This window comes from Methylobacterium sp. C33D (genome assembly GCF_053345825.1).
In genome coordinates this window covers 56,697-114,367 of the sequence record NZ_JBKFAV010000006.1, presented here as the reverse complement: position 1 = coordinate 114,367, position 57,671 = coordinate 56,697, and the positions used below count along the sequence as shown (strand labels likewise).

Here is a 57,671-nt window from a genome sequence, read left to right as displayed (position 1 = left end):
AACTCGCGGGCTTCGTCCATATCGGCCGGGCGCGCGAGGTGCCCGCCGACCGGCCGCGGCCGGCGCTCGACGAGATCGTCACCTACCTCTGAAGGGACCGGCCGTGCACTACGATCTCGACCTGCCGCGCGAGTCGCGCGCCCTCCCGCACAATCCGCTCAAGGCCATCGTCGCGCCGCGGCCGATCGGCTGGATCAGCGCCATGAACCGCGCGGGCGCGCTCAACCTCGCCCCCTACTCGTTCTTCAACGCCGTGGCCGACAACATGGTCGCGTTCTCCTCCTCCGGGCGGAAGGACGCGATGACCTTCGCCGAGGAGGGCCGGGAATTCGTCTGCAGCCTCGCCACCTGGGACCTGCGCGACGGGATGAACGATTCCTCGGCGCCGCTGCCGCGCGGGACGAGCGAGTTCGCCTTCGCCAACCTGGAGACCGCCCCCTCGCAGAAGGTGCGGCCGCCGCGCGTGGCCGCCTCGCCGGCGGCGCTCGAGTGTCGCTGGCTCCAGACCGTGCCGCTGGTGCCCCTCGGGGGTGGCGAGGCGGAGAACTTCCTGGTGATCGGGCAGGTGGTGTCGATCTACGTCGACGAACGCTTCATCGCCGACGGCATGGTCGACACGGCGGCGATGCACCCGATCATGCGCGGCGGATACTTCGACTACTTTCATGCCACCGCCGAGACGCGTTTCCAGATGCGCCGCCCGAAGGGTGCGGGCGAGTTCACCGGGTCCTGAAACAGGATTTGGTCGCGCATGGCCGATTGAGGACTTGTTTACCATAGCGGGCGCAGGTTCGGGCGGTCTCCAGCACCGTGCCCGCCCGGATGTTCCTGTTCACCACGCCGTCGAGCCCACCGGAGAGCCCGCCGCCCCAGGCGCGGGCGCTGCCGGGCACGCCTGCCTCCGGGCCGGTGGTCCAGGCCATCCGCGATGGGGCGACGGCGAGCGGCGTCGGCTTCGATTATCTCCTCGCCACGGCGCGGCGCGAATCCGCGCTCGATCCCGCCGCTAAGGCCGGGACCTCCTCGGCCACCGGCCTGTTCCAGTTCATCGAGCAGACCTGGCTCGGGGTGATGAAGAATGCCGGGCCGCGGCTGGGGCTGCAGGCCCAGGCCGACGCGATCACCCGGCAGTCGGACGGCACCTACACGGTCCCCGACGCCGGGCAGCGGCAGGCGATCCTCGACCTGCGCCGCGATCCCAAGATCTCCGCGACGCTGGCGGGCGCCCTGACCCAGCAGAACGCCGACGCCCTGACGAGCGCCCTCGGCCGCGAGCCGACCGCGGGCGACCTCTACGCGGCGCACGTGCTGGGCGCGAAGGGCGCGGCCGCCCTGATCTCGACCGCCCGCGCCTTCCCCGAGCGCGCCGCCGCGCTCGACCTGCCGGAGGCGGCCGGCGCCAATAGGGCGCTGTTCTACGACCGCGCCGGCCGGCCGCGCAGCGCCGCAGAGCTCTACGCCAGCCTCTCGGCGGCGGCCCAGGGTGCCGCCGCCACCGACCTGACCGGCCTGCGCCAGGTTGGCGCCGCCGCGCCGCAGGCCGTCTCGGCCTACGCCAACGCGGCGACCGCCTTCGGCGGGACCTCGGACCTGCGCAGCCTGTTCCAGACGGACCAGCGCGGCGCGGCCTCCGACGCCGCGGCCCGGCTCTGGCAGGCGCGCAACAGCGCCGCGCCGACCCAGCACGCCGCGCCCACCTACTTCCCGCGCTCCGACTCGGAACCCCCGCCGCCGTCGGTCGCCGCCGCCGCGGAGCCCGCCGTGACGGGCGCCCTCGCCGAACCGGCAGCGACGCCGGCCGGCGCCGCCCTCCTCAATCCGCCATTGCCGCCGCGCCGCCCCGCGGAACTCGCGGCCGCGGCGTCCTCGTCCGGCAGCAGGACCAGCCTGTTCGCCCCCCGGAGCGGTCGATGATCATCCGCGAGTTTCTGGCCTGGACGCAGGACGCCTCGGCCGAGCGCCGGGCCGAGGCGACCGCCGCGCTGACCCGATCCTACCTGTACGGCGATCTCGGCGCCGACGCGGCTTGGGAGGCCAAGACCGCGCTGCTGGCGCTCCTCGACGATCCGTCGCCCCTGGTTCGCCGGGCCCTCGCGGAGACCTGCGCCGCCTCGGCGCGGACACCGCGCCCGCTGGTCGTCGCCCTGTCCTGCGATGTCCCCGAGGTGGCGCGCCCGGTGCTGGCGCGCTCGCCAGTCCTCACCGACGCCGACCTCGTGGACGCCGCCGCCCTCGGCGACGAGGACACCCGCGCGGTGATCGCGGCCCGGCACCACCTCTCGCACGCGGTTGCGGGCGCGCTCTCCGAGATCGGCGAGACCGACACGCTGGTGGTGCTGGCGGCCAATCCGACGGCGAAGATCACCGCGGGCCGGATGCTGCGCATGATCGAGCGCCGCGGCGACGCGGCCGCGCTGCGCGAGGCGCTTCTCGCCCGCGCCGACCTGCCGCCGGAGGTGCGCCACGCCCTCGGGATCGCGGTGGCGCGGGCGCTCACCGACTTCGTCACCGACCGCGCCTGGCTCGGCGCCGAGCGCTGCGACCGGATGAGCCGCGAGGCCGGCGAGCGCGTGGCGCTCGAGGCCTGCGAGGGCTTCGGTGCGGCCGCGGTGACGCGGCTGGTGACGCACCTGCGCGCGACCCGGCAGCTGACCGCGGGACTGATCCTGCGCGCCGTACTCTCCGGCCGGACGGACTTCGCGCTCGCCGCCCTGGCCGACCTGTCGGGCCAGGACCATGCCGGCGTCGCCCGGGCCATGCGCGACCCGCGCCTGTTCGCCAACCTGCACGATCGCGCCGGGCTGCCGGACGCGCTCCTGCCGGCGATGCAGGCGGCGCTCTCCGCGCTGCAGGATCTCGCTCGCGGCGCGGGAGCGGTCCGGGGCACCGGCCTGTCGCGGCGCCTCATCGAATCCGCCATCGCGGCCTGCGGCGACCTGTCGGATCCGGGGATGCATCCGGTGATCACGCTGCTCAACCGCTACGAGGCCGAAGCGGCGCGCGACGAGGCCCGCGAGGTTGCCCGCGCCATCGCCGCCCAGGCGCTGGCGCGCGAGACCGCCCGCCGGGAAGCCGAGGCCGCCGACGCCGCTTGGCGCCACGCCTTGGAGAGCCAGCGCCGGACCGCCTTCGCCGAGGAGGCCGGCACGCGGGCCCCGGTCGTCGTCGCGCTCGGGGAGGACGTGGTCGGGCCGGCCGAGGCCGAGCCGATCAACCCGGTCGGCGCGATCCTCGACGCGCTGCCCGAACAGATTCTGGCCTGGTACCGCCCCGAGGAACTGGATCCCGAGGTCCAGGCCGCGACCGACCTCGTGCTCGACGGCCTCGGCGACAGCCTCCTCGATCATTTCCGCGCCAGCCAGGGCCCTGCCGATCCGGAATCCGCGGATCGCCAGGACAAGCCGGAACGCATCGCTGCCTGATCACTGGTCGATCGACGTGGCGGGGGCTTTCCGAGCCCGCGCACGACCCCCGGACGTGTCGGGCCGTACCGCGCGGGAGAGCTATGGTGCCGGACCTGTCCCGATACCGTCGACCTCCCGGTGCGGAGCCGCGCTACCTCCTGGCGGCGGCACGGACGCTGATCGCGGAGCGCGCCTACCGGTTCAGCCTCTACGCGGTCGACGTTGTCGCGTCCGACGGGCTGACCGGCCGGCACGTCCTCGCCGTTCCGGTCGCGATCAGCGCGGTCTCGATCACGGTGGGCCTCGTCCTGACCGAGGCGGATTCCCGCCGGGCGGAGGCGGGTGATCTCGACGGTGTCGCGTCGCTCGCCCAGGCCGTGCAGAGCGGATATCGGCGCTTCCGCACCTTCCCGGCGAACGAGCTCGGGCGCTTCGTCCTCTGACATTCGGACCGGGCGCGTCCGGCCGCGGCCTGACCTCAATTCGGCGGCCGATAGGCCTCCGGCGGCAGGTCGCGGAAGAAGGTCTCGCCGGGCGCCTGCCCCGGCGCCGGCTTGGGCGCGATCCCGCTGCCGCTGCCTTCGGTGATGTAGCGCTGTCCGCCCGATTCCGGCGGGACCGGCGCCGGGGCCTGCGGGGTCGGCGCCACGATGTAGCGCTTCTGATCCGGCGCCGCGCTGGCGGCGCTCGGCGGGGGCGCGACGGGCTGCGCCACGGGCGGCGTGGCGGGCGGCGTGACGGCCACCGGCGGCGGTGACGCGGCGGGCGTCCGGGGCGGCGGTGTCTCGTCCTTCCGCGCCTCGGCGGCGGCCGGCCGGCTCGGGCGACGGACGACGGTCCGGGGCGCGGCCCGACGGGGCGGGACGCGCACGAGAGCCGGCGGGGGTCGGGTGCCCGGCAGGGCGATGCGGAGGCCCTCCACCGCGCGCACGAGGTCGCCGAGACTCGCCTCGGCGGTGCGGCACAGCCGGATCCGCAGAGAGATCGCGCGGCGCGCGAGCGGCTCTGCCTGGAACAGCGCGGGCGGCTGGCCGCCGCCGCCGCCGCGCCCGCCCGCGATCCACTGCCACGCGTAGAGGCAGTCGGCGCCGAGCGCGATGCCCACCGGGCCGTAGGCGTTGCGCACCGGCGGCCGCACCGTCATCGCCTGTCCGGGGAACCGGACGGCGATCTCCCCAGCGATCCCGGCCTCGCTGGGCTTGGCCAGCCGCGGCGGGAAGGCGAGGAGCAGGTCGGCGGTCTCCCGACGCAGGGCGATCTCGGCGTGATTGCGACCGTCGCCGCCGGCGTAGCGCAGCCGCTGGTCGAACCCGTCGCGCTCCCGCGTCTCGATGACCGCGGTCAGCGCCCCGGCGCCCGGCAGCGACAGGACCGGGACCGTCTGCGCCTGCGCGGCGGCGGGCAGCAGGAGCCACGCCAGGGCGCGGAGCCCGGCCGCGCGGAGCGCCGCGCGCCTCACGGTGCGGTCCGCTCGGTCGTGGCGGAGGTGTCGTAGGCCGCGCGCCCGGGCATCTGGAATCGCTTCGCCTCCGAATTCTCGGGCCGACCGCGCTCGGCCTGCTGGTCCTGCCACAGGGTCCCGGCGGCGGGGGGCGACAGCGATTCCGGCTTGTCGACGCCGCGATAGTCCGGCAGCAGGGCGTAGCCGAACCGCTCGTAGGGCATCGGCCCCGCGCCGGGCACGCGCCGCGCCACCAAGGGCGGCGCCTGGGTCGCGGGCTCGCGGGCGTAGGTTCCCGCGGGTACGGGTTCGGCCAGCGCGCGGGCCAGTGCCGGCGGCGGGTAGCGAAGCGCGTTCTCCATCGCGACAGCCAGGGGAAATTCGTTGCGCTGGACGGCGAGGGGTTTCGCGTCCGCGGCCGCGGGCGGCAGGTCCGGCCGCGGCACCCGGTTGACCGGCGGTGTCTCGAACCGCGCCGCGGGCGCCGCGTGGCGCCCGGGCGCGGACGCGGTGGAGGGTACGGGATCGCAGGGCAGCGGCGATCCGCCGGTCGTCTCGCGGAACAGCAGGTCGACCACCTTCGGGAAGAGGCCGTCGTAGCGGTTCACGACCTCCAGGAAGGGCCGCTGCCGCTTCAGCCGCTGGAGCGTGAGGGCGTAGCCGAAAACGGTCCCGTCGCTCGGCATCCAGGCGACGGCCCGCTGGAACCATTCGAGCGCCGTGTCGAACTGGCAGGAATTGTAGGCGTACCACGCGAGCCCCTGGGCGCCTTCGCCCGAGGTGGAGGCCGTCACGACCTGCGCGTAGCGGGCGATGCGCGCCGGCTCGATCGCGGGCGGGCGGGGCAGCGTCAGCTTCTGCTCCAGGATGTCGATGTAGAGCAGCTCGTTGCCGACGAACCGGTCGCGCCACGCGTAGGCGACCTCCTCGGCCTCGCGCTGCATGTCGAGCTGGCGCAGGGTCAGGGCGAGCCCGTGGGCGACCATGGCGTCGCCGCCGCGGGCGATCGCCTGCTTGAACCACTCGAGCGCCTCCCGGAACTGGCGGCGCTTGTAGGCGTACCAGCCGAGGAGGCTGGTCTGGCTGGGATCACCGCTCTTGCGGGCGACCGTCTGGAACGCCGCGAGATCGGCGGGTGTCGGGGTCTCCGCGCTCTCCTCGTGCAGGAAGGCGGCGATCCGCGCCCGGGTGATGTCGAGGCGGATCGCGTCGAACTCGGAACCCCCGTTCGCGCCGCGGTGTCCCAACTCGATCAGGCGCTCCGCCTGCGCCATGCGCAGATGCGCCATCGCCTTCTGGATGGTGGCGAGGCGGACGCCCGAATCGGCGTTGCCGTCGAGGATCGACTTGTAGAGCTCGAACGCCTCGTCGCCCGACCCGGAATCGCCGAGCGCGTCGGCGACCGTCCAGATGCTCTGCACGTCGAGCGGATCGAGGGCCCCGGGATCGGCGCGGTAGAGATCGATGACCGCGGCGGCGTCCTTGCCGGTCAGCGCCGTGATCCGGGACCGGAACTCGGCCCGGCGGAGCTTGCGGGCCAGCTCTTCGGAGGGCTGCCACGCCGGATCGATCGAGCGCCGGGCGGCGATCGCGGCGCGCAGGTCGTCGAAGCGCCCCGCGGTGAAGAGGTCCCAGAGCGGCGCCTCCTCGGGCGGGCTCGGCTGCAGCGCGTTGAGGTCCGGCGGCTCGTTCCAGCCCGGATAGAGCCGCTTGAGACGGGCGATCTCGGCCTTCATCCGCGCCGTCTGCTTCTGGGCGGCGTAGTAGCGCAGCGCGCTCTCGTCGACCATGTCGTTCGTGCGGGACGTCGCCGGGTCGGCCAGGATCGCCGGCGCGCGCGGGCCGTCGCCGTAGACGATGCGCGGCTCCGACCGCGCCGGCGCGGCGGGATTCGGCCGCGCCGGTCCCGAGCGCGCGTCGACCTGCGCCGCGGCCGGAGAGGCGGCGAGCGCCAGCACCAGGAGGCAGGGGGCGACCGGTCGGACCCGGGCCGGCGGGCGACCTGTCAGGACTTCAGGCATGACGGGTAGCGCATGCGGGCCGCGGTCAGGGCGAGGAGGCTCAGGGTTGCCGGATAGTAGTTCTGGTTGCCGATATCGCCCCGGGCATCCTCCGGAAAGGGCGTGCCGTCGAGGGCGCAGGCCACCAGGGCGGGGATGCCCATGTAGCCGGCCTCCGTGAGCCACTCGACCTTCCGCCCGTCGCCGGTGTCGACGATCGGCAGCCGCTCCCGGTCCGAACCCGACCACAGGGCCTGGAACGGCGCGAGGTCGTCGGGCCGCACCAGCCCCGCCCAGGCGAGATAGAGCGGGATGCGGATGGCGTTGTAGGAGAACAGGGGCGGGAAGCCGGTCGCGGGACGCGGGGCGTCCTTGGCGGAGATCCACTCGGTGGGGAGGTTGCTCGGGCCGAAACGGGACTGCCGCAGCAGGGCGAGGCCGCTGCGCGTCAGGGCGGCCCAGTCGTATTCCGGGGCCACGAGGGCGAGGCGCGGGAAGGCGGGGAAGATCCAGTAGGAGAGGTTGACGAGCGGGCCGTCCGGGCGCTCCCGGGCCGAGAAGCCCGAGACCGCGGGCAGCAGCAGCGCACCGTGCGGGTCCTGGAACAGGATCGTCTTGCGCCCGAACTCGATGGCGATCCGGCGCGCGGCGGTGCGATAGCTCGGCTCTTTCCAGGCCTCGGCCGCCTCGGTGAGTGCCCAGGCGACGAGGATGTCGCCGTCGGTGGCATTGTTCATGTCGCTCACCGCCGGCCGCTTGTCGGGCGACCAGCGCCACGCCAGCAGCTCGTCGCCGCGGACCATCAGGTTGGCCCGGGTCCAGCCCCAGATCCGCTCGAAGCTCAGCCGGTCCCCCGCCGCCACGGCGAGCAGCATGCCGTAGCCCTGGCCCTCGCTGTGGCTGATCAGACCGTTGGCGGTGTCGACCACGCGGCCCTGATCGGTGATGAACCGGGAGCGGTAGGCCCGCCACGCGGCGTCGTTGCCGAGCGTGCCGGCGAGGCCCGGGCTCGCCGCCTTGGCAGACTGAGCGGGCTGCGTGCCCGGTTGCGCGGTACTCGGAGGCACGGCCGGCTCGTCCTGCGGTGAGGCCGCCGCCGCCGGCAGGATCGCCGCGACGAGGAACGCCGCGGCGAGGGGGGCGCGGTCGCGGCGGCTCATGAGTTCTTCCTGCCGACGTTGCGCACGAGGCTCGTGGTGGCGAGGCCGAGGCAGAGGGCCATCGCCAGGGTCATGCCGACGTAGTACTCGGTGTTGATCGACAGCCACGCCGCGGACACGAGGCGCAGGTTCGCCAGGGATCGCGGCTGCGTCTCGACGAGTTCGATCCGCTCCGGCCGGGACGTCACCAGCGTGCCGTTCGAGGCGTCGAGGAACGCGGCGCTGCCGCCGAGCTTCGCCCAGACCACGGGGTCGACGAGGCAGGAGACGGACGCCTTCAGCAGCGACGCGTTCGGCGCGGTGACGATCACGGTGTTGCTCGACTGGACCGGCGGCCCCTCGGCGATCAGCAGCGAGGCCGTGGCGGGGACCTCGACCGCCTCGTCCGGCGTCACCTGCGCGGTCACCGCCTGCCGCAGGGACCGCGCCGTCCCGGTGATCTCGTTCCAGACCGAATCGAGGGTCGCCCAGATCTGGCGCGAGCCGCGCGTCGACGCCTCCCATCGGTCGATGAGCTCGCGGTCCGACGTGGAGGCCGGGGCGGAGTTCGGGGGCGATGTCGGCGCGGGCCTGGCGCTCGCCTCGCCCTGAGATGCCGGCGCCTGCTGGGCCTGGGCGGGCTGCGCCGGGCGCACCTGCGGGATCAGGGTCGGCAGGGCGCAGCGCATCGGCAGGTTGCGGCGCAGGCGATCGAGGGTGAGCACGCCCTCGGGGCCGAACTGGCCCGGGGTGGCGACCATGTCGGCGCGGCCTTCCCAGACCCGCTGGACCTGCTGCGGATCGAAGCCGACCGATTCCAGGAGCGCCGGGTCGAGGGCGCGGGCGGGCGCGACCACGAGTTGGCTCGCATCGGACGCCACCTGCTGCTGGGTGACCACCTCGAAATCGATGACCCGCTCGGATGCCATGGCCAGCCGGGCGGCCAGGGTCGCGGCGGCGTCCGCGCTGTCGCGGTCCGGCGTCGGCAGCACGAGACGCGGGCGCTGACCCGGAACGACGAAGGGCACGGCGCCGCCCTTGATCGCCGCGAGGTCGGGGCTGCGCGCCGCCCGGGCGAAGTGCGGGATCTCGATCCGCGAGCGGTCGAGGAAAAGGAAGCGCGCCTGCTTGGCCGCCGGACTCAGCGTGTCGCAGACTTGGTCGGCGGCATTCGGGAGCTGTGCGGAGATCTCGACGTGGTTCACACCCGGGCGCCACAGGCTGAAGGGCAGGGGGATGGCGCTGTCGTCGAACACCTCGCCGCGCCCGTCCGGCAGCGGGACACTGGCGGCGTTGCGCCCGTTGATGTCGATGACGATGCGGGCGTCCGAGGACAGGCCGGCCACGTAGGCCCCGGCGAGGTGCAGCATCACCTTGCCGTAATCGGCCGGAACGAAATCGCCGGGGAAGCGCAGGTCGAACCCGACATGGAGGAGGCGGCCCGAGAACTCGCGGGACGCCGCGCCCAGGCGATCGAGCGTGAGGCTCTCGCCGCCCTGCACCATGTAGCCGCGGAAGAGCTGAACGGCCTTGAGCCCGGCCGGCGTCCCGGCGTCGGCCGGGACGGCGAGGTTGGCGATCGCCTGGCGGACGTCCTCGTCGCGGGCCCCGGTGACCACCAGGGTCGGCGGCGCGTTCGGCCGCGTCGGCAGCATGGCGAGGCGAGGCCCGGTGATCGGGCCGAGCTCGGCGACGCCTTCGACGCCGGCGATCTCGGAGCCGGTGCCGACGACGAGGTTGATGCCGTTGCGGCCCTGCAGCGGAGGGCCGAAGGTCACGGTCGGGCGGGCGACCCGTCCTACGAGCGCGAACGCCTGGACCGCCTCGATCATCCGCTCCAGGCGCGCCAGGTTCGGGCGCTCGTTCAGGATGACCTGGATCGGCAGGGCGCCGCTCTCGTCGGGCTCCGCGGCGGCGAGGGACCGGACGTCCATGTCGGTGGCCGTCCCGACCACCAAGCCGGAGCGCGACGGGTCGATCTGCGTCCACAGTTCGTAGGTCGCGCCGATCGAGCAGTCGACGCGGTGGCGCTGGCTGGCGGTGAAGGTCACGGCGTTGTAGCCGGGCTTCAGCACGCCGTCGCCGATCGCGAACTCCACCACCTTCACGGCGCCCGGCGCCTGGATGCGGGTCCAGCCGACCTTCGTGCCGTTCACGAAGGCGGCGAGTTCGGAACTCTCCGGCGCCACCGAGATCGCCGAGAGGTACGAGAGACGCAGCCGTGCCGGTCCCCGCGTCTGCGCGTCCGTGAGGAAGACCGGATAGCGCAGGGAATCCTCTTCCCCCGTCAGGCGGAAGCCGCGCGGGCCGGACGGAAGCCGACGCGCCGGCGCGATGGTCGACTGGATCACCGCGCGCGGCACCGTCTGCGGCGCGGCGGCCCGCGGCGGCTCGGGCTGGCGCGGGATCGGTCGCGGCTCCGCCGCGGCGGCGTCCGGCCGGCGCCCGGGGCCCGGTCCGTCCTCGGTCGGCGCGCGCAGGGCGTTGCCGCTGGGCGGGACCGTCAGCCGCTCCGCCGGGCCCGAGCCCAGGAAGCTCTGGGCCAGCGCCGGAACGCTCGCGAGACCGAGCAGCAGTCCGAGCACGGGGAGGCGCAGCCGGGCGCCCATCGCCGTTAAGCCGCGCTCGTGCGCCGGCCGCGAAGCTCGGCGAGGGTGCGCTCGTTCTCGTAATCCATCATCAGGCGGACCCAGTCGTCCCCGCTGTCGGTGTCGGTCGGTTTGGCGGCCGTGGGCAGGGGTGGCGCCGCTCCGGTCGCCGCGGCCGGTGCCGGGACGGACGGTACCGGCGCCGGTGTGCCGGCTCCGGAGGGCGTGTCGTAGACCGGCGCTTCCTCGATCTCGACGGGCCGCGGCCGTCGGCTGGCCAGGAGGTAGCGCAGGGCGCGGAACGGCTCGACCAGGCCCCACCACGCGAATTGCAGCGTGCCCGTGGGGATGTCCTTGTGCCGGCGCCGGCGCAACTGGAATCGGCGCATCGCCTCGGCGTCGCCGTACATCAGCCCCGCGAGCGCCGGGTAGTCGCGGACCGCGAGCGTGCCGAAATTCACCCGCATGACGAGTTCCTGGCCGTCGCGCGTCGTCTGGTCCAGGTTGACCGGGAGCGGCGTGCTCCGGCGCGCGCCGGCCGTCGGCTCGACGCTGAGCGTCCCCCGCAGCGGCGGGCGGGTGAGCGCCGGGTCGAGGGCGCCGCTCAGGAGGCGCAGGGTGCAGGCTTCGGCGGAGACGCGCTCGATCGAGACGTCGACGCTGTGCCCGGACAGGGTGAGTACACCGCGGCGATCGATCGCCAGCGAGGGCGTGCGCTCGAGCTGGCGCCGTTCGGCGCAGACCCCGAGGGAGGCCCCCGCGGTGAGCAGGTTGAAGAAGTTCCACAGCCCGACCACCAGCATCAGGTTGGTCACGCCGGGCTCGTAGAGGTAGCGCCACGCCGCGACGGCGCAGCCGAGCATCAGGAGCAGGTAGATCAGGAAGAACGGCAGCGCGAGCGACGAGATGTGGTCGTGGTCGAGGGTCGCGCCCTTGTTGGTGACGTTGAAGCTCGGCTTGCGGGGCGACGCGATGACCGACACGATCGCCTTGGCCAGATAGACGCCCTGGATGTACTCGTAGAGTTCCGACACGAACGGCCAGCGGAACTTCCCGTAGACGTAGTTCTGGATCATCAGGTTGATGATGATGTAGGTCAGCGTGTAGGCGATCGACTCGTCGACGCTGGCGACGAAGATCTTCAGATCGAAGAAGATGTGCAGCAGCGGCGCGAACATGAAGATCAGCCGCGGGATCGGGAAGAACCAGAACGTCATGCTGGAGAGGTAGGCGATCTTCTGGATGGGCTTGAGGCCCTTCTGGAAGACCGGGTTCTTCAGGAGCAGGATCTGGAACATCCCCTGGCACCAGCGGGAGCGCTGGCCGATGAAGTCCGTCAGCGTGTCCGGCTGCAGGCCCGCGATCAGTGGCTTGTCGACGTAGGCGCTGGTCCAGTTGCGCGCGTGCAGCTCGAAGGCGGTCTCGCAATCTTCCGTGATGGTGATGCCCGAGAAGCCGCCGGCCTCGTCGAGGGCGGTGCGGCGCAGGAGGGCGGCCGAGCCGCAGAAGAACGAACCGTTCCACTTGTCGAGGCCGCGCTGCGTGACCGCGTAGAACATCTCGTTCTCCGAGGGCATGCGCTCGAACGTTCGCAGGTTGCGCTCGACCGGGTCGGGGTTGAGGAACGCGTGCGGCGTCTGGACGAGGAACAGGCGCGGATCCTGGGCGAAGTAGCCGACGGTCTCGGTGAGGAACGAGCGGAACGGGACGTGGTCGGCGTCGAGCACCGCCACGAGATCGCCCCGGGCATGGGCGAGGCCGTTGTTGAGGTTGCCCGCCTTGGCGTGCTCATTGCGCGCGCGGGTGAGGTAGCGGGCGCCGAGCGCGTCGCACAGCGCTCGCAGCTCGCCCCGGCGGGCGCGCGCCGCCGCCGCCTTGGCCGGGTCGGCATCGCTGCATTTCTGGTCGGTGCCGCCGTCGTCGAGCAACCACACGGTGAGCTTGTCGGGCGGATAGTTCAGCTGCCGCGCCGCCGCCAGGGTCATGGCGAGGATCGCGGCGTCCTCGTTGTAGCTCGGCACGAACACGTCGACCGTCGGCAGGTCGGCGGCCGGCGCGGCCGGCGGCGGGTCGCGCCGCAGCGGGTCGGCGTTGATGATCAGGCTGACGAACAGGATGAAGACGCAGTAGAGCTCCGCCACCAGCAGGATCAGGCCGAACCCGAAGCTGACCGGGTCGCCGGGCGAGGGCAGGGTGTTGGTGAGCCGCCACAGGATGTAGCGGAGCACCACGAGGCTGCCGAGCGCCATGAAGACGAACCGCGTCCGCGGCCCGTCGAACACGGCCCACAGCACGATCATTGCCGCCATGGCGGCGAGGCTCATGGCGAGCTGGGCCTGCGTCCCGACCGGCTGGCTGAGCAGGGCAAGGCTGGCGACTGTCGCCCCAACCCAGGCCAGCCAACGCAACGCCTGCCTCACCCTACAGCCTCCCGGGCCAAAAATCCCTCGGATCGAGGTGCAACAGCTCTATAGCCGGGTTTGTACAGCGACGATGGTCAATGAACAAACCCATTCGCAATATCCGGTCGAACTCACTCGTTCAGAAATTACGGTTAACTGAGGAATGTGGGTGACGCAGTCGACCGCCGAGCCGTCGAAGTCGATCGGGCTGCAGAGGCCAAATCGATGCGCGTTGCCGCACCGGATACATTAACGATCCGTTCGCAAGCTGCGCGATAGACGGCCAGGGCGCCGCGCATGCGACGGACGGCACCACGGATAGTCGCTGCGATGCCCGCGGCCCGCCCGGCAGGCCGCACCCGGAACCGGTGCCGCCGCCTCGATCCGGCGCGGGCCTTAATCGACCCTTAACGAAAATCGCGCCTCGCTCGGGACTGACCCCCGGGCGTACGGATGACCGCGAAGCCGCTGCAGATCTCCCTCGGATTGCTCAACGCGCTGCAGGTGGCGATCGCCGCGGCCGCCGGGTTCGCGGCCGCCGTCCTGATCGTCGTCCCGGCCGCCCAGCCCGGAACCGTGCCGTCTGCGCAGGAGATGGTGGGCTCGGCCTCGCGCGCCTACGTCGCCGGCATCGAGGCGCGGCTGCGGCAGACCGTGGGCGAGGCGCGCAACGCCGCCCTGACGTTCCGCGACGGGGACGGCCCGCTCTCCGCCGACCAGCGCGCCGCGCGCCTGCGCGCGTGGCTCGACCTGAACCCGGTCTACCGTGACGCCGTGCTCGTCGCGCCGGACGGCACCGTGCTGGCGGCCCGGGATGAGCGCCGCGTCGGCGGCAGCGTCGCGCGTCAGACTTGGTTCCTGCGCGGCCGCGCAGCCGGCGTGATCGTGGTCGCCGACGGCGCCGAGGCCGACGCGCCGTTCGGAACCGCCGTCGCGCTGGGCGCGCACGGGCAGGACGGGCTGCTGCGCCTCGATGCCGATCCGAGCTACTTCGCCCAGATCGAGGAGGACGTGCGACGCGCCGCGGCGCTGCCCGAGACCCTCGGCTTCCTCGTCGCTACCCCGGACAGCCGGGTCCTCTCCGGGACCCCGAGCCCTTTCCGGACGACGGCCGTCTCGGCCACGACGCCGATGCGCGTCGCGGCGGATATCGGCTCTCCGGGATGGCTCGTGACGGCGCAGGCTGTCCCGTCGGGCGCGGCGCGCGCCGCGGCCCCGGACTGGCGGATGCTCGGCATCGGCCTCGCCCTCGTGGCCTGCGCCGGGGGCCTCGGCTTCGTCGCGGGGGAGCGCCTGACGCGCCCTCTGCGCCGTCTGCTCAAGACGAAGGGAGAGGACGCCGGCGACGAGACCGAGGCGCCCCGCACGTGGATCGGCGAGTTCGCAGCGCTCTCGGACGTCTTCGCCGGTCATCGCCGCAGCGCCGGGCTGATGATGGCCGGCGCCGGCTCCGAGGTCGCGCGGCTCCAGGCACGGCTGACCACCTTCGAGGCGATCTCCGGCTGGGCCTGCTGCGAGATCGACCCCGAGACCGGCCGGACCCTGCTGGAGGCCCGGACCGAGGGCGGCAGCGACGGGGGTCCCTTCGCCGCCCCCTTCGCGGCCTGCTTCGTCGTCGATGACCGGGCGGTCCTCGATCGGGCGCGCGATGCCGCCCTCTCGGCCGACGGACCGCAGGACGTCGTCCTGCACCTGCACGACTGGCCCGAGCAGCAGGTTCAAGTGAGACTGCTGTGCCTCACCGATGCGAGGGGCGACCGGCGCCTCTTCGCCCTCATGCGGAAGCTGCCGGGCGGCGAGAGCGCGCCGCTGCCGCAGCAGGTCGAGCCGCGCCGCAACCTCGTCCTCCGGCGGGTGACCGACGGCATCGTCCACGAGTTCAACGACGTCCTCACCGTCGTGCTGACGAATCTGACGCTGCTGACGCGTCGCCACGTCCTCGCGGACGATCAGGAACGCCTGGTCGGACGGGCCACGGCCGGCGCCCGTCGGGGCGCGGCCCTCACCCGCCGGGTGCTCCACCTCGTGCGCGGCGACGAGACCGGCATCACCCTCGCCGAGACCGACCTCGCCACCACCTTCGAGGGCTACCTGCCGTTTCTGGCCGCGAACGCCCTCGGCGAGATGCCGGTGCTCAACAGGATCCCCGCGGGCTTGCCGCCCGTCCTGTGCAGCGAGCGCGTGCTGGAGCTGCTGCTCCTCAACCTCGCCTTCCACATCCGCGACGCCCGCTTGGCCGGCTTCGCCATCGCGGCGGTCGAGGGTGCGCCCAACGATGTCGGCGCCGAGGCAGCGCGGTCCATGGCCTACGTGCGCGTGCTCGTCAGCAGCGGTCGCCGGCCGCAGACCGCGCCGCTGCCGGCCGGAACCGGATCGACCCTGGCGGCGGCCGCGGCGCTCGTCACCGAGAGCGGCGGCCACTGGCGCCTGATCCGCGACGGGATCGGCGCCGAGCCATTCCTGGCCGAGTTCTGGCTGCCCGCCGCGCCCCCGGCCGTTGCCAAGCTCCCGCCGACCCGGGCGGCCGGGCTGACGATCCTGCTCGTGGAGAGCGACGGCCTCGTGCGCGCCAGCGTGGCCGAGGTGCTCGCCGATCTCGGGCACGCGGTGGTCCAGGCGGCCTCCGGAGCGCACGCCCTCGAGATCCTCGCCCGCGACGCCGCTTTCGACGCGATGATCGTCGACCAATCCATGCCGGTGATGGCCGGCCTCCAGCTCGCCGCGACCGTGGTCGAACGGTACCCGGAGATTCGGATCATCCTCGCCAGCCCGCACGGCCAGCTGCCGCGATCCGCCGACGCCTTCCTGCGGATCGACAAGCCTTTCCGCAACGAGGACCTGCAGGTCGTCCTCGACGTCGCGGCGAGGCGCGCCCGCGCCGCCTGAGCGCCACCCGTCTGGGCACCGCACCCCTCGGCTCTCCGGCGGTCGGGGGCGTATAAACCGACCCGCTCGATCCCGGCGACGTCATCGAGGCCGAAAGTCAGTCCTGATAAAATCGGATGTTAACCATTGTCGACGAGTGTTTGTTAAAGCGTAAATCGTACCTTAACGGAGCCGTTGAATATGGGCGGGACTGCGGAACCGACTGCCCGACGTCCTCTCACTCCGTTCACGTCAGCTCTCGTTCTCTCGTGCGCCTGCGCGGCGGCGTCCGCCACCCACGCCGCCGCCGCCGACCTCCCGGCCCGGGGTGCGAGCGCCGACTGGTACACCGGCGCCTCGCAACAGGCGGTCGACGACAGCTGGGCCGTCGCCGTCGACGGCTCGACCAGCGTGACCTCGAACAGTTCGGCCTTCGGCTCCGTCACGGTCACCGCCGCGCCGAACGGCTCGCCCACCCGGGACGGCCTGCGGGTCCGCGTCGACGCCATCGGCGGCACCTACTCGTATCCCGGCCGGTCCGTCGCGACGCGGGTGACCGGCTACCAGCAGGAAGGCGCCCTTCAGGCCGGGTACGAGTGGGTCTGGAAGGACGCCGCGCTCGCCGGATTCATCGGCTTCAACGTCCGTAGCAACCAGCTGTCCATTCCCGATCCGGGCAATCCGGTCGTGGGCACGGGCGTCGGGTTGAAGGTTGCCGGCAACTTCTACGCGACACCGACCGACCGGACCATGGTCTCGGCCTACGGCTCGTACTCGACGAAGTTCAATGCCTACTACTCACGCCTGCGCGTCGGCTACATGCTCGCGGACGGCGTCTATATCGGGCCGGAGGCGCTGTTCCTCGGCGACGACTTCTTCCGCCAGTACCGCATCGGTGCGCACCTGACCGGCGTCCGCTTCGGACCCGTCCAGATGTCGGTGGCCGCCGGCTACGTTCGGGACCGCGTGCAGGGGTCCGGCTACTATTCCAGCATCGAGGCGCGCTCGACCTTCTAGCGGCCGACAGCGGCTCACGGACGGGGCATGGGCGCCGAGCCCGGAACCGAGGATCTCACCGGGACGTCGCCAAGAGCCGTCCCGGCCTGAGCGGGTCCCAGACACCCTCGAAGACGGGCTGCATCGCGTCGCTGAGCGACTGCGCCTGGGACGTCGGCGATGGGGCAACCCTGGGCTGGACGCCGACGAGCGTCGCGGACACGCCGAGGACACCGATCAGGCACAGGCCGATGATCGCCCGGCGCGGCGCCCCCCAAGTGTGGAACACGCCGGCCAGCGTGACGAAGATGGCAAATAGGCCGATGAACTGATGCATTAGACACCTCTATGCGGTGTCTAGAGCGAGAATAGAGCCAAAAACTTTGTTCCATAACGGAACAGAAGTCGCGACGGGCCCGATGATATCAGGCCCATTCCCGGACTAAGGCACAGTGTCGGTCGGCGTGCCGGCACAGTGCCGGGGAGCGCGTGCCCGGCCTGCCGCGATCTCGCCGCACGCCGCGGTTTCGTCGCCGCGGAACCGACTGAACCGCGGCGGCGGACGTCAGAGACGGCTGGCGAGGAAGCCGAGGCCGAAACCGACGAGACCGGCCACGACCAGGGAGGCATGCGGCCACGCGACGGATCTTTGATGGCCTTCCCAGGCGACGTGGCGGCCCCGGTCGTAAGCCTCGGCGGCGTGGTCGGAGACCTCGTCGGCCGCGTGCCGCACGGCATCCTTGGCTTGGCCGTAGAGCGCCTCGGCGGTGCCCCGCGCTTCGCGGAGGTGCCCCGCGACCGCGTGGCGGTCCGAGCCGACGGCGTCGCCGACCGCGTCCTGAACTGTCCCGCCGAGGTCACGCGCGGCGCCCGTGATCCTGTCCATATCGACCATTGTCATGCTCTCCGAATCCGTCGCGGGTCGGCGTCGAAGCCGTGTCGGCCGGACACCCATCCCTCTGTGGCGACTGGGGCAACAGCGGTCTGCTCCGCGCGTTCCCGAGGCCGAACGTCGTGAGACCGTGGCGATGGAGGCCGCCCGTCGTCGCGGCGGGGGCGACCCGAGCGCCGGGAAACCCAGGCATGCGTGTGGCCGGAGGAGCGCGCCGCACGCGTCGGACAGCCTCATTCAGGCCGCACTCGCCGTCGAAGCGGCGAGCTTGAGCGTGAGGGGATCGGATGAACGAGGGTGGACGAGCATCGCGCGGCGCGCTGCTTACTCTGCACCGGGCCCTGTCACGCAGCGACGCCGTCGCGACGGCCGACGGCGTGACGCCGCTCGACCGGCGGCGCCTCAACCTGCGCTGGCTCTGCGCCAGCTCGCTGATCGCGACCTGCGGCGCGGCCCTGATGGGGGCGGCGCTCCGCCTGTCCGTGGACACCGATCTCGCGCCGGCCAAGCCGACATTTCGCCAGGTCTCCGCGCAGGCGGCAGAGGGGCAGGGTGTAATCGGACGACGCGGCGACCGCCTCGTGCGGCACCCGCTCGTCGCCTCCGACCGCGAGGAGTTCTCAGCACCGGTCACCGAACAGGCCGGCGCGCGCGAGCTCATCCGGACCCAGCCCTTCGTGCGGCTCGTGACCAGCCTGTCCGCCGGCGACGCGGTCGATGGCCAGATCCCGCCCTTCGATCCGACGCGCCAGCTCGCAGAGGACGGGCAGGTCGCGACGGTCTCCGACGAGCCGGGGGACGATCCGTCCGGGACGACGGTCACGATCACGCGCTCCGCGCTCGCGGATGTCCCGGTTGCGGAGGACGCGCCCGGCCTGACCGACGAGGACGTCACCGCCCTCGTGGAGGCGCAGGCGCAGGTCGCGCGAGAAGCGGGTCCGCGGATCGCCGTGCCGTACGCGCCCCAGCGGCTGCTCTCTCAGATCCTTATCGATGCGCCGGGCGACGCGGCCGCGAAGGCCGTGGGCGCTGAGCCGAGCCGCGACACGTTCCACGCGATCGAGGTGCGGGTCGTCCCGGAGAACATCACGGATCTGGCCGAGTCCGAGCCGGCCTCGGTCACGAGCCTCACGGAGACCCGCGACATCGTGCTGAAGCGCGGCGAGACCCTGGCCGACGCGCTGGCGGCGAACGGTGCCGAACCGGCGCGCGTGGCGGCCATCCTGGCCGCCTTCAGCGAGCACGCCCGCACCGGGCTCGCCGAGGGGCAGCACGTCGACCTGCTCCTCATCCGATCGCGCGCCGGCCAGGCCGTGCGCCAGATCGCGCGGGTGACGCTGTACGGCGCGGGCGGCGTCGAGGAGGTCGTCGCGGAACGGGATACCGGGGGGTTCGTCACGGTCGCGCCGCCGTCGGACCAAGTCGCTGCGGCGCGGTCGGGCGACGAGACCGACGGGTCGGGCGCGAGCCTCTACCGGAGCATCTACGAGGCGGTGCTGCGCAATGGCCTGCCCGGCATCCTCGCCGAGCGCATCGTCGGCATCTTCGCGTTCGGCCTGGACATGCAGCACCGGATCACCCCGTCCGACCGGCTGGAGGTGCTGTTCAGCCCCAGCGAGAAGGCGGGCGGACCGCCGGAGGTGCGCTACGTCGCCCTGACACTCGACGGCGTGAAGCACCGCGCCTACCGGTTCGAGACGCCCGAGACCGGGGCGGCGCGCTACTTCAGCGAGGCGGGCACCTCGCTCCGCAAGTTCCTGATGCGCATGCCGATCGCGGACGGGCGGATCACCTCGCCGTTCGGCACGCGCGTTCACCCGATCCTCCACTACGCGCGCTTCCACAACGGCGTCGACTGGGCCAACAAGGCCGGCACGCCGATCATGGCGACGGGCGACGGAACGGTGGCGTATGCGGGCCCGCGGGGCGGCTACGGCAACCGGATCGAGATCCATCACGCCAACGGCTACGTGACGGCCTACAACCACCTGCAGCGGCTCGCGCACGGCGTCGCTGTCGGCACGACCGTCCATCAGGGGCAGGTGATCGCCTACATGGGCTCGACCGGGCTCTCGACGGGGCCACACGTTCACTACGAGGTGAGCGTCAATGGGCGCTTCCTGGACCCGATGACCATCCGCCTGCCCGACAGCCAGGGTGTCCCGGCCAAGTCGATGGCGGCCTTCGAGCGGCAGGTCGCCGCCACCAACACCATCCGCCACCACGGCGCCCTGGCGATGTCCGCCCTGCCGCTCTGAGCCGATACTCGGCGTCCGTCAGGCGGCCCGCGCCCGCGCCTCGGCCTTCTTCGGGCGCAGCAGGTCCCGGATCGCGCGGGTGAGACGTTCGGCCTGGGCCGGGCAGGTCTCGTTCGGCATCGACGGCGAGCTGCAGCGCCTCGCCGGGAACGACGGCACCTCGTTCCACGCAGCGGTGACGAACCGGCACGGGCGCAGCCTGTCGAGCCATTTCACCGGCAACAACAGCGTTCAGGAGATCTCCGGTGGCGGCCAGACCACCCGGCTGTCGCTCCTCTCCTACCAGGACAAGCTGCCCGACAGCCGCCTCGACATCGAGGTCGGCCGGCTGGTCGCCAGCATCGCCTATCTGGCTTCGTCGTCACCGCGCAGGCGTTCAGCCCGCTCGCCCCGTCTAACCTCGCCCTGGCGCAGAGCGCGCTGGGCCGACCGACAAGATACCGACCCGGTCGGTGATGATGGAGCTGACTTGCAGCTTCCAGATCAATCCGGCGATCCGGCTGACGCCGAACCCGCAATCCATTGTGAGCCCGGACCAGACCCGGTTCCCACTCTATTGCTGGACCATCCCGGACGCCGTCGTGGTCGGCGCCACGCTGGCGATCGATCTCTCCACCCTCGCGGGGCCCGCGCGCGGACACGGCAGCCTGTGAGCACCCGCGGCTCGTTCCGGCCAGGAATTCAGCTGGCCGCGGAGGGCCGCGTAACGGTCTCCGCGGTGGCGCCCGCACCGGTCATGCGGCGGTCGACGGCGGCGAGGGTGTCGAGCAGGCGCTTCCGGAGCCGTGCCGCGCCCTCCAACTCCAGGGCGTCGACGTCGACGTAGAAGTCGATTCCCCGGGCGTGCTCGGAGAAGATCGTCTCCGGCGCCTCGGCGGTCAGGTCGCCCTCGATGGCGTAGGGGACGACCTCGCGGCTGATGCCCTTCATGCGGATCGGCTCCTGAGGGCTCGCCTGCACGATGTCGCTCACCAGCGCGTAGGTCTCGTAGCTCAGAGTGATGCCGCCGGGGACCGCGGCCGCCTGCAGGCGGGCGGCGAGGTTCGCCTCCGCACCGATGATCGTGTAGTCCATGCGCTCATCGCTGCCGAAATTCCCGACGTTGCAGTAGCCCGTATTGATGCCGATCCGGGCCTGGAACGGGCGCTCGATGCCGGATCGCCGCCAGCGGGCGTTGAGCTGGCCGAGGCGCTTCTGCATCTCGATCGCCATGCGGACGCAGGCCTGCGCGTCCTCGCGGACGCCCCGGCTCTCCGGATCGCCGAAGAACACCAGCATCGCGTCACCGATATACTTGTCGACCGTGCCACCGTGCTTGACCGCGATGGCGGTCATCTCGGTCAGGTACTCGTTCAGGAGCGCTGTCAGCTCCTCAGGCTGCAGGCGCTCGGTGGTGGCGGTGAAGTCCTTGATGTCGGAGAAGAAGATCGTCAGCTTCTTGCGCTCGGTCGCCACCGACACGTCCCGCTCGCCGCTGAAGATGCTCTTGTAGACCTGGGGCGAGATGTACTTGGCGATCTGCACCGAGACCGACGCCAGGAAACCGTTCGACTCGGTCAGCTCCCTGTTCATCCGGTCGATGAGGCGGGACTGGCGCGCCTGCAGCAGCAGGAAGGTGGTGCCGGCGAGCGCGGCCAGGATGAAGTAGCCGAGCAGGTACTTGAAGGCGAAGACGTTGGCGGCGATCGGCTGGTGCAGGACGATCTCCTGGATGCCGCGGACGTCGCCGACCTTCCAGTCGGTCTTCGGGCTCAGGGGATGGGCGTTGTGGCAGCGGACGCAGGCGGATTCCATGCGGATCGGCGCCGCGACGCGGACCTGGCGGTCGAAGATCGAGCCCGTCGTCTCGCTGACGAAGCCGGTCTGGGGATGTGTCCGGAGGTTCGCGAGCGCCTGCGTCTCGAAGGCGTCGAGTTCGTGCGGCTTGCGGTCCTTGAACGGGAGATCGGAGACGAACCGGTACTTCACGGCGCCGTCCCCGCCGCTGATCCGCTCGCCGAGTTCCAGGGAGAGCGTCGCGGGGATCGGGATCGCGTTCGGCATGCCCTTGTAATCGTGGCGTGTCTCGACCCGGCCGGTCGCGGTGTTGACGGCCTGGACGACGTCGCTGGCGTAGAAGCTCCGCATCTGGTCGATGATCCGGCCGGTCTCGATCGCCTGGGTGGCGAGCATCCGCTCCGACAGGCCGCGCAGGTCGAGCCAGACCGCGACCGGCAGCCCCGCCAGCCCGAACAGGATGGCCGTCACGAGCAGCGGTCCCATGAACCGTTGCTGGCGCACGACCGACTCGTCAAAACGCGACATCACCGAGGCCCCCGAGGCACCAGGACACGGCCCCGCTGTCTGGGCCGCTCCATATACAGACAACTCTTTCGTGAGAAGCGCTGACTTTCTCGGCTCGGACCAGGCCGTGGCATCAATGCAATGTCCGGGCGAGATCGGACCCACGAAATCAATCAACGCTAGGGCGCCGCGGCGCGCTCGAGCATCGCCGACAGATCCTGACATCGCGGGCGGAGCCGATCGGCGCGGCAGCGGCTCGTCGTCAGATTCGCGCGACTATTCCGCCACGCGTGACCGATCGCGTCCGCGTGCGGCCCTCGAGTCGGCTCATCGTCGATCTCCGTTCGGCCGTGGCGGCCCGGGCCTGAACGGGTCGCCGGGACGACCCAGGATTATCCCGAGGACGATGCCGTGGCGGACCTCCGGAGCGTCGGGGCTCGGTCCGGTCGGGCGAACGCGCGCCTCAGACTTCGCCCGACCCTGGGCGCGACGCCGGATCGTCGACGGCACGGTGCAGCCGTCGCCCGCGTGCCGTGCGATCAGCGTCTCCCGACGAGTTCCGGGAGGAGATCGGTGTTGTCCGCGGTCGGTATCGACGGCCGGCGGCACCGGCATCCGGAACGGTCGTGTCGCGGGTGCATTCTCTTCCGGATCGACGTGGAGGAACAGCATGCGCATCGTTGGACAAGCATCCGTCATCGCTCTCGTGACACTCATGAGCGTCGGTGCGGCTGAGGCGAAGGGCTGCATCAAGGGCGCGATCATCGGCGGACTGGCCGGCCACTACCTGGCCGAACGCGGCGTCGTCGGCGCCGTCGCTGGCTGCCTGGGCGGCCGCTACCTCGCCAACCGGCAGGCGCGACGCAGGGAGATCGAGTACGGCTCGCGGGTCCAGCCGCGGGATACCGGCTATGGCGCGCCCCAGGCCTACCCCCGCCGCTCCTACAGCTACTGACCGAAAACTTGGGGGCGGCGCGCGCCGTCCCCAGCACAAGAAGTCGGTTCGGTTTCTCCGTGCGTCTCGAGACCGCGCCGGATTCACGGTGACGCAGATCTGGCAACCCGCGAGGAGCCGGTGACGGTCTCCCGCACCGGTCGCGGCCCGACAGGGTGCCAAAGAGCGTGGCGCACCAGCACGGACCCCGACCGCGCTGTCCGATCAGCCCTTCTTTCCCTGCTTGTAGCTCTGGATGGCGCCCTGGCAGCCCGGCGAGAGCTTCGCCATGTTCTTCTCGAAGCACGCCTGCGTCTCGGGGCCCTCGTCGGGCGGCATGTCACCGCAGAAGGTCGTGAAGTCGCCCATGCATTGTTGCTGGAGCGCGGCCTTGTCATCGGACGACATGGGCGCGGCGAGAGCCGCAGTGGCTCCTACGGATAGAAGCAGGGCGGTCGTGATCAGTCGTACCGACATGGTGATGCTGTTCCTCGAGTCGATTAACCGCTCAGAAAGCCGTAGGAACAGGAAACCGTTGCATGCGGTGTGACGGATATCGGCATAAAAGGGGGCGCTCGCCCGGGGACGCTCCTCTGAACCGGACCGCTCCGGCTGAGATCAATCGTCCCGATCGTGGTCGTGATGGCCGTCGCCGCGACGCTCGATCACACGGATGTCCGGACGGTTCCAATTACGGGGACCGAAGCGAGTGCCCAGCAGTGCGGCGCCCGCGGTCGCGGTCCTGAATTCTCGATCTCGAACGTCAGTGCCCACGGCCACTTCTGAGTCAGATCGCAAGAGATTAGCGATCAATGTAATCAAATATCGATTATTTGCGCAAACGCGAGACCTGAGCCGAACGTCAGCGGTGACACGATTTCGATGCCCCCCCGCGACGCGCTCGCCCCGTCCGGCCTGAGCGACCGAATGGGGCGACGATTTCGTCAGCGACGGGTGCCGGTCGAGCTGGTTCCCGAAGTGTTGGTGCCGCTGCCTCCGCTATGGGTGGTCGACCCGGTCGACTCCATCCCGCCCGACTTCATCTCGTGGCCGGGTGCGTAACCGGACGCGCCGGGGCTGCCGGCGCGGCTGCCGCGATCCTGCATCTCGTGACCCGGGGTCTTGGACGAAGCTCCCTGCTCGGCAGCGAGCGCGCTACCCCCGAGAGCCAGGGTAGCGAGAACGATCATCGGCAAGCGTGTCATCGAGCGTCTCCTGTTTTGGATCCCCTCAACGGCAGGCCTGCCGATACCGTTCCGTAAATTCGCTCCTCCCGCCCCGTCGTCACGGCGCACATCCAAGCTCAGCACGCTCGTTCCAGAGCGCGCGATGCGGGCAGATCGTCGCCCAGGTCGGGGTCAGGTTCGACGCGAGCCCGAATACTGCGCTTCTGCTCGCGGGTACGCCGGTCTGATCGGATATCGGCCTCCGCGGCGGTGGGGAACGGTTTGCGGTCGAACGCCGTATCTGGACCGACGCGGGGCCATCCCCGCTGAGAGGGTGCCATCCATGATCCGCACGCCAATCGTCTTCCTGATCGGCACACTGACCCTGGCCGGAGGGATGCTCGGGACATCCTCGGCCGCGATGGCCGATCCGCCCTGGGCCCGCGGAGAGCGCGGCTTCCACCACGGCGGTCCGCCGCCCTGGGCGCCCGCCCACGGCTATCGCCGCCAGCGTGAGTTCAGCGGCTACGGACGCAGAGACGCGCACTTCTTCGAAGGGCGGCGCTCCGGCGGCTACCGCTACGAGCGCTACTGACGAGTGGGCCCGCGCGCTACGTTTCCTGCTGCGCCGACCTCATCGGATGGACGCGGCGCGCTGGCAGGCGGCTGGCTGACGCGCCCACCCGCCGCCCAGGCGGCGGGCGATGCCGTTGCGTCGACGGTCACGACGCCCGGCCGGAGCACGAGTTCCTGAATAGACCCGGGGACTTCCGGGCCGCGGGGTCCGGCCGCTCGCAGGCGAGCCCGCGCCGCTCCGGCGGGGGTCCGCCAGCACCGCCGCGCCTGCGGTCGCGAGCGGCGCCTTGCCGGCGTGGCAGAAGGCCGAGGCGCGCCGATGCGGGTCCCGGTGCTAACGATGCCGGACCGTCACGCGGGGGTCGGGCCGTCGGCTGCAGCACGCGCCGGTCGGTGCCCCGGGAGGGGGGTGGCCAGGACCTTGTCGATCCGACGGCCATCCATGTCGACCACCTCCAGGCGCCAGTCCTCCGCCACAAGGGCGTCGCCCGCTGCCGGGATGCGGCCGAGCTGGTAGATGACGTAGCCGGCCAGCGTCGTGTAGTCGTCCGTGTCCGGCGGATCGGCGAAGGCGAGGCGCTCGAACGCGTCCTCGGCCGGCATCATCCCGTCGATCAGCAGCGAGCCGTCCTCGCGCTCGACGACGGCCGGATCCTCCCCGATCTCGGGAATGTCGCCCGCGATGGCCTCGAGGAGGTCCGTCTGCGTGACGATGCCCTCCAGGCTGCCGTACTCGTCGACGATCACCGCCAGCTGCACAGGGTTGCGCTGGAAGCTCTCCAGCGCCGTCAAGACCGTCATGCCCTCGTGCACGACGTTCGGCGGCCGCATCGCGCTGGCGATATCGAGGGCCCGCCCGTCGAGGATCTGATCGAGCAGATCCTGCTTCCGGAGGACGCCGACGATCTCGTCGATGCCGCCGCGGCTCACCACGACATGGGCGTGGCTGCAGGCGCGGACCGCCCGCGTGATCTCGTCGGCCGATCCGTCGAGGTCGACCCACTCCACCTCGTGGCGCGGCGTCATGATCTCGCGGATCCGGCGGTCCCCCAGCCGGAAGATGCGCTCAACCGCTTCCTGCTGCGCCTCGCGGATGAGGCCCGCCTCGCGACTCGCCTCGACCAGCAGGTTGAGCTCCGCCGTCGAGTGGTGGCCGCCCTCGCCGTGGCCGGGCTGCAAGCCGCACAGGCGCAGGACGCCGTTGCCGAGGCCGTTGAGGAACAGGATGGCCGGGCGGAAGACGAACAGGAACACGCTGAGCGGCCGGATCACCGCCAGGGCGGTGCGCTCGCTGCGCTGGAGCGCGAGGCTCTTCGGTGCCAGCTCGCCCAGCACGATGTGCAGCGCCGTCATGATGACGAAGGAGACCACCACCGCGACCGTGTTGGCGGCCGCCGTCGAGAGCATGTCCGGCAGCCACGTCAGGGCTGGCAGGATCAGGTGGGCCAGCGCGGGCTCGCCGACCCAGCCCAGGGCCAGGGACGAGATGGTGATGCCGAGCTGCGTCGCCGCGAGGTGAGCGTCGAGGTGGTCCGTCGCCCAGAGCAGCGCCTTCGCGTTCACGCGGCGCTCGGCGACGAGTTCGGCGACGCGGCTCCGGCGCACTGCGACCAGGGCGAACTCTGCCGCAACGAAGAAGCCGTTCGCCAGAACCAGGGCGAGGACGGCAGCCAAGCCTAAGGCAGTCGCCCAACCGTCGTCCAAAATCGAAACCTCCCGTGTGGCCCGCGTGCCGCCCGCGTCCCGTCGGTGTCTACAGGAGAGCGGCGGCGCGGCCTACGGGCTTCCGGGCTCGACCGGTCCGCAAGGTGAGCCTCCGGCTCGCGCCTGATGCAGCGGGTGCCCGGGCTCCCGGCCGATCCCTCGATCTCGTTCGAGCGTGGGCGGACCTGCGCGGGCGCAGGCGACGTCGTCGACCGCGGGGCCGATCCGATCCGCGCGAGGGCCGGTGCGCCGGGCATCCGCGTGACCGAGCGCGCGCGCGGCGGCACGGATCGGCGCGCAGGCGTCAGTGGCTGCCGCCGAGATACGCCGCGCGCACGGCCGGATCGTTGCGCATCTGCTGGGCCGGGCCCTGGAAGCGGATCCGGCCGTTCTCCAGCACGTAGGCGTGGTCGGCGACGCCGAGCGCCGCCATGGCGAACTGCTCGACGAGCAGCATCGTCACCTGCTCGGCCTTGAGCAGGCGGATGATCCGGAAGACCTCCTCCACCAGCTTCGGGGCGAGCCCCATGGAGGGCTCGTCCAGCAGGAGGATCTCGGGCCGCAGCATCAGGGCCCGGCCCATGGCGAGCATCTGCTGCTCGCCGCCCGAGAGCGTGCCGGCGAGCTGCGCGCGCCGCTCCTTGAGTCGCGGGAACATCTCGAAGGCCCGCTCGCGGTCGGCCGCGACGTCGCCCTTCGGCCGCGAGCCGGTCAGCCGCGGGAAGGCGCCGAGCGTCAGGTTGTCCTCGACCGAGAGCGTCGGAAACACGCGCCGGCCCTCCGGCGAGTGCGCGAGGCCGAAGCGCGCGACGTCGTGGCTGTCGAGCCCGCCGATCTCGCGCCCGTTCAGGCGGATCGAGCCGGCCCGCGGGCGGATCATGCCCGACAGGGCGCGCATCGTGGTGGTCTTGCCGGCCCCGTTGGAGCCGATCAGCGCGACGACCTGACCCTTCGCCACCTGGAAATCGAGGCCGTGCAGCACCTCGACCTGGCCGTAGCCGGCCGACAGACCCGTGACCTCAAGCATGGGTCGTCTCCTCGTCGGCGACGGGACTGCCGAGATAGGCCTCCACCACCTTCGGGTCGGCCTGCACCTCGCGGGCGCTGCCCTCGGCGATCTTGTGGCCGAAATCGAGGACGCTGACGCGGTCGCACAGGCCCATGACGACATCCATGTGGTGCTCGATCAGGATGACCGTGATCCCGGCGTCGCGGATCTTGCGGATGATCGCGGTCAGCTCGGCGATGTCGGGGGCGGTCAGGCCCGCGGCGGGCTCGTCGAGGAGGAGCAGGACCGGGTCGAGGGCGAGCGCCCGGCCGATCTCGAGAAGGCGCTGCTTGCCGTAGGGCAGGTTGCGCGCCTCGATCTGCGCCAGGGCACCGAGGCCCACGAAGTCGAGGATCGCCATGGCGCGGGCGCGCTGCTCGCGCTCCTCCCGGCGCCGACGGGGCGTGCCGAGGATCGCGTCGAACAGGGTGCCGCGGAAGCTGTGGTGGAGCCCGACCAGCACGTTCTCCAGCGCGGTCATCTCGCGGAAGAGCTGCACGTTCTGGAAGGTGCGGGCGACGCCGGCGGCCGCGATCTCCGACGGGGTGCGCCCGTCGAGGCGCTTGGTGCCCTGGCCGCGCGCCAGGGTCACGCTGCCGCCCGTCGGCCGGTAGATGCCGGTGAGCACGTTCATCATCGTGCTCTTGCCGGAGCCGTTCGGCCCGATCAGCCCGTGGATCGTGCCCGGCCGCACCGTGAGGTCGACGCCGGCCAGCGCCTTGAGCCCGCCGAACTGCATCAGGGCCTGCTCGACGGAGAGGAGCGGGTCGGCGCCACGGTCGCCGCTCTGCACGCTCAGCGCCGCGCCCTCGGCGTGGAGGCTCTTGCCCGCGGCGGTGTGGGCCGGGCGCAGGGCGGGGATCGTCTCGCGCAGGAAGCCCACGATCCCGTCCGGCAGGTAGTACACGACGAACAGGATCATCAGGCCGAACACGGTCAGCCGGAAGTCGGTGACGGATTCGAGCGCCAGGGTCGCCGGGAAGAAGGCGAGGCAGAGCCCGACCGGCACCAGCAGGGCGAACCGGTCCTCCCGGCGGCGCAGGAAGGCGAGCACGCCCACCACCAGGGCCGCGGCGGCGATGATGCCCGCCATGATCCGCACCAGACCGATATCGGCGAGGACGTTCGGCATCATCACGATGATCGCCGAGCCGATGATCGGCCCCGCCCGCGACTTGCGGCCGCCCATCGTGACGGCGAGCAGGAACAGCACGGTGAGCTCGAACCCGTAGGAGTTCGGCGCCACGTAGCGCTCCGACCACGCGAACAGCGCGCCGGCGAGGCCGGCCAGCGCCGCCGAGATCACGAAGGCGTAGACCTTGTAGCGGTAGACGCTGACGCCCATGCAGTCGCAGGCGATCGGCGAGTCGCGCAGCGCCTCGAAGGCGCGGCCGTAGGGCGAGCGCACCACCCGGTTGACCACCAGGATCGTGGCCAGCAGCGCGAGGCAGACGAGGTAGTAGAACTCGAGCTTGCGGCCGGCCGCGCCCCAGGGCGCCTGGAGGCCGAGGAGCGAGAAATCGAGGACCCGGGCCGGCGGCAGGGTGATGCCCAACGGGCCGTTGGTCAGCGGCGTGAGCTCGTTGATGAAGATCTGGATGATCGTGCCGAAGGCCAGCGTCACCATGGCGAGGTAGGGGCCGGTCACCCGCAGGGCCGGCACCGCCAGGAGCACGCCGAAGGCCGAGGTCACGCCGATCCCGGCCAGGATCCCCCACCAGATCCCGAGCTTGAAGTGGAGGAATAGCACCGCCGCCGCGTAGGCGCCGATGCCGAACAGGCCGGCATGGCCGAGGCTCACCTGACCGGTATAGCCGACGACGATGTCGAGCCCGAGGATCAGGATCGCGTAGATGGCGATCACCACCATCAGGTGGATGTAGTACGAGCTCGTGACCACGTGCGGGAACACGGCGAGGCCGACGACCAGCAGCACGGCGCCGAGGACGCCGATGTGGCGCGACAGGCTCGTGGCGGCGGCCGGGACGGGCGCGTCGGCGGGGGCGAGGGTCTGCGCCATGGCTCAGGCTGCCGTGAAGGTTGCGCGGGCGGTCACGGTCAGACCTTCTTGATGACGGCCTTGCCGAACAGGCCGACCGGGCGGATGGAGAGGACGACGAGGAGCAGGATCAGGCCCGGCACGTCCTTGTAGCCGGTCGAGATGTAGAAGCCGGTCAGCGTCTCCGCGACGCCGAGGATCAGGCCGCCGACGATGACGCCTAGGCCGGACTCGAGGCCGCCGATGATCGCCACCGCGAAGGCCTTCAGGGCCAGCACCGAGCCCATCGTGGCGCCGGTCAGGGTCACGGGCGCCACCAGCACGCCCGCGAAGGCCGCCGTCATGGCGCTGATCGAGTAGGAGAGGGTGATCACCTTCTGGGTGTTGATGCCCATCAGCCCGGCGGCGTCGATATCGTTGGAGGTGGCGACGACCGCCTTCCCCCAGATCGACTTGCGATTGAAGATCTCGACGGCGAGCATCATGAGCAGCGCACCCGCGACGATCAGCAGCTCCATCGGCAGGACGCGCACGCCGCCGATCTGCAGCGCCGTCTCGGGGAGCGGGGAGGGGAATTTCAGGTCGTCCCGGCCCCAGACGTTCTCGGCGACGTTCTTGAAGATGATGCCGAGGGCGATGGTCGCCATGATCCACCCGTACTCGGACTTGATCTTCACGGCCGGGCGCACGCCGAGGCGCTCCACCACCGCCCCGAGGGCGAAGCCGAAGACCAGGACCAGCGGGATCATCAGCCAGTAGCCGACGAACGGCATCAGGGTCAGCCCGAACAGGGCGCCCAGCGCCAGCGCCTCGCCCTGGCCGAAGTTGAGCGTCTTCGAGGTCGCGAAGGTGAGCTGATAGCCGAACGCGATGGCGGCGTAGATCATGCCGACCGCGACGCCGGAGGCGATGAGCTGGAGCAGGATTTCCATGGGATCGCTGTCGCCGGAGGGACGTCCGGTCGCACGGCGGGCGCCGCGGGACCGCTCTGCGCTGGGCCGGCCGGTCGAGGGGCCGCCGGGCCGGGAAGAGACGCCGCACCTCTCGCGGGCGCGGCGTCCAAAACCTCAGTTCGAGGACTTTTCCTTCAGCCGGACGACGCCGGCGTTCTTGGCGTCCTCGGCCTTGTCGTAGACGATCTTGCCGTCCTGCACCTTCCCGAACACGACCATGTTGCGCGAGATCGCGTTGTGGTCCTTGGCGGTGAAGGGCTTGTCGTAGGTGGTGACCACGCCCTCGACCTTCTCGTTCAGGTTCTCCAGCGCGGCGCGGATCTTCGGGCCGTCGGTGCTGCCGGCCTGCTTGATCGCCGCGGCGAGGAGATAGATCGAGTCGTAGGCCTGGGCGCCGGCCACGGGGGTCGGGATCTTCGTCACGCCGTAGGTCTTGTAGTAGTTCTCCAGGAACGCCTTGCGCTTCGGCAGGGTCTGATCCTCGATGAAGGTCTGCGGCATGATCACGCCGTTGCCGTTCGGGCCGGCAATGTCGATGAAGCTCTGCATCGAGGACGGCCAGCTGGTGATCATGGGGACCTTCCAGCCGAGCTTCGACATGCCGTTGGCGATCTGCGCCAGCTCCGGCCCGATGCCGTAGGCCAGGATCACCTCGGCGCCAGCCTGCTGCGCCTTCAGCAGCTGGGCCGTCATGTCGACGTCCTTGATGTTGAACTTCTCGACCGCGACCGGCTTCACGTTCTTCGTCGCAAGGTACTTCTCGATGTCCTCGCGGCCGAGCTGGCCGTAATTGGTCGAGTCGGCGAGGATCGCGATCTTCTTGTGACCCTGCGCGAGGGCCTCGTCGACCATCAGGCCGGCCTGCAGGACGTCGTAGGCGGAGTTCCGGAAGACGTAGTTCGCGTCGTAATCCGGCTCCTTGAACTGGTTGGTGATGATCGTCCCGGTGGCGACGTTGTTGAACACCGGAATCTCGGCTTCCTGATAGAAGCGCTGGGCCGCGAGCGCGACGCCGGTATTGATGAACCCGACGGTGGCGACGACCTTCTCCTTGTTGATGAGTTCCTGCGCGACCTGCGCACCGACCTCGTTCTTGGCCTCGTCGTCGCGCTCGATCAGCTGGATCGGCCGGCCGAGGACGCCGCCGGCCTTGTTGATCTCGGCGGCGGCGAGCTTGGCGCCGTCCCGCATCGAGACGCCCATCGAAGACGACCCCCCGGTGTAGGGGCCGCTCAGCCCGATCTTGATCGGGTCCGCGGCCAGCGCTGGGGCCGATACCATCGTCAATAAAAGCACCGCGGCTGCAGCGCGACCTGCGAAGACCATCGTTTCCTCTCCAAGATTCCGCTCGCGCGGTGTGCCCTTCGACGTGGCACTCTGGGAGGCAGATCTCCCGACTCAGGTCGGGCCGTCAAGCTGCGATTTTGCTGGATCCCAGACGATTAATACAGAATGTCGGCTCGGATTGCCGCAAAAGCTACAGGTGAGGAAATTTAAGGCAGGCCGTGCCGGAATCGGATTAAGCGCCGCGCGGGTTCGTGGTGCGGGGGACGCCGCCGCACGGGGTACCGATGATCCGGCGCCCCGGGGCGGCAGGGTGGGGCGGTCACAGCAGGGCCGGCCCTCGGCTTCGGGCCCGCGCTCGGCGACGCCGCCCACGCTCGGCCTGGGTCAGACCACCGTACCCCCCCCCGGCTGTCCGTCGGCACCGCGTGGACGACGATCTAGGACAGCGCGGCGAGATCGGTCCCGAGCACAGCCGTCCGCAGCGTGCTCGCCGCGGCGATGACGTTGGATCTCTCACCCGGCGTGCCGGTAGGAACCGGCCAAGCTTCACGCGACGTGGTCCCGGATCGTTTCGAGAAGGATGTCGGTGAGCCGCGCGACGGCCGGCGACAGCTCGGCCTCCGCCTGATGGAGCGCCAGCTGCGCGTTCGGGAGTGGCGGCAGGCCTGTCGCGTCCGGATCGAGGACGCCGAGCGACTTCGGCAGCCCGATCGCGGTCCGCGCGGTGATGCCGAGGCCACCTTCGGCCGCGGCCCAGAGGCCCGAGAGGCTGGGGCTCGTGAAGACCAGCCGCCAGGGCAAGCCTTTCCCGTCCAGGGCGGACACGGCCGCGGACCGGAACGTGCAGGGCGGGGCGAAGGCCGCGAACGGCAGGGGCTCCCGCCCCAGGCTCGCGAGGCCCGGCCAGTCCGGCCGCCCGATCCAGTGGATCGGCACCTCGGTGACGCGCCGCGCGTGCGGCGCATCGCCGACATCGCCCCAGACCAGCGCCACGTCGAGATCGCCCTTCACGGCCTTCTCGACGAGCTGCGCGCCGAGCCCGACCTGAACCTCGACCCGCACCCGCGGGTAGGCCCTCGAGAACCGCTTGAGCACCGCCGGAAGCCAGCTCTCGGCGAAATCCTGCGCGAGCCCGAGGCGCGCCCAGCCTTCGAGTTCCGTGCCGCGAAGTCGGTCGACGGCCTCGTCGTTGAGCTCGAGGAGACGCTTCGCGTAGCCGAGCATGCTCTCGCCGGCAGGGGTGAGGGCAAGACCGCGCCCGGCCTTCTGCACGAGTGGCTGGCCGACCTGCTCCTCCAGCTTCCGGAGCTGCGTGCTGAGGGCGGACTGCGAACGGCCCAGCCGGTCGGCCGCGCGCGCGAAGCTGCCGAGCTCGAACCCGGTCACGAAGGTCCGGAGCACGTCCATGTCGAGATTGGTACGCACCGCCATCGTTCGATTTTGCAGAAGGATCTGTTCGGGAGTTTCAAATTTTCCGGACGATTCTGGGCGCGTACGGAGGGGCCGTCAAGCGAGCCGGGTCGCGCGGCTCGCCTCCGCGGGAGATCACCAGCCATGCCCCTCGTTCGAATCTCGCTCCTCAAGGGCAAATCCTCGACTCATATCCGCGCCATCGCCGACGGCGTCCATAGCGGTCTGCGCGACGCCTTCGGCGTCCCGGCCGACGACCGCTTCCAGCTCATCCACCAGCACGCGCCCGGCGAGTTGATCTACGATTCCGACTATCTCGGGCTGCATCGGACCGACGACGTGGTGATCATCAACATCATCGCGGGGAACTGGCGGGACACGGCGCGGAAGAAGGCGCTCTACAGGGCGATCACCGACAACCTCGTCGCCGATCCCGGCCTTCGTCCAGAGGATGTGCTGATCGTGCTGTCGCCGAACGGGCGCGACGAGTGGTCCTTCGGCGACGGCCTCGCATCCTACGTCGCGGACGACGCGGACTGATCGCGCCTCGGCGACGCGATGGGCCTCCGACCTGTCCGAGCGGCCGGCCGCGTCGTCGCCCCTATGGTCGATCGGACATCTCGGCGCCGGTGACCGACCTTCCGCCGACTCCGGAGAATCGCGGTTTCAAGATCGCGGACGCGGGTCGGGCGAGCCATCGCACCCGATGGCTCGCCCGATTACCTCAGGCCGGGACGGTCGGGGCTCAGGAGCACCCCGTCGTGGAGCCGCAGGTGTCGCACTTCAGGCAGGTGCCGTTGCGGACCAGGGTGAAGTTCGCGCATTCCGGGCAGGCCTCGCCGACGTAGCCCTTCATCTTCGCCTCGGCCCGCCGGTCGGCGACGCTCCGCTCCGCCTTGGCGAAGGGGAGGGTGTCGGCGATCGTCTCGGCCTGACCGGCCGCCACGGGCTCCGCCTTCAGCGCCGTGCTGCCGCGGATCGCGTGGACCGTGCCGCCGGCCGGGGTCGACTGCCCGGCGCTCGCCGCGCCGACCCCGAGGCTGGCACCGGCCGGACCGCCCTGGATCAGCGTCAGCCGGTCGGCCGAGCCGCGGAGCAGGCCGCGGGAGACGACCGACGAGGCCGGTGCCGGCTTCGGACCCTCGCGCGTCGTGTCGCCGCTCTCGCCGCCGCCGATCACCGTGCCGCCGATCTCGGCGGGGCTGACATGGGCGAGGTCGGCACGGCCGAGATACGAGACCGCCAGCTCACGGAACACGTAGTCGAGGAGCGAGGTCGCGTTCTTGATCGCGTCGTTGCCCTGCACGAAGCCGGCCGGCTCGAACCGCGTGAAGGTGAAGGCCTCCACGTACTCCTCCAGCGGCACGCCGTACTGGAGGCCGAGCGAGATCGCGATGGCGAAGTTGTTCATCAGGCTCCGGAAGGTCGCGCCCTCCTTGTGCATGTCGATGAAGATCTCGCCGAGGCGGCCGTCGTCGTACTCGCCGGTGCGCAGGTAGACCTTGTGGCCACCCACGACCGCCTTCTGGGTGTAGCCCTTGCGGCGGGCCGGCAGCTTCTCCCGGGAGCGGATCCGCTCGACGCGCTCGATCACGCGCTCGACGATCTTCTCCGCGGCCGCGGCGGCCTTGGCGGCGGCCGGCGCCTGGATCAGAGCCTCGATCCCCTCATCCGCCTCGTCGTCCTCGTCCGAGATGAGGGCGGCGTTGAGCGGCTGCGACAGCTTCGAGCCGTCGCGGTAGAGGGCGTTCGCCTTCAGGGCGAGGCGCCAGGACAGCAGGTAGGCCGCCTTGCAATCCTCCACCGTCGCGTCGTTCGGCATGTTGATGGTCTTGGAGATCGCCCCCGAGATGAAGGGCTGCGCCGACGCCATCATGCGGATGTGGCTGTCCACGGACAGGTAGCGCTTGCCGATCCGGCCGCACGGGTTGGCGCAGTCGAAGACCGGGTAGTGCTCGAGCTTCAGGCCCGGTGCGCCCTCCAGCGTCATCGCCCCGCAGATATGGGTGTTGGCCGCCTCGATCTCCTTCTTGGTGAAGCCGAGGAACGGCAGCAGCTCGAAGGTCGGGTCCGACAGCTTTTCCGCGGAGACCTTCAGGGTCTGGGTCAGGAAGTCGTCGCCGAGCGTCCAGCGGTTGAACACGAACTTGATGTCGAAGGCCGACTTCAGGCCCTTCTCCACCGCGGCGATCTTCTCGTCCGTGAAGCCCTTGGCGCGGAGCGTCGTCGGGTTGATGCCCGGCGCCTGGCCCATGGAGCCGTGGCCCACCGCGTAGGCCTCGATCTCGGCGATCTCGGATTCGCGGTAGCCGAGCGCCCGCAGGGCGTCCGGGGCGGCCTGGTTGATGATCTTGAAATAGCCGCCGCCGGCGAGCTTCTTGAACTTCACCAGGGCGAAGTCGGGCTCGATGCCGGTCGTGTCGCAATCCATCACGAGGCCGATCGTGCCGGTCGGCGCGATCACGGTGGCCTGGGCGTTGCGGTAGCCGTGCTCCTCGCCGAGCTTCAGGGCCCGGTCCCAGGCGGCGCGGGCGTGATCGCCCAGATCCGCCTGCGGGATGTTGGCGTGGTCGAGGGCGACCGGCGCGACGTTCAGGAACTCGTAGCCCTCGGCCTCACCGTGGGCGGCCCGGCGGTGGTTGCGGATGACCCGCAGCATCGCGTCGGCGTTCTCGTCGTAGGCCGGGAAGGTGCCGAGCTCGGCCGCCATCTCGGCCGAGGTCGCGTAGGCGACGCCGGTCATGATCGCGGTGAGCGCACCGGCGAGGGCCCGGCCCGCGTCGGAATCGTAAGGAAGGCCCATCGTCATCAGCAGGCCGCCGATATTGGCGTAGCCGAGGCCGAGCGTCCGGTAGCGGTAGGAGAGTTCCGCGATCTCCTTGGACGGGAACTGCGCCATCATCACGGAGATCTCGAGCACGACCGTCCAGAGGCGGTTGAGGTGTTCGAACGCCTCCACGTCGAAGCGCTTGGTGCCCCGGTCATACATCGTCAGCAGGTTCGCCGAGGCGAGGTTGCAGGCGGTGTCGTCGAGGAACATGTACTCGGAGCACGGGTTCGAGGCCCGGATCCGCCCGCCCGCCGGGCAGGTGTGCCAGTCGTTCATCGTGGTGTTGAAGTGCAGGCCCGGATCCGCCGACGCCCAGGCGGCCTCGCCGATCCGCTCCCACAGGTCGCGGGCCTTGAGGGTCTTGGTCACCTTGCCGGTGGTGCGGGCGGTGAGCTGCCAGTCGGCATCCGCCTCGACGGCGCGGAGGAAGTCGTCGGTCAGCGAGACCGAGTTGTTGGAGTTCTGGCCGGCGACCGTCAGGTAGGCCTCCGAATCCCAGTCGGTGTCGTAGACGGGGAACTCGATCTTGGTGAAGCCCTGGCGGGCGAACTGCACGACGCGCTTGATGTAGGAGTCCGGCACGGAGGCGCGGCGGGCGGCCTTGATCTCGCGCTTGAGCGCCGGGTTGCGCTCCGGATCGAAGCAGGCATCCCCTTCCGCCTCGCACTGCGTGCAGGCCTTCATCACCAGGGTCAGGTGCTTGGACACGACCTTCGAGCCGGTCACGAGGGCGGCGACCTTCTGCTCCTCCTTCACCTTCCAGTCGATGAAGGCCTCGATATCCGGGTGATCGATGTCGACGATCACCATCTTGGCGGCGCGCCGCGTGGTGCCGCCCGACTTGATCGCGCCGGCCGCCCGGTCGCCGATCTTCAGGAAGCTCATCAGGCCGGACGACTTGCCGCCGCCGCCGAGCTTCTCGTTCTCCGAGCGCAGCATCGAGAAGTTCGAGCCGGTGCCCGAGCCGTACTTGAACAGGCGCGCCTCGCGGACCCACAGGTCCATGATGCCGCCGTCGTTGACGAGGTCGTCCTGGACCGACTGGATGAAGCAGGCGTGCGGCTGCGGGTGCTCGTAGGCCGAGGCCGACTTCGTCAGCGCGCCGGTCTGCGGGTCGCAGTAATAGTGGCCCTGGCTCGGGCCATCGATGCCGTAGGCCCAGTGCAGGCCGGTGTTGAACCATTGCGGCGAGTTCGGCGCCACCATCTGGCGGGCCAGCATGAAGCGCAGCTCGTCCATGAAGGCCGATGCGTCCTCTTCCGACGAGAAATAGCCGCCCATCCAGCCCCAGTAGGTCCAACAGCCCGCGAGCCGGTCGAAGACCTGCGTAGCCGAGGATTCGGATACGAAGCGCTCGTCCTCGGGGAGCGCGGCGAGGGCGGCCTCGTCCGGCACCGACCGCCAGAGGAAGGAGGGGACCGCGTTCTCCTCGATCCTGCGCAGGCGGGCCGGGACACCGGCCTTGCGGAAGTACTTCTGCGCGAGCACGTCGCTCGCGACCTGGCTCCAGCTCTCCGGCACGTCGATGCCGTCGAGGCGGAACACGACCGAGCCGTCCGGGTTGCGGATCTCGCTCAGGGCCTTGCGGAAGGGGATCCCACTGTAGGGCGATTGTCCGGCCGTGGTGTAGCGACGCTCGAACCGCATGAAACACACCTCTCCCGACGGGACACGAGGGTCCCGGCCCCGCGCGACGCGGGGTCTAGCCCGATAGTGGGATTCGCGGCCGACCACGCCCGGCTGAGAGACGTGCCTCGGTCCCGCGAACGAAAATTAGGAACGGTCGCCCCTGCCCAACGCACCACTTCCGCGGGGCACGACCGATGCAGGGAGATTACTGCCGCCTTCACTCTCACGTCAACAAGTGGTGTTCGCCGGCCTTGTTCCCCGCTAGATGTTGTGCCGGCTCGCAAAAGCCTGTGGATATCGTCCCGGGCCGGGATAAGTGTCCTTCCGGCTTTCGGGAATCGGATCGGAAAAATTTTAGATTCACAACCGCAGGGAGCGGAACCCGCGCAAGCCCGGAACCGGGGCCCGAACCGTCGGGCCGAGCGTTGCCCCGGGGCGACACTTCCGTCATGCCGCTGGACTCGCACGCGCGCGGTCACCATAACGGCGCCGACGGGCGCCCTCGCGGCGCGGCACGATTTCCGGGACCGGCGATGGCGCTGAAGGACACTTTGCTGCGCATCTTCACGTGGTGGAACGGTCAAACCGTCTCCCTCGCGCTCCAGACCGCGCGCACCGGCATCTTCGTCGGCGAGGACGATTTCGGGAACAAGTACTTTAAGGCGGAGGGCGCGCTGATCGACCGCTCGGTGGGCTCCGAGCGGCGCTGGGTCGTCTATAACGGCTACGCCGACGCCTCGAAGGTTCCGCCCGGCTGGCGCGGCTGGCTCTGCCACAACGTCGACGTCGCGCCGAGCGAGGAGAACTACCAGCCGAAGGCGTGGCAGAAGCCGCATATCGATAACCAGACCGGCACCGCGAACGCGTACCGGCCGGCGGGCTCGCAGCTGTCCTGGGGCCAGCGACCGGCCGCGACCGGCGACTACGTGTCCTGGACGCCGGGCGAGTAGAGCCGCGCTCCGCCGCGGACCGGGCGCCCTTTTGCCGCCACCGTTCCGGTGTTCATGACGGGCCAATCCCGATCGTCCGCCGCGCAGCCCTCGGCGCGGCCGGCCACCCTCGTCTAGGGGTCCGAGCCTTGAGCCGCATCACCGCCCTCGCACGCCGCGCGCTCGCCCCGAGCCTCGCGCTCCTCGTCTGCGCCGGCCCGGCCGCCGCCGACAAGATCAAGAACCCGACCGCGGTGTTCTCCGGCCTCGACAAGATCACCGGCCGGATCGTCAATTTCGAGGTGGCGGTCGACGAGACCGTGCAGTTCGGCGCCCTGCAGCTCACCCCGCGGGTCTGCTACACGCGCCCGCCGACCGAGAGCGCCAAGACCACGGCGTTCCTCGAGGTCGACGAGGTCACCCTCGACAACAAGTACCGCCGGATATTCACCGGCTGGATGTTCGCGTCGAGCCCCGGCCTGCACGCGATCGAGCACCCGATCTACGACGTCTGGCTGGTCGACTGTAAGGGCGGCAGCGACGTGATCGCCGAGGCCAAGGAGCAGGAGGACGTCCCGGCCGTGGCGGCCAAGCCCGAGAAGGCGAAGCGCCCCGGCAAGGACGCGACCAAGACCGCCCAGCAGCTCAACGCCAACGGTCAGGTGGACGTGGAGGCGCCGCGCGGCGTGCCGGTGCAGCCTCGCCAGAAGCCCTCGCGGAAGTTCTTCCCGTCGAACGAGGGGCCGGCGCCGGCTCCGCCGCCGCAGCAGCAGCCGCAGAACCTGTTCGACGCGCTGTTCCGCTGAGGCCGCTCGCGGGCACGCCGTGGCGTCAGGCGACGTTGAGGCGTCGCCCACGATTCCAGGCCAGGAACGGGACGCCGGAGAGCAGTCCGGCGAGGGCCGCGCGCGTCTGGTGGCAGCCGTTCACCGACACCCGGGGCAGGGCCTGGAGGTGCGCGGCGTGCTCGGCGAAGAGGTGGCCGGGCCGCGTGGTCACCGCCGTCGCGAAGCCCATCTCCCGCGCCAGGGCGAATTCACGCGGGCCGGCGGAGGTCGGATCCCCGACCGGGTACGAGAGGTGCCGCACCGGTTGCCCGAGTTCAGCCTCGATCCGCGCGCGCCCCTCGGCGATCTCGCGCACGGCGAACCCGGTGGCGTGCTTGGCCAGCATCGGATGGCTCACCGTGTGCGCGCCGACGGTGACGGCCGGGTCGGCGGCGAGGTCGCGCAGTTCCGCCCAGGACAGGCACAGATCGGCGGCGAGGCGCCCCGGCGGGAAGCCGGCCTGACGGCAGAGGGCGGCGATCCGGTCGAGGAGATCCGCCTCGTCGCCGCGGCGCAGGTCGCGGTACAGGGCCTCGAAGGCCAGCGCCTTCTCCTGCGGGCTGCGCGCCGGAAGGTCGAGGCTCCGCGCGCCGACGTCGATGCGCACCCGGTCCAGGCGCGCGATCGCCCGCTCCAGCTCGATCCACCAGAGCCGCCCGGCCTGGTCGGCGAACCCGCTGGTGACGAACAGCGTCCACGGCGCGCCGTGCCGGGCCAGCACGGGGCGGGCATGCACGACGTTGTCGCGGTAGCCGTCATCGAAGGTCAGGACCGCGAAGGGCGGCCCGTAATCCGGCTCGGCCAGCCGCTCCGGCACCGAATTGAGGCCGATAATCTCGAAGCCGCGGGCATCGAGCTCGCGCAGGGTCAGGTCGAGGAATTCGGGGGTGATGCCGAGCAGGCGGTTCGGCGCGAAGGCCGGGACCGGGTCGGGGCTGACGTGGTGGAAGGTGAGGATCACGCCGAGGCCGCGGGCCGCTGGGCTGAGCCAGCGATCCGCCCCGAGCGCCTGGATCGCGCGGAAGCCGGACGCGAAGACCCGATGCTTGGCACGCGACGACAGCATGGCCCTGAACCGTTCGGGCCCGCGGCCCAGCTCGGCACAGCCTTGGCGCGCCGAAGTAAATAAACCCGAAAGCATGCGGTGCGGCGGCGATCGCAAGCAGTCGTTAGCCACGACTGTTCTTTGCGAGACCGTCCGGCGCCGGGATCGCACCATCGTCGATTGAAGTCACGGGCTGTTCAGTCGCCTCCCGTCAGGGTTCGGGCGGCACGGGACCGTGAGCGGTCCCCGGGAGATCGGGTCATGGCGGTCGGTGTCCAGGTAGCGGGAACGGACATGGTCGATTCGCGCATCGCCGGGGGGCTCGTCGCGGAGATCATCCCCGATCTGGCCGCGGCCGAGGCGCTCTGGCGCCGCATCGAGGCCGATCCGGCGTGTCTCGGCACTCCGTACCAGAGGTTCGCCTGGATCAGCGCCTACCTGCGGGCGACGGGGCAGGCCGAGCGCGCGCGCGTCGCGGTGCTGCGGGACGCGGACGGTCGGCCGCGCATCCTCATCCCGTTCACGATCCAGCGGGAGCGCGGCCTCCGCCTCGCGCGCACGGTCGGCGACACCCACGCCAACTACCACATGCCGCTCTTCGCCACCCGCGACGCGGCGGCGATCGCGCCCGGCAGCGTCGTGGCGGCCCTGATCCGCGCCGGCCGCGCGGACGGGATCGACGCCTTCGCGCTGACGCATCAGCCCCGGATGTGGGACGGGGCGGCGAACCCGCTCGCCGCGAGCGGCGAGGCGGAGGCCAGCGACGGCTACGGCCTGATGCTCGGTCCGGACCCGGAGGCGACCGTGCGCCGGGTGTTCAGCGCGGATGCCCGCAAGAAGCTGCGCTCCAAGGAGAAGCGCCTCGTGGAGGCGCACGGCGCGATCGCCTACCGCCGCGCCGAAACCGCCGAGGAGGCGGCGCGCCTGCTGACGGCGTTCTTCACCCAGAAGGCCGCCCGCTTCGCCGGCATGGGCGTCTCCGACCCCTACGCCGATCCCGCGATCCGGGCCTTCCTGACGGCCGCGTCGGCCGGCGCCGAGCCCGCGGTGGAGCTGTACGCGCTGTGCCTCGCCGAGAGCGGCCGCGTCCTCGCGACCTTCGGCGGCGCGGTCAGCGACCGGCGCTTCAGCGGCATGATGACGGCGTTCGACGGCCATCCCGAGATCGCCCGGTACAGCCCCGGCGACCTGCTGCTGCAGCATCTGGTGCGCGACCAGACCGCCCGCGGCCGGCAGGGCTTCGATCTCGGTGTCGGCGAGGCTCGCTACAAGGCCAGCATCTGCGACGAGACGATCAGCCTCGTGGAGACGATCATCCCGGTCACCCTCCGGGGCAGGACCTACGGCGCCCTCCGCCGCGGCCTGACCCGCACCAAGCGGCGGATCAAGCGCGACCCGCGCCTCTACGCCGTCCTGAAACGGCTCCGCACCTGGCGCCGGTCGTGACCGTCCCGGTTCAGGCGGCGTTGAGGCGCAGTTCCGCCCGGGCGTCCTGGACTTCCGACGCGGCCGGACGATCCTGCGCGACCAGGATCTGGCCGGCGCCGGCCTCCTCCGCGAGGGCGTAGAGGTCGGCCAGCGCCGGGTCCTCGGCATCGGCGTTCGACGCGATGACGACGCTGTCCATGAAACCGGCGACGAGTTCGAGCAGGTCGACGGCCCCCGGCGCGGCGTGGAGCCGGCAGATCACCCAGTCGTAGGCCTCGGCCATGGCCTCGAAGGTCAGCGCCAGGGCGTCCGGCTCGTCGAACAGGACGGCGGAATCCTGCAGGCCCGCCTCGATCCGGTGCTGGCCGCTCTCCCGGCGGGCTTGGATCACGTCGAGGAAGGCGGCCTCGCCGGCGATGAGGTCGGAGAAGCCGAGCCGCGCCGTGCCGTCGCTCGGCAAGTTCAGGTCGACGGAGACGAGGCTGCCCTCGCCACCGAGGGCGCGGGTCAGGGCCTCGGGCAGCGTCGGAACCCCGCGACGCGCCTCGGTCTCGACGATCAGGATCCGGCGACCGGTCTGCGCCTCCGGGGCGCGGGGCGCGGCGACGATGCGGGCGACGAGCGGCGTCAGATCGAACGTGTCGGCGGTGCGGATCGCCGCCGGCCCGATGGCCGCTGTCGCCGCAGCGGCCGCGCCCGACGGCTCCGACCAGCGCGCGGCCGGCGTCGCCTCCGGGAAGGTGAAGGACGGCCGATCCAGCACCGGCTCCCGACGGCGGTCATCGTCCGCCGGATCGCCATCGCGGTCACCGGCGGCGCGGCCGGATTCGGTGAGCAGCGCGCTGGCGATGACGCCGCCGACCGCCAGCATCAGAGTCAGCAGCGTCGCGAAGGCGACGATCGGCAGCTTCTTCGGGAAGGACGGAACCTCGGGCGTCACCGCGCGGGACACGATGCGGGCGTCGGCGGGCGTCGCGGCCTCGCCGTCGCGCGCCGCCGCTTCGCGGTAGCGGCCGAGATAGGATTCGAGCTGCTCGCGCTGCGCCTTCGCCTCGCGCTCCAGCGCCCGGAGCTGGATCTCGCTGGCGTTGCCGCGCACGACGACGTCCTGCTGACCGTCCACGGCGGCCTGCAGGCTCTCGACCCGGGCCCCGGCGATCTTGGCGTCGTTCTCCATGGTGCGCACCACGCGCTCGGCCGAGGCCTTGATCTGCGCGTCGAGGTCCTCGAGCTGGGCGTTCAGCTCCTTGATCCGCGGATGGGCCGGCAGAAGCGTCCGCGACTCGAGGGCGAGCTGCGCGCGCACGGCGATCCGGTTCTCGACGATCCGGCGGATCACCTCGTTGTTGGCGACGTCGGGGATCTCGAAGGCCCGCCCGTCCTTGATCAGGTCCTTGATGGCCTTCACCTTGCCGTCGAGGTCGGCCTTCAGGCTCCGCGCCGCGGAGAGCTGGCTCGACAATTCGCCGAGCTGCTGCGCGTTCAGCGGCCGGCCGGCCAGGCCGGTGCTGCCGACGAGGCCGTTCCTGGCGCGGAACGCCTCGACCTTGGCCTCGGCCTCGGCGACGCGCTTGCGCAGCCCGTCGATGTTGCCGCCGAGCCAGGTGGAGGCATAGCGGGCGGTGTCGACCTTATCGGCCTCGAGGGAGCCGATGTAGAGCTTCGCGATAGTGTTGGCGGCCTCGGCCGCGAGCTTCGGGTCCTTCGCGCGGAACTCGATCGTCAGGATCCGCGACTTGCCGGCGGGGTAGACCAGCAGGTGGTCGAAATACGCGTCGAGCACCCGGTCCTCGGCGGGGCGGTCCAGGGGGTTGGCGCCGATGCCGAGCATCATCAGCACGCGCTGGACCGCGCCGATGCTGCCCGCGCCCGGATCGAACTCGGCGTTGCCGACGAGCTTGAGCCTGCGGATCGCCTCGCGGGCGAGGTCGCGGGACATCACCACCTGCACCTGACTCGCCACCGCCTGCTCGTCGATCGGCGCAAGCTGATCGCCGCGCTCCTGCGCGGTGCGGGCGAAGGCCGGGTCGCGGCTCTCCAGGAGGACCTTGGCCTCGCCGGTGTAGCGGGGGCTGACCACGTTGACGAAGACGCTCGCACCGAGGGCGACCACCAGGGTCGGCCCGACGATCCAGCCGATCGAGCGCCGCAGGATCCGCGGGAGCTGCGCGAGGCCGAGACCCTCCTCGGCGCGCGGCTGGGGTCCGGGCACGGCGTAGGTTGAGCGTTGACGGATCGTGGACATGCGGACGCTCTGAACGCGGAGACTGAGCGGGCGGGCATTACTGCCGTCCCGCCGCCATTAGTGGATGTTAAGGTTGCTCAAGAGTTAAGGGTGCCGCTGGCCCGGGACGGCTCCGCCCGGACCGGGCGGTGATCAAGTTTCATTAACCTTAACGGCCTAGACCGTCCCGCAACTGCATCCATGACGGCGATGGTGATGAACCGGCGCGCTCTGCTCCTCGCACTCGGCTCGACTCTGGCGCTCGGCGGCTGTCTGCGGCCGAGCTTCCGCACCGACCAGCTCGACGCCACCGGCACCGGCTCGATCTCGGCTCGGTACACGCTCGCGGCCGGCGACAAGCTGCGGGTGATCGTGTTCGGTCAGGACAACCTGTCCAACATATACGCGGTCGACGGCGGCGGGCGCATCGCCATGCCGCTGATCGGGACCGTGCAGGTCGGCGGCCAGACGACCGCGCAGGCGGCCAAGGCGATCGAGGCCAAGCTCGCGAGCGGCTTCGTGCGCGAGCCGCACGTCACCGTGGAGGTGGACGCCTACCGGCCGTTCTACATCCTCGGTGAGGTCACCACCTCCGGCCAGTACCCGTTCGTGAACGGGATGACCGTCGAGACAGCCGTGGCGATCGCCGCGGGCTTCGGGCCCCGGGCGGCGCGCGACTACGCCGTCCTGACCCGCGATGCCGGGGGGTCGCTGATCTCCGGGATCGTGCCGATGACCTACGCGGTCCGGCCGGGTGACACGATCGTCATCAAGGAACGGTTCTTCTGAGCGCCGACGCGCCGGTCACTGCCCACTCTGCCACGGGTTGATCACCCGCATGGCCGTCTTCTGCGCGGGGATCGGGGTCGCCACTTCGGGCATCGGCTGGCGGGCGCGAGCCATCATCCGCCGCGCCTCCTGCGCCGGCACGGCACCGACCGGCGTGAACAGGCCGGCCAGGACCTTCCGCGTCCCCCGGCTCACGAAGCGGGAGTTCTGGACCGGCTCGAAATCCCGGATCGCGTGGCGCTTGTCGGGGTTCCCGGTGAAGACCCGGGCGCCGGAGTTCAGGACCACGATGTCGCCGGGCCGCAGCGTCTCGTCTTTGAGGAGTGCCGCCGTCGCGCCGGCCTTCATGTCGATGGGCGTCTGGCGCTCGCTGATCTCCCGGTCCTTGACGCGGATCTTGAGCGGGAGCGCCGCGTAGCGGGTCTGAAGGCGGCGGCGCGCCGCTCCGAGCCGCGGGGTCGCGTGGCGGCCGAAGGCGCGGCCGTCGAAGGCGGGGGCCGGGGCCGGCGCGGGCTGGGCCTGCTGCGGCGCCGGCCGGGCGCCGAACAGCATCTCGAGGAAACCGACCTCTGCGGCCTGGGCGCGCAGCGCTGTCCCGGCGAGGAGACCGCCGGCCGCCATGACGGCCAGCAAGCTGCTCGTGCGAAGCCTCATAGCACCCTCCGGAACCGACGCCCGACGTGAGCATCCGACCCTCAACCGCAAGGCGTACTGGAGGGTTCCGGATGATTGACAGTCTGCTTAGAAATGCCGGGTGGCGGTCTGCCGGCGCAGGATCCGACGTCGCCGCGGGCCGAATCTCGGCGTCCCCGAGGCGCCCGGAGACGCGTGCCTAGCCCGGCGCCGACTGCTCGCCCTCGCCGATGCAGTCGAGGGCGCGCTCCACGGCGCTCACGGCATCCAGGAGATGCTGGACGGTGCGCTCGACCTCGATCGCCGGACGCCCCATCGCGGCGGCGCGGGCGCTCACATCCTCGAGCTGCTCCAGCAGAGCGAGGAGATCGCCGGCCACGGTCACAACTTCGCAGCGAGCGAGGCGGGTGACTGTCGGGCGCGGACGGAAGGGCAAGACGTTGCTCATCGCGGAGGGTTGTCGCCCGAAACGACCGGGATTCGCCAGAGGGAGCGGGCCGAACTCAACACGATTAGCCGACCCTATCCGCCGCATTCGGGACCTGTGGTGGATTTTCCGTGGCCGCTGCGCATCGGAGACGGCAGAACCGATTTACATCTTGCGCGCGACCTTGACGGGCGCGCCGCGGCACTGACCATGCCGCGAGACCGCCCGCGCGGGCCCCGCCCGGTCGCTGCCGGGCGCCGCCCGCATACGGCACGCTTTCAGGATCTGCGATGCGCTTGACCCTTCTCGCCCTCTCCGCGCTGGCCCTCGGCGGCCTCTGTGCCTGCAGCACCAGCGAGGGCCCGGATTCCCGCAGCGGCCTCGCCGAGACCTTCAACCTCGACAATTATCGGGCCTCCGGGAACACCAACGGCACCCAGACCCGCCGTGACGTGAACCGCGCCTACACCCAGCCGACGCTGCCGACGATCGGCAACCGCGGGATGTGACGCGCACCCGGCGCGTCACCGCTTGGTGAGCGCGTCCGCGAAGGTGGCGATCCGGTTGCGGGCGTAGACCGGCAGACCGGCGCTGATCGAGTTGCCGGTGTTGAAGCTGGAATTGCCCATCAGCACCTGCGCGGGCAGCAGGTTCTTGAGCACCGGCACGCGGGCGTACTCGGCCTTCCGGTCGAGGACGTCGCCCTTGATGGCGAGCGCCATGTAGGCGGTGACCACCGTCTTGGTCGGGTCGTTCGGCATCGGCTGGAACACGGCCAAAAACTTGCCGAAGCGCAGGATCTGGTTGACCCAGAAGATCGTCTGGTCCAGGCCGCCGGTCACCGCGGTGTCGATCTTCGTCAGCGCCTTCAGCTGGTCACCCTGGTCCGGCCCGAGCACGCGCAGCTCGCTCTGGAAGGAGACGAACTCGGCGATCTTCTTGGCCGAACCGTCCTCGAGCTTGTTGGCGAGCTTCACGCCGAGCGGCAGCTTGCCCTCGAGGTCGTAGCGCGACTCGATGCAGGCGCCCGCGCCCTCGCACCACGGCCGGTCGGGCCGCTTGGCGAAGGCGGCCGCCGGGTCCTTGTTGGGCGTCACGTCGGCGACGGCCAGGGTGTGGTGCTTGATCGCCGGATCCATCTTCTGGACGAAGGCGAGGTTCGCGAAAGCCTGCAGGTCGATCGCCTCGGGCGGCCGCGGGACGACGAAGCGCCCCTCGGCGACGTAGACCTTCAGGGTCTCGTGCCGTGGCTTGGCCACGCCGTTCACCGTGACCGTGTAGTCCGGCTCCTTGTAGCCCGGATAGGGGGCGAGCGCCGCAGCCTCGGCTGGCCGCGCCTTGAGCCAGTCGAGATACGGGATCAGGCCGTTCTCCGGCGTCGACGGGTTGTCGCGATGGTCGGTGAACAGGATCTGGCCCGGCTTGATCGCGGCCGGATCGACGGCCGTGACCGAAGGCACCTCCTTGATCCGCTCGGGCCCCGGCGCCGGGGCGGTATTAGCGGCGGGCGTCTGGGCGTGGGCCGGGAGGACCGGGAGCGCGGCCGTGAGGGCGGCCGCCAGGGCCGCGGGGAGCTGCTGGCGCAACGTTGTTCTCGTCTGTCGGGGAGGGCTGTCAGTAACCGGGGTCTTCGCCGAACAGGTAGTCAGGATCGCGGCGGCGCGGGCGGCGCGCGTCGTCGTCCCCGCCGAAGGGCGAGCGATTCGTCTGGCCCGGCCAGGGCTTGTAGGGATCCTGCCCGTAGAGATCCACGTCCCCCTGCGCGCGGCGGCTGCGCGGCGCGGGACGCTCGCCGAACGGGTCCAGGAAGTCGGACCGCGGCCGCTCGCCGGTCATGTTGCCGTAGTAGTCGCCCGCGACGCTCGCGCCGTCGTCGCCGGCGAGGTCACCGTCCTGCGCGTCGGGCCGCATGGCGTAGAGCGTCTCGCGGGGCACGAGGCGGTATTGGGTGTCCGCCATCCGGCCGTCGCCGCTGGTGCGGAAATGCTCGAGGAAGCCGCCGCCGGCGACCCGCACGCCGCTGCGCGGGTCGATCGGGAGGTCGGCGATGAACGGGCGCGCCTCGGGGGAGGGGCCCCGCAGCGGCGTCTTGGCGACGCCGTTCGCCCAGGCCGCCTGGAGGATCGCCGAGGCGATCGGCACCGAGACGTGGCCGCCGGTCTGGCCGCGGCCGAGCGTCTTGCGGGTGCCGTCGGCGTTGTCGTAGCCGACCCAGACCACCACGCTGATCTCGTTGGTCAGGCCGGCGAACCACGCGTCGTTCTCGTTCTCCGAGGTGCCGGTCTTGCCCGCGACGTAGGCCGAGACCTTCGCGAGCGCCGCGGCCGTGCCGTGCTGCGTCACGCCCTGCAGCATGGTCTTCAGCTGGTAGAAGGCCACGCGGTCCGCCGAGGCGATCCGCACCGGCTCCTTGGTGGCGTGCGTGTAGAGCGGCTTGCCGTCCCGCTCGACCGACTCGAGCGCGTAGGGGGCCGGGCGCGCGCCCTCGTTGGCCACGGCCGCGTAGAAGCCCGCGAGGTCGAGCATCCGCACCGGCTGCGCCCCGAGCACGAACGGGTAGTAGGGCTCGCACTCGGCGTAGATCTGCGCCTCGAGGGCGATGTCGCAGACCCGCTTCAGGCTCGCCGGCGCCTTCGGGGCGATCCCGCCCTGGAGGAGCCGGGCGGTGACGAGGTTCTTGGAGAACTCGAGGCCGCGCCGCAGGGTCGTCGGCCCCGAGCCGCCGCCCTCGTAGTTCTTCGGCGACCAGGAATCGCCGGTCCCGCCGATCGGCGGGAGGGTGACGGCGGAATCCATCACCAGGGTGTTCGGCTGCAGGCCGGCGTTGAGCGCGGCGAGGTAGGTCAGCGGCTTCAGGGTCGAGCCGGGCTGGCGCACGGTCTGGGTGACACGGTTGAGCTGGCTCAGCGGATAGGAGAAGCCGCCGGCCATCGCGAGGATCCGGCCGGTCTGGTTCTCCAGCACCAGGGCCGCGCCCTGGACGGTCGGCCGGACGCGGAGCTGCGCGCGCGGGCCGCCCTTGCCGGCGCTGACCTTCACGCGGATCACGTCGTAGAGCTGCAGCTTGCCGCGGGCGATCCCGGGATCGAGGACGGCGGTGCGGCCGTCGGCCAGGCCGACCTTCATGCCGCCGCGGCCGGTCTCCAGCACCACCGCCATCGGCCAGTGGACGTCGTAGAGCACCGGGCGGGCGCTCTCCAGCGCCAGCAGCCACGCCGGCTTCTTCAACGGCACGGCCGCGACCTTCTCGCCGCGGCGCGGCCTCGTGGCCGGCCCGGCCTCCGGCCAGGCGTCGGGCTTCGCGGCCTCCGGCCGCGCGCCGGTGACCGCCGGCGCGGCCGATGCGGAGCCCTCCGGTGCCGGGGTCGCGGCCTGGATCCGGCGGACGCTGTCGGCGAGGTTGAGCTCGGGCCCCGTGAAGACCTGACGGCCGGTGCCGCGCTCGTAATTGGCGAGGCCGTCCTGCAGGGCCTCCTCGACGGCGCGCTGCAGGCCCGCGTTGATCGTCGAGCGGACGGTCAGCGAGCCGGAGGTCAGCGAATCCACCCCCGCGAAGGTGCGCGCCTCCCGGTTGAGGAAGTCCACCACGTAGAAGCCGGAGTCGCGCCGCGCGGTCTCGATCGGCTTCAGGCCGAGATCGGACTTGATCGCCGCGTTCATCTCGGCCTCGGTGATCGTGCCCTCTTCCTTGAGGCGTGCGAGCACGTAGGCGCGCCGCTCCCGCGCCCGGTCGGGATACTTGTCGGGACTGTAGAAGTTCGGCCCCTTGGGCATGCCGGCGAGCAGCGCCGCTTCCGGCAGGGTCAGCTGACTCACCGGCTTCCCGAAATAGCTCTGCGCCGCCATCTCGATGCCGTAGGCCCCGCGCCCGAGATAGATGCCGTTGAGGTAGAGCCCGAGGATCTGCGGCTTCGTGAGGATGCGCTCCAGCCGCGACGCGACGATCATCTCGCGGATCTTGCGCTCGTAGGTGACGTCGTCGCCGACCGAGAGATTCTTGACCACCTGCTGGGTGATGGTCGAGCCGCCCGCGGGGCGTCCGGGGGAGGCGAGGTTGGCGATGAAGGCCCGGATCACCCCGCGCTCGTCGATGCCGTGATGGGTCTCGAAGCGCTTGTCCTCGGCGGCGATGAAGGCCTTCTGCACGAGATTCGGGACGGCCGTGATCGGCACCACGACGCGGCGGCCGTTCGGCTCCGACGCCTCCGCGAAGGGCTTGCCGGCGCCGTCCAGGATCCGGGTCATACCCGGCAGGGCCTTGTCGCGCAGGGCCTCGGCGCTGGGCAGGTCCTTCGTGGCGTTGTCGTAGAACTCGATGACCGCCTTCGCGTCGAAGGGCGAGTTCGCGGGGTTCTCGCCCTTGCAGAACTGCTTGTAGCTCGTGTTCAACTCGTTCAGATCGAGCCCGTGCAGGATCTTGGGCGCGGCCGGCCCGGCGACCGTCGACGGATCCTCCATCGCGGTGCTGATCAACTCGTCGAGATTGATGTCCTCGATGTCGAAGGCCTTGCGCATGTGGGCGCAGCCGTCGCGCAACAGGCGCACCACCTCCGGTCCGTCCGTCGCCGGATCGAACTGCGTCCGGACCGCGTCCGGCCGTGTCGTGACCTGGCTCAGCGTCAGGGCAGTCGCGAACAGCTTGATCAGGATGGCGTTCATACGGGCCGGGTTCGGGGGACGCGACGGGGCGGGCGCGGACCTTTCGGGAGCGCGCCTGAACAGGGCGTGCACAACGCGGCTGATTTAAGGTGACGCCGAACGGCAACGCTTTGGCCGGCTCCCACGTTCGTGAGGCGCGACGACGCCGGGGGGCTCATGATCAACGATCTGTGGTACAAGAACGGCATCATCTACTGCCTGTCCGTCGGCACCTTCATGGACGCCAACGGCGACGGCATCGGGGATTTCGCCGGACTCGAGCGGCGCCTGGACTACATCCAGGGGCTCGGTGCCACCGCGGTCTGGCTGATGCCGTTCCAGCCCTCGCCCAAGAAGGACGGCGGCTACGACATCGCCGACTATTACGGCGTCGACCCGGATTACGGCTCGCTCGGCGACTTCGTCGCCTTCACCCACGCGGCCAAGCAGCGGGGCCTGCGCGTCCTCATCGACCTCGTGGTCAACCACACCTCCGACCAGCATCCCTGGTTCCAGTCGGCGCGGTCCGACCCCGACTCGCCGTTCCGCGACTGGTACGTCTGGTCGAAGGAGCGCCCCGCGACCGCCGACGAGGGCATGGTCTTCCCGGGCGTGCAGGAGACCACCTGGACCTACGATTCCAAGGCCAAGGCCTGGTACTTCCACCGCTTCTTCAACTTCCAGCCGGATCTCAACACCGCCAATCCGGAGGTGCTGGCCGAGATCCTGAAGATCATGGGCTTCTGGATCCAGCTCGGCGTCTCCGGCTTCCGCATGGACGCGGTGCCGTTCGTCATCGCCGAGAAGGGCGCCCATGTCGGCGGCAAGCCCCGCGAGCAGTTCGAGATGCTGCGCGACCTGCGCGAGTTCCTGCAGTGGCGCCAGGGCGACGCCATCATCCTCGCCGAGGCCAACATCCTGCCGAAACAGGACCTCGACTATTTCGGCGACGACGCCGACCGCATGCACATGATGTTCAACTTCCAGGTCAATCAGGCGACCTTCTACGCCCTGGCGGCCCACGACGCCCGGCCCCTCGTCAAGGCGATCGAGCAGACGAAGCCGCGCCCGCTCTCCTGCCAGTGGGGCATCTTCCTGCGGAACCACGACGAGCTCGACCTGGGGCGCCTCACCGGCAAGCAGCGCCAGAGCGTGTTCGACGCCTTCGGGCCCGAGAAGGGGATGCAGCTCTACGACCGCGGCATCCGCCGCCGCTTCGCGCCGATGCTGGCGGGCGATCCGCGCCGCATCCGGCTCGCCTACTCGCTGATGTTCACCCTCCCGGGCACGCCCGTGCTGCGCTACGGCGACGAGATCGGCATGGGCGACGAGCTGGCACTGCCGGAGCGCGACTGCGCCCGCACCCCGATGCAGTGGACGAGCGAGCACCAGGGCGGGTTCTCGACGGCCGAGCGGACCGTGCTGCCGCTGATCGACCACGGGCCGTACGGCTACGCGCACGTGAACGTCGCCGATCAGCGACACGAGGAGGGCTCGCTGCTCAACTGGATGCAGAGCATGATCCGGCAGCGCAAGGAGGCGCCGGAGATCGGCTGGGGCGACGTCGTCGCGCTGGAGACCGGACGCGCGTCGGTCCTGGCGCTGCGCTACGAATGGCGCGGCAACGCGATCCTGTGCGTCCACAACCTCGCGCCGGAACCCGTCGAGGTCGCGATGGCGTCGGGAACCGACGATCCGGAGCACGACATCCTCGTCGACGTGCTCACCGGCTCGCGCAGCGAGGTCGGTGACGACGGCCGCCACTGCCTGTTCCTGGAAGGCTACGGCTACCATTGGTTCCGCGTCGGCGGGCTCGACGCTTTGCTGAAGCGGCGGCCGGCGTGAGGAAGACGGGAATCCGGCTCGCCCTCCGCCGGCCGACGCGTTAGGACACGCCGGAGCGAGGTGGGACATGGCCCGGACGAAGCACTATCCCCCGGACGCGACGATCGCCGACGTCCTGCCGGATCTCGCCGACGGCGAAGCCTACCTGCGCCAGGTTCTGACCACGATGCGGATGTGCCAGAAGCATCACGGCGACGCCTGGGTGCGGATCGGCGTGACCGGCCGATCCCCGACGCCGTCCTACCGGATCGACCGGCCGGACGAGACGGCGCCCGGCGACGGTGCCTGCGAGGCGGGCCGGGCTCTGTTCGGCGCCTACGGCGGGCGGTCCCACGACCGGTTCACGCAGGTCAACGCCTCGGAGACACGCTGGAGCTCGCGGGCGCTCGGCATGGCCGATATGCTGGCGCTCCACGACGGTCTGCGCCGCCCCAGGGGCGACGCGGCCTGAGCGTGCCGCACAGGGTGCCGCCCATCCGCGTTCTGCGCTAGACTGGCGCCGCGGGCGTCCGGAGCGGCGCCGCCAACACGCGGGACGACATGCCAGGTACGCCACGCGCCGGGATCATCCCGGTCACGCCCTTCCAGCAGAACTGCACCCTGATCTGGGACGACACGACCAAGGTCGGTGCCGTGGTCGATCCCGGCGGCGATCTGGATCGGATCGAGGCGGCAATCCGCGAGCAGGGCGTTACCGTGGAGAAGATCCTGCTGACCCACGGCCATGTCGACCACGCCGCCGGCGCCGACGAGCTGCGCGAGCGCCTCGGCGTGCCGATCGAGGGCCCGCATCAGGCCGACAAGTTCCTGCTCGACTCCCTGCCGGAGACGGCGGCCAATTACGGCCTCGGCGCCGCCCGGCCCGTCACGCCCGACCGCTGGCTCGACGAGGGCGACGCCGTCACAGTCGGCGGGCTCGGCTTCGACATCCTCCACTGCCCCGGCCACTCGCCCGGCAGCGTCGTGTTCGTGAGCCGGGACGCCCGCTTCGCCCTCGTCGGTGACGTCGTGTTCAAGGGCTCGGTCGGCCGCACCGACCTCCCCGGCGGCAACCACGAGCAGCTCATCCGCGCGATCAAGGACAAGGTCCTGCCGCTGGGCGACGACGTCGCGTTCATCCCCGGCCACGGACCGACCAGCACCCTCGGCGAGGAGCGCGTGTCCAACCCCTTCCTGCAAGATTGACGCGCGTGGACAAGCGACGCATCGGCCGCTCCGACCTGACGGTCGCGCCGTTCTGCCTCGGCGGCAATGTCTTCGGCTGGACGGCCGACGAGGCCGCGTCCTTCGCGATCCTGGACCGGTTCGTGGAGAGCGGCTTCGACTTCATCGACACCGCCGACGTCTACTCGCGCTGGGCCCCCGGCCACAGCGGCGGGGAGTCCGAGGCGGTGATCGGCCGATGGCTCGCGGCCCGGCCGGGTGCGCGCGATCGGATCGTGCTGGCGACCAAGGTCGGCATGGACCTGGGCGAGGCCGGCCAGGGCCTGTCGGCGGCCCATATCGAGCGGGCCTGCGAGGCCTCGCTGCGGCGCCTCGGGGTCGACCGGATCGACCTCTACCAGTCGCATCTCGACGACGCGACGGTGCCCCTCGAAGAGACCCTGAGGGCCCACGAGCGCCTGATCGCGGCCGGCAAGGTCCGGGCGATCGGCGCCTCGAACTACAGCGCGGCCCGGCTCGCGGAGGCGCTGTCAGTCTCGGCCGCCGCCGGGCTGCCGCGCTACGAGTGCCTCCAACCCGATTACAGTCTCGCCCAGCGCGGCTACGAGGCCGAGCTGGAGCCGCTCTGCCGGGCCGAGCAGATCGGCGTGATCGGCTACTTCTCCCTGGCGGCCGGCTTCCTCACCGGCAAGTACCGCAGTGCCGACGACGCGGCGGGACGCCCGCGGGAGAACCGGGTCGCCAAGTACCTCAACCCGCGCGGCCTCGCGCTCCTGGACGTCCTCGATTCGGTCGCGCGGCCCCACGGCGCGAGCCCGGCCCAGGTGGCGCTCGCCTGGATCATCGCCCGCGCCGGCATCACCGCGCCCATCGCGAGCGCCACCTCTGTGGCGCAGCTCGACGAGCTGCTCGGCGCCGTCCGGCTGACCCTCGCGCCGGAGGCGATCGACCGCCTGGACGCGGCGAGCGCGGGCGGCATCGAGGGCTAACGCAGCGTTAAGCGACGGGCGTCACAAAAGCGGCGGGACGGGCCCGCCGCGGACCCGTAAAATCGTGCAATCTCAACGCGGAACCCCTATATCAGGCGGACCAAGCGAGAGTTCAGGCGCGGGCGCCCGACGGCGCATCTGGCACCGACGCGATCAGGCCCGCCTGCCCGAGGAAGTTCATGGCCGACACCCCCCAGACCGAGCCCGCCGATTACGGCGCGGAATCCATCCGCGTGCTGAAGGGCCTCGACGCCGTTCGCAAGCGGCCCGGCATGTATATCGGCGATACCGACGACGGCTCAGGCCTGCACCACATGGTGTACGAGGTCGTGGACAACGCCATCGACGAGGCTCTGGCGGGTCACGCCGACCTCGTCACCGTGACCCTGAACGCCGACGGCTCCTGCACCGTCTCCGACAACGGGCGCGGCATCCCGGTGGACATCCACAAGGAGGAAGGCGTCTCGGCGGCCGAGGTCATCATGACCCAGCTGCACGCCGGCGGTAAGTTCGACCAGAACTCCTACAAGGTCTCCGGCGGCCTGCACGGCGTCGGTGTCTCGGTGGTGAACGCCCTCTCGTCGTGGCTGCGCCTGCGCATCTGGCGCAACGACAAGGAGCACGCGATGGAGTTCCGCCACGGCGACGCCGTGGCGCCCCTGGAGGTGATCGGGCCCGGGAACGGCCGGCGCGGCACGGAAGTCACCTTCCTGCCCTCGACCGAGACCTTCACGATGATCGAGTTCGACTACGGGACGCTGGAGAAGCGCCTGCGCGAGCTCGCCTTCCTCAATTCCGGGGTCCGCATCGTCCTGACCGACGCCCGCCACGCCGAGAAGAAGCGCGAGGAGTTGTACTACGAGGGCGGCATCGAGGCCTTCGTCCGGTACCTCGACCGCTCCCGCAAGCCGATCGACGGGATGACGAGCCCCGTGGTCGTCAGCTCCGAGCGCGACGGCATCCGCGTCGAAGTGGCGTTCTGGTGGAACGATTCGTTCAACGAGACGGTCCTGCCCTTCACCAACAACATCCCGCAGCGCGACGGCGGCACCCACATGGCCGGCTTCCGGGCGGCCCTGACCCGTCAGGTCACCGGCTACGCGGAGTCGTCGGGCATCGCCAAGAAGGAGAAGGTCTCGCTGACCGGCGAGGATTGCCGCGAGGGCCTCACCGCGGTCATCTCCGTGCAGGTGCCGGACCCGAAATTCTCGTCGCAGACCAAGGACAAGCTCGTCTCGTCCGAGGTGCGCCCGGCCGTCGAGAACGTCCTCAACGAGGGCCTGTCCACGTGGCTCGAGGAGAATCCGAGCCAGGCGCGGTCGGTCATGGGCAAGGTCGTGCTGGCGGCCTCCGCCCGCGAGGCTGCCCGCAAGGCGCGCGAGACCGTGACCCGCAAGGGCGCCCTCGACATCGCCTCGCTGCCCGGCAAGCTCGCCGATTGCCAGGAGCGCGACCCGACCAAGTGCGAGATCCTGCTGGTTGAGGGCGATTCCGCCGGCGGCTCGGCCAAGCAGGGCCGCGACCGGACCTTCCAGGCCGTGCTGCCCCTGCGCGGCAAGATCCTCAACGTCGAGCGCGTGCGCGCCGACCGGATGCTGTCCTCGGCCGAGATCGGCACCCTGATCACGGCGCTGGGCGCCGGGATCGGGCGCTCCTCCACGGACCGGGAGGGCTTCAATCCGGAGAAGCTGCGCTACCACCGCATCATCATCATGACGGACGCGGACGTGGACGGCTCCCACATCCGGACGCTGCTGCTGACCTTCTTCTTCCGGCAGATGCCGGAGCTGATCGAGCGCGGCCACCTCTACATCGCGCAGCCGCCGCTCTACAAAGCCGAGCGCGGCCGCCGGGCGATTTACCTGAAGGACGAGCGCGCCCTCGAGGATTACCTGATCGACCAGGGCACCGACGGCGCGGTCCTGCGGCTCTCCACCGGCGCGGAATTCGCCGGGGCGCAGCTCAAGAGCCTCGTCGAGGAGGCCCGGACGTTCCGGAGCATCCTGCAGGGCCTGCACACGCGCTACGACCGCTCCGTGGTCGAGCAGGCGGTGCTCGCCGGGGCCTTCGACGCCGAGGCGGCGTCGCGGGCGGGCGAGGCCGAGGTGCTGGCCGACATGACCGCGCGCCGTCTCGACGCCATCGCGGACGAGATCGAGCGCGGCTGGCAGGGCGAGTCGTTCGAGGGCGGTTATCGCCTCAGCCGGACGCTCCGCGGCGTCCGCCAGGTGTCGACCCTCGACGCCGGCCTGATCACCTCGCAGGAGGCCCGCCGCCTCTCCGAGCGGGCCGACGCCTTCCGCGAGATCTACGGCGAGCCGGCCACGCTGATGCGCAAGTCCGACGAGACCGTGCTTCACGGGCCCGTGGCGCTGTTCGAGGCCGTGATGGCCTTCGGCCGCAAGGGTCTGCAGCTCCAGCGCTACAAGGGTCTGGGCGAGATGACTGCCCAGCAGCTCTGGGAGACCACCCTGGACCGCGACGTGCGCTCGCTGCTGCAGGTCAAGGTCAAGGATGTCACCGACGCCGACGACCTGTTCGTGAAGCTGATGGGCGATGTCGTCGAGCCGCGGCGCGAGTTCATCCAGGAGAACGCGCTGAGCGTCGCGAACCTGGACGTGTGAGGCGCGCTGTGCAGATGCGGAAAAGTCGAGTCAACTGCGGAAAAGCCGAGTCAGCTGATCTGCTGCTTGCACGGGCTTAATTGAAGACGCATAGTCTCACTGCTCACTGGATCGACGAAATTCATCCCTGCGAGCAGTGAGTGCAATATATAATATTCGAGCAATTAGTTTAATTTGATGCGTCTTGTACTGATGGCAATGCCCGCATTATATGATCTAGAGATATGGTTTCAAATATAGATTTTTATACATTTGACCGACTTATTTAAGGGTATCGGAATGCGATGATGCGGATTTGCAAGCAA

The 57,671-nt window shown here is 70.8% G+C and carries 45 protein-coding genes and 1 pseudogene (1 of these 46 only partly in view); 23 read left to right on the top strand and 23 right to left on the bottom strand.

Features of this window, described 5'->3' with window-relative positions:
* From ACLBXO_RS06085 to ACLBXO_RS06065, 5 genes are all read left to right on the top strand, one after another.
* Positions 1-92, top strand: partial view of a nitroreductase family protein gene (locus ACLBXO_RS06085; RefSeq protein ID WP_447684803.1) — the end only. 472 nt of this gene lie to the left of the window's left edge; 92 of the gene's 564 nt are visible here — the last part of the coding sequence; the start codon falls outside the window, past its left edge; its stop codon occupies positions 90-92.
* An 11-nt stretch (positions 93-103) separates the two neighbouring features.
* Positions 104-733 (top strand): flavin reductase family protein, encoded by a 630-nt coding sequence (locus ACLBXO_RS06080; protein ID WP_331312367.1) that lies wholly within the window; start codon positions 104-106, stop codon positions 731-733.
* A gap of 89 nt (positions 734-822) precedes the next feature.
* Positions 823-1,914 carry a lytic transglycosylase domain-containing protein gene (locus tag ACLBXO_RS06075; RefSeq protein WP_447684874.1) on the top strand — a complete coding sequence of 364 codons (1,092 nt, stop codon included), beginning with the start codon at positions 823-825 and terminating at the stop codon, positions 1,912-1,914.
* Complete coding sequence (locus tag ACLBXO_RS06070) at positions 1,911-3,422, top strand: DUF2336 domain-containing protein (RefSeq protein ID WP_447684802.1); 1,512 nt, start codon at positions 1,911-1,913, stop codon at positions 3,420-3,422. The genes ACLBXO_RS06075 and ACLBXO_RS06070 overlap by 4 nt, the downstream gene beginning before the upstream one ends.
* An 86-nt stretch (positions 3,423-3,508) precedes the next feature.
* Positions 3,509-3,847, top strand: coding sequence for a hypothetical protein (locus ACLBXO_RS06065; protein WP_447684801.1), 339 nt, complete (start codon positions 3,509-3,511; stop codon positions 3,845-3,847).
* 35 nt (positions 3,848-3,882) lie between these two features.
* Here ACLBXO_RS06065 and bcsN read toward each other — a convergent pair whose 3' ends face one another.
* The 5 genes from bcsN to bcsA are packed head-to-tail and all read right to left on the bottom strand — an operon-like array spanning position 3,883 to position 12,992.
* The gene (gene bcsN / locus ACLBXO_RS06060; protein ID WP_447684800.1) at positions 3,883-4,863 is read right to left on the bottom strand and encodes a cellulose biosynthesis protein BcsN; all 981 of its coding nucleotides are present in this window, start codon (positions 4,861-4,863) and stop codon (positions 3,883-3,885) included.
* On the bottom strand, positions 4,860-6,866 hold the full coding sequence (locus tag ACLBXO_RS06055) for a hypothetical protein (protein ID WP_447684799.1): 2,007 nt from the start codon (positions 6,864-6,866) through the stop codon (positions 4,860-4,862). Before ACLBXO_RS06055 ends, bcsN begins: the two co-directional genes overlap by 4 nt.
* Positions 6,851-8,005 (bottom strand): glycosyl hydrolase family 8, encoded by a 1,155-nt coding sequence (locus ACLBXO_RS06050; protein WP_447684798.1) that lies wholly within the window; start codon positions 8,003-8,005, stop codon positions 6,851-6,853. The genes ACLBXO_RS06055 and ACLBXO_RS06050 overlap by 16 nt, the downstream gene beginning before the upstream one ends.
* Positions 8,002-10,593 carry a cellulose biosynthesis cyclic di-GMP-binding regulatory protein BcsB gene (locus ACLBXO_RS06045; protein ID WP_447684797.1) on the bottom strand — a complete coding sequence of 864 codons (2,592 nt, stop codon included), beginning with the start codon at positions 10,591-10,593 and terminating at the stop codon, positions 8,002-8,004. Before ACLBXO_RS06045 ends, ACLBXO_RS06050 begins: the two co-directional genes overlap by 4 nt.
* A gap of 5 nt (positions 10,594-10,598) precedes the next feature.
* Positions 10,599-12,992 (bottom strand): UDP-forming cellulose synthase catalytic subunit, encoded by a 2,394-nt coding sequence (gene bcsA, locus ACLBXO_RS06040; RefSeq protein ID WP_447684796.1) that lies wholly within the window; start codon positions 12,990-12,992, stop codon positions 10,599-10,601.
* A gap of 435 nt (positions 12,993-13,427) precedes the next feature.
* On the opposite strand from bcsA, the gene ACLBXO_RS06035 reads away from it, so the two are divergent.
* Both ACLBXO_RS06035 and bcsS read left to right on the top strand, forming a co-directional pair.
* Entirely contained in the window at positions 13,428-15,860 is a 2,433-nt protein-coding gene (locus ACLBXO_RS06035; RefSeq protein ID WP_447684795.1) for a response regulator, read from the top strand.
* Positions 15,861-16,040: 180 nt separating this feature from the next.
* Positions 16,041-16,856 carry a cellulose biosynthesis protein BcsS gene (gene bcsS, locus ACLBXO_RS06030; RefSeq protein WP_447684794.1) on the top strand — a complete coding sequence of 272 codons (816 nt, stop codon included), beginning with the start codon at positions 16,041-16,043 and terminating at the stop codon, positions 16,854-16,856.
* A gap of 55 nt (positions 16,857-16,911) precedes the next feature.
* On the opposite strand, the gene ACLBXO_RS06025 is transcribed toward bcsS, so the two are convergent.
* Both ACLBXO_RS06025 and ACLBXO_RS06020 read right to left on the bottom strand, forming a co-directional pair.
* Positions 16,912-17,172, bottom strand: a complete 261-nt coding sequence (locus tag ACLBXO_RS06025) for a hypothetical protein (RefSeq protein ID WP_331312360.1) — start codon at positions 17,170-17,172, stop codon at positions 16,912-16,914.
* A gap of 228 nt (positions 17,173-17,400) precedes the next feature.
* Positions 17,401-17,730, bottom strand: coding sequence for a CsbD family protein (locus ACLBXO_RS06020; RefSeq protein WP_331312485.1), 330 nt, complete (start codon positions 17,728-17,730; stop codon positions 17,401-17,403).
* A 284-nt stretch (positions 17,731-18,014) separates the two neighbouring features.
* Between ACLBXO_RS06020 and ACLBXO_RS06015 the strand changes: the two genes are divergently transcribed.
* The 3 genes and pseudogenes from ACLBXO_RS06015 (at position 18,015) to ACLBXO_RS06005 (ending at position 20,638) form a co-directional block, all read left to right on the top strand.
* Positions 18,015-19,985 (top strand): M23 family metallopeptidase, encoded by a 1,971-nt coding sequence (locus tag ACLBXO_RS06015; RefSeq protein ID WP_331312359.1) that lies wholly within the window; start codon positions 18,015-18,017, stop codon positions 19,983-19,985.
* Positions 19,885-20,286: pseudogene (locus tag ACLBXO_RS06010) on the top strand (carbohydrate porin); the annotation flags it as partial. The gene ACLBXO_RS06015 and the pseudogene ACLBXO_RS06010, both read left to right, overlap by 101 nt.
* A 154-nt stretch (positions 20,287-20,440) precedes the next feature.
* The gene (locus ACLBXO_RS06005) at positions 20,441-20,638 is read left to right on the top strand and encodes a hypothetical protein (RefSeq protein ID WP_331312358.1); all 198 of its coding nucleotides are present in this window, start codon (positions 20,441-20,443) and stop codon (positions 20,636-20,638) included.
* A 28-nt stretch (positions 20,639-20,666) separates the two neighbouring features.
* Here the strand turns inward: ACLBXO_RS06005 and ACLBXO_RS06000 are convergent, their stop codons facing one another.
* Entirely contained in the window at positions 20,667-22,289 is a 1,623-nt protein-coding gene (locus ACLBXO_RS06000; RefSeq protein ID WP_447684793.1) for an adenylate/guanylate cyclase domain-containing protein, read from the bottom strand.
* 649 nt (positions 22,290-22,938) lie between these two features.
* Between ACLBXO_RS06000 and ACLBXO_RS05995 the strand changes: the two genes are divergently transcribed.
* Positions 22,939-23,223: a hypothetical protein gene (locus ACLBXO_RS05995; RefSeq protein WP_331312356.1), complete on the top strand. Its 285-nt coding sequence runs from the start codon at positions 22,939-22,941 to the stop codon at positions 23,221-23,223.
* Positions 23,224-23,427: 204 nt separating this feature from the next.
* Here the strand turns inward: ACLBXO_RS05995 and ACLBXO_RS05990 are convergent, their stop codons facing one another.
* A complete protein-coding gene (locus ACLBXO_RS05990) occupies positions 23,428-23,610 on the bottom strand; it encodes a hypothetical protein (RefSeq protein ID WP_447684792.1) in 183 nt (60 codons plus the stop codon).
* Positions 23,611-24,146: 536 nt separating this feature from the next.
* Positions 24,147-24,407 (bottom strand): hypothetical protein, encoded by a 261-nt coding sequence (locus ACLBXO_RS05985; protein WP_331312354.1) that lies wholly within the window; start codon positions 24,405-24,407, stop codon positions 24,147-24,149.
* 304 nt (positions 24,408-24,711) lie between these two features.
* Here ACLBXO_RS05985 and ACLBXO_RS05980 point away from each other — a divergent pair, with 304 nt between their 5' ends.
* Positions 24,712-24,963: a hypothetical protein gene (locus tag ACLBXO_RS05980; protein ID WP_447684791.1), complete on the top strand. Its 252-nt coding sequence runs from the start codon at positions 24,712-24,714 to the stop codon at positions 24,961-24,963.
* Between the two features lie 332 nt (positions 24,964-25,295).
* Here ACLBXO_RS05980 and ACLBXO_RS05975 read toward each other — a convergent pair whose 3' ends face one another.
* The 6 genes from ACLBXO_RS05975 to ACLBXO_RS05950 form a co-directional block, all read right to left on the bottom strand.
* Positions 25,296-26,618, bottom strand: coding sequence for a hemolysin family protein (locus ACLBXO_RS05975; RefSeq protein WP_447684790.1), 1,323 nt, complete (start codon positions 26,616-26,618; stop codon positions 25,296-25,298).
* Between the two features lie 334 nt (positions 26,619-26,952).
* Positions 26,953-27,675: an ABC transporter ATP-binding protein gene (locus ACLBXO_RS05970; RefSeq protein ID WP_447684789.1), complete on the bottom strand. Its 723-nt coding sequence runs from the start codon at positions 27,673-27,675 to the stop codon at positions 26,953-26,955.
* A complete protein-coding gene (locus ACLBXO_RS05965; protein WP_447684788.1) occupies positions 27,668-29,716 on the bottom strand; it encodes a branched-chain amino acid ABC transporter ATP-binding protein/permease in 2,049 nt (682 codons plus the stop codon). Before ACLBXO_RS05965 ends, ACLBXO_RS05970 begins: the two co-directional genes overlap by 8 nt.
* Positions 29,717-29,754: 38 nt before the next feature.
* Complete coding sequence (locus tag ACLBXO_RS05960) at positions 29,755-30,627, bottom strand: branched-chain amino acid ABC transporter permease (protein WP_331312350.1); 873 nt, start codon at positions 30,625-30,627, stop codon at positions 29,755-29,757.
* Between the two features lie 135 nt (positions 30,628-30,762).
* A complete protein-coding gene (locus ACLBXO_RS05955) occupies positions 30,763-31,974 on the bottom strand; it encodes an ABC transporter substrate-binding protein (RefSeq protein ID WP_331312349.1) in 1,212 nt (403 codons plus the stop codon).
* Positions 31,975-32,481: 507 nt separating this feature from the next.
* Entirely contained in the window at positions 32,482-33,366 is an 885-nt protein-coding gene (locus ACLBXO_RS05950; protein WP_447684787.1) for a LysR substrate-binding domain-containing protein, read from the bottom strand.
* 123 nt (positions 33,367-33,489) lie between these two features.
* On the opposite strand from ACLBXO_RS05950, the gene ACLBXO_RS05945 reads away from it, so the two are divergent.
* Positions 33,490-33,885, top strand: a complete 396-nt coding sequence (locus ACLBXO_RS05945; protein WP_447684786.1) for a tautomerase family protein — start codon at positions 33,490-33,492, stop codon at positions 33,883-33,885.
* 205 nt (positions 33,886-34,090) lie between these two features.
* On the opposite strand, the gene ACLBXO_RS05940 is transcribed toward ACLBXO_RS05945, so the two are convergent.
* A complete protein-coding gene (locus ACLBXO_RS05940; RefSeq protein WP_447684785.1) occupies positions 34,091-37,822 on the bottom strand; it encodes a vitamin B12-dependent ribonucleotide reductase in 3,732 nt (1,243 codons plus the stop codon).
* Between the two features lie 515 nt (positions 37,823-38,337).
* Between ACLBXO_RS05940 and ACLBXO_RS05935 the strand changes: the two genes are divergently transcribed.
* Positions 38,338-38,754 (top strand): NADH:ubiquinone oxidoreductase subunit NDUFA12, encoded by a 417-nt coding sequence (locus tag ACLBXO_RS05935; protein WP_447684784.1) that lies wholly within the window; start codon positions 38,338-38,340, stop codon positions 38,752-38,754.
* A 128-nt stretch (positions 38,755-38,882) separates the two neighbouring features.
* The gene (locus ACLBXO_RS05930) at positions 38,883-39,539 is read left to right on the top strand and encodes a DUF2155 domain-containing protein (RefSeq protein ID WP_012317327.1); all 657 of its coding nucleotides are present in this window, start codon (positions 38,883-38,885) and stop codon (positions 39,537-39,539) included.
* Positions 39,540-39,564: 25 nt separating this feature from the next.
* Here the strand turns inward: ACLBXO_RS05930 and ACLBXO_RS05925 are convergent, their stop codons facing one another.
* A complete protein-coding gene (locus ACLBXO_RS05925; protein ID WP_447684783.1) occupies positions 39,565-40,626 on the bottom strand; it encodes a polysaccharide deacetylase family protein in 1,062 nt (353 codons plus the stop codon).
* Between the two features lie 240 nt (positions 40,627-40,866).
* Between ACLBXO_RS05925 and ACLBXO_RS05920 the strand changes: the two genes are divergently transcribed.
* Entirely contained in the window at positions 40,867-42,051 is a 1,185-nt protein-coding gene (locus ACLBXO_RS05920) for a GNAT family N-acetyltransferase (RefSeq protein ID WP_447684782.1), read from the top strand.
* A 10-nt stretch (positions 42,052-42,061) separates the two neighbouring features.
* Here ACLBXO_RS05920 and ACLBXO_RS05915 read toward each other — a convergent pair whose 3' ends face one another.
* On the bottom strand, positions 42,062-44,278 hold the full coding sequence (locus tag ACLBXO_RS05915; protein ID WP_447684781.1) for a GumC family protein: 2,217 nt from the start codon (positions 44,276-44,278) through the stop codon (positions 42,062-42,064).
* Between the two features lie 189 nt (positions 44,279-44,467).
* Between ACLBXO_RS05915 and ACLBXO_RS05910 the strand changes: the two genes are divergently transcribed.
* Positions 44,468-45,046 (top strand): polysaccharide biosynthesis/export family protein, encoded by a 579-nt coding sequence (locus ACLBXO_RS05910; protein WP_447684873.1) that lies wholly within the window; start codon positions 44,468-44,470, stop codon positions 45,044-45,046.
* 15 nt (positions 45,047-45,061) lie between these two features.
* Here the strand turns inward: ACLBXO_RS05910 and ACLBXO_RS05905 are convergent, their stop codons facing one another.
* Positions 45,062-45,700 carry a hypothetical protein gene (locus ACLBXO_RS05905; protein WP_447684780.1) on the bottom strand — a complete coding sequence of 213 codons (639 nt, stop codon included), beginning with the start codon at positions 45,698-45,700 and terminating at the stop codon, positions 45,062-45,064.
* Between the two features lie 178 nt (positions 45,701-45,878).
* Positions 45,879-46,127: a hypothetical protein gene (locus ACLBXO_RS05900; RefSeq protein WP_012317333.1), complete on the bottom strand. Its 249-nt coding sequence runs from the start codon at positions 46,125-46,127 to the stop codon at positions 45,879-45,881.
* A 269-nt stretch (positions 46,128-46,396) separates the two neighbouring features.
* On the opposite strand from ACLBXO_RS05900, the gene ACLBXO_RS05895 reads away from it, so the two are divergent.
* Positions 46,397-46,615 (top strand): hypothetical protein, encoded by a 219-nt coding sequence (locus ACLBXO_RS05895; protein WP_331312340.1) that lies wholly within the window; start codon positions 46,397-46,399, stop codon positions 46,613-46,615.
* Between the two features lie 15 nt (positions 46,616-46,630).
* Here the strand turns inward: ACLBXO_RS05895 and ACLBXO_RS05890 are convergent, their stop codons facing one another.
* Together ACLBXO_RS05890 and ACLBXO_RS05885 are read right to left on the bottom strand one after the other, a co-directional pair.
* Positions 46,631-47,692 (bottom strand): hypothetical protein, encoded by a 1,062-nt coding sequence (locus ACLBXO_RS05890; RefSeq protein ID WP_447684779.1) that lies wholly within the window; start codon positions 47,690-47,692, stop codon positions 46,631-46,633.
* A 28-nt stretch (positions 47,693-47,720) separates the two neighbouring features.
* Complete coding sequence (locus tag ACLBXO_RS05885; protein ID WP_447684778.1) at positions 47,721-50,765, bottom strand: penicillin-binding protein 1A; 3,045 nt, start codon at positions 50,763-50,765, stop codon at positions 47,721-47,723.
* Positions 50,766-50,921: 156 nt separating this feature from the next.
* Here ACLBXO_RS05885 and ACLBXO_RS05880 point away from each other — a divergent pair, with 156 nt between their 5' ends.
* From ACLBXO_RS05880 to gyrB, 5 genes are all read left to right on the top strand, one after another.
* Positions 50,922-52,589 (top strand): alpha-amylase family protein, encoded by a 1,668-nt coding sequence (locus ACLBXO_RS05880; protein ID WP_331312337.1) that lies wholly within the window; start codon positions 50,922-50,924, stop codon positions 52,587-52,589.
* A gap of 67 nt (positions 52,590-52,656) precedes the next feature.
* A complete protein-coding gene (locus tag ACLBXO_RS05875) occupies positions 52,657-53,040 on the top strand; it encodes a hypothetical protein (protein ID WP_447684777.1) in 384 nt (127 codons plus the stop codon).
* An 89-nt stretch (positions 53,041-53,129) separates the two neighbouring features.
* On the top strand, positions 53,130-53,774 hold the full coding sequence (locus ACLBXO_RS05870) for an MBL fold metallo-hydrolase (RefSeq protein ID WP_331312335.1): 645 nt from the start codon (positions 53,130-53,132) through the stop codon (positions 53,772-53,774).
* Between the two features lie 5 nt (positions 53,775-53,779).
* Positions 53,780-54,742 (top strand): aldo/keto reductase, encoded by a 963-nt coding sequence (locus ACLBXO_RS05865; protein WP_447684776.1) that lies wholly within the window; start codon positions 53,780-53,782, stop codon positions 54,740-54,742.
* A 179-nt stretch (positions 54,743-54,921) separates the two neighbouring features.
* On the top strand, positions 54,922-57,366 hold the full coding sequence (gene gyrB / locus ACLBXO_RS05860) for a DNA topoisomerase (ATP-hydrolyzing) subunit B (protein WP_447684775.1): 2,445 nt from the start codon (positions 54,922-54,924) through the stop codon (positions 57,364-57,366).
* Positions 57,367-57,671: the final 305 nt, after the last annotated feature.

Coding starts and splice junctions, on each gene's coding strand:
- ACLBXO_RS06075 (WP_447684874.1), top strand. CDS start 823: ATGTTCCTGTTCACCACGCCGTCGAGCCCACCGGAGAGCCCGCCGCCC.
- ACLBXO_RS06070 (WP_447684802.1), top strand. CDS start 1,911: ATGATCATCCGCGAGTTTCTGGCCTGGACGCAGGACGCCTCGGCCGAG.
- ACLBXO_RS06055 (WP_447684799.1), bottom strand. CDS start 6,866: ATGCCTGAAGTCCTGACAGGTCGCCCGCCGGCCCGGGTCCGACCGGTC.
- ACLBXO_RS06050 (WP_447684798.1), bottom strand. CDS start 8,005: ATGAGCCGCCGCGACCGCGCCCCCCTCGCCGCGGCGTTCCTCGTCGCG.
- ACLBXO_RS06045 (WP_447684797.1), bottom strand. CDS start 10,593: ATGGGCGCCCGGCTGCGCCTCCCCGTGCTCGGACTGCTGCTCGGTCTC.
- ACLBXO_RS06035 (WP_447684795.1), top strand. CDS start 13,428: ATGACCGCGAAGCCGCTGCAGATCTCCCTCGGATTGCTCAACGCGCTG.
- bcsS (WP_447684794.1), top strand. CDS start 16,041: ATGGGCGGGACTGCGGAACCGACTGCCCGACGTCCTCTCACTCCGTTC.
- ACLBXO_RS06025 (WP_331312360.1), bottom strand. CDS start 17,172: ATGCATCAGTTCATCGGCCTATTTGCCATCTTCGTCACGCTGGCCGGC.
- ACLBXO_RS06020 (WP_331312485.1), bottom strand. CDS start 17,730: ATGGTCGATATGGACAGGATCACGGGCGCCGCGCGTGACCTCGGCGGG.
- ACLBXO_RS06015 (WP_331312359.1), top strand. CDS start 18,015: ATGAACGAGGGTGGACGAGCATCGCGCGGCGCGCTGCTTACTCTGCAC.
- ACLBXO_RS06005 (WP_331312358.1), top strand. CDS start 20,441: ATGATGGAGCTGACTTGCAGCTTCCAGATCAATCCGGCGATCCGGCTG.
- ACLBXO_RS06000 (WP_447684793.1), bottom strand. CDS start 22,289: ATGTCGCGTTTTGACGAGTCGGTCGTGCGCCAGCAACGGTTCATGGGA.
- ACLBXO_RS05995 (WP_331312356.1), top strand. CDS start 22,939: ATGCGCATCGTTGGACAAGCATCCGTCATCGCTCTCGTGACACTCATG.
- ACLBXO_RS05990 (WP_447684792.1), bottom strand. CDS start 23,610: ATGTCGTCCGATGACAAGGCCGCGCTCCAGCAACAATGCATGGGCGAC.
- ACLBXO_RS05985 (WP_331312354.1), bottom strand. CDS start 24,407: ATGACACGCTTGCCGATGATCGTTCTCGCTACCCTGGCTCTCGGGGGT.
- ACLBXO_RS05980 (WP_447684791.1), top strand. CDS start 24,712: ATGATCCGCACGCCAATCGTCTTCCTGATCGGCACACTGACCCTGGCC.
- ACLBXO_RS05970 (WP_447684789.1), bottom strand. CDS start 27,675: ATGCTTGAGGTCACGGGTCTGTCGGCCGGCTACGGCCAGGTCGAGGTG.
- ACLBXO_RS05965 (WP_447684788.1), bottom strand. CDS start 29,716: ATGGCGCAGACCCTCGCCCCCGCCGACGCGCCCGTCCCGGCCGCCGCC.
- ACLBXO_RS05960 (WP_331312350.1), bottom strand. CDS start 30,627: ATGGAAATCCTGCTCCAGCTCATCGCCTCCGGCGTCGCGGTCGGCATG.
- ACLBXO_RS05955 (WP_331312349.1), bottom strand. CDS start 31,974: ATGGTCTTCGCAGGTCGCGCTGCAGCCGCGGTGCTTTTATTGACGATG.
- ACLBXO_RS05950 (WP_447684787.1), bottom strand. CDS start 33,366: ATGGCGGTGCGTACCAATCTCGACATGGACGTGCTCCGGACCTTCGTG.
- ACLBXO_RS05945 (WP_447684786.1), top strand. CDS start 33,490: ATGCCCCTCGTTCGAATCTCGCTCCTCAAGGGCAAATCCTCGACTCAT.
- ACLBXO_RS05940 (WP_447684785.1), bottom strand. CDS start 37,822: ATGCGGTTCGAGCGTCGCTACACCACGGCCGGACAATCGCCCTACAGT.
- ACLBXO_RS05935 (WP_447684784.1), top strand. CDS start 38,338: ATGGCGCTGAAGGACACTTTGCTGCGCATCTTCACGTGGTGGAACGGT.
- ACLBXO_RS05925 (WP_447684783.1), bottom strand. CDS start 40,626: ATGCTGTCGTCGCGTGCCAAGCATCGGGTCTTCGCGTCCGGCTTCCGC.
- ACLBXO_RS05920 (WP_447684782.1), top strand. CDS start 40,867: ATGGCGGTCGGTGTCCAGGTAGCGGGAACGGACATGGTCGATTCGCGC.
- ACLBXO_RS05915 (WP_447684781.1), bottom strand. CDS start 44,278: ATGTCCACGATCCGTCAACGCTCAACCTACGCCGTGCCCGGACCCCAG.
- ACLBXO_RS05910 (WP_447684873.1), top strand. CDS start 44,468: ATGGTGATGAACCGGCGCGCTCTGCTCCTCGCACTCGGCTCGACTCTG.
- ACLBXO_RS05905 (WP_447684780.1), bottom strand. CDS start 45,700: ATGAGGCTTCGCACGAGCAGCTTGCTGGCCGTCATGGCGGCCGGCGGT.
- ACLBXO_RS05900 (WP_012317333.1), bottom strand. CDS start 46,127: ATGAGCAACGTCTTGCCCTTCCGTCCGCGCCCGACAGTCACCCGCCTC.
- ACLBXO_RS05895 (WP_331312340.1), top strand. CDS start 46,397: ATGCGCTTGACCCTTCTCGCCCTCTCCGCGCTGGCCCTCGGCGGCCTC.
- ACLBXO_RS05885 (WP_447684778.1), bottom strand. CDS start 50,765: ATGAACGCCATCCTGATCAAGCTGTTCGCGACTGCCCTGACGCTGAGC.
- ACLBXO_RS05880 (WP_331312337.1), top strand. CDS start 50,922: ATGATCAACGATCTGTGGTACAAGAACGGCATCATCTACTGCCTGTCC.
- ACLBXO_RS05875 (WP_447684777.1), top strand. CDS start 52,657: ATGGCCCGGACGAAGCACTATCCCCCGGACGCGACGATCGCCGACGTC.
- ACLBXO_RS05870 (WP_331312335.1), top strand. CDS start 53,130: ATGCCAGGTACGCCACGCGCCGGGATCATCCCGGTCACGCCCTTCCAG.
- gyrB (WP_447684775.1), top strand. CDS start 54,922: ATGGCCGACACCCCCCAGACCGAGCCCGCCGATTACGGCGCGGAATCC.